The organism is Aeromonas oralensis, assembly GCF_049665575.1.
Classification (GTDB): Bacteria; Pseudomonadota; Gammaproteobacteria; order Enterobacterales; family Aeromonadaceae; genus Aeromonas; species Aeromonas hydrophila.
The window spans coordinates 2,176,845-2,234,515 of the sequence record NZ_CP187186.1; the positions used below are offsets into that span (position 1 = coordinate 2,176,845).

The following is a 57,671-nucleotide window of genomic DNA, read 5'->3' on the forward strand; positions in this document are numbered from 1 at the left end:
AACGCTGTTCGGTGGTGGTATAGGTATCACCGGCCTGCATGTTGCCCTGCACCTGGTTGCCGGCATAGCCACCCGCCACGGCGCCTGCGGCGGTCGCCACCTTCTTGCCGTTGCCGCCACCAAACTGGTTGCCAAGTACGCCGCCCAGCGCCGCACCGACCACGGTACCCAGGATTTTGTGCTCGTCCTGCACCGGCTTACGGTGGGTCACGCTGACGTTGCGACACTCCTGACGGGGGGTCTTGATGGTCTCGGTCACCGCTTTGCTTGCCAGCACTTCGGCGAACTGAGGCTGTGATGAAAATAGGGATCCGCTGGCGGCGGCTGACAAGGCCAGCGCAGAGGCCACACCGATCCCGACTCCTGCCAACATGGATTTGTTCATTTTCTCTTCTCCTCAAATGCATCACGGGATGCGTCTCTTGCTTGCGGTCATCTTGGCACAAGGGCAACGAGGCACAAGGCAAAGCCGGTGCGGGCACGACAGCCCCTGACTGCACCAGAAAATGCCTCGTCAAAAAGGTGTCGGGCTTTGGCGACAAGGGGCGGGGGGAAGGCTACAAAAGCGATCTGCGAATGGCATTTTGCGATTCAGCTGGACCTGTTTTCCCATTTTGCGCCAAGCTCCTGCCACCGCTGGCTGGCGCAGTGGCAAACCAGAGGAACTTGTCATCCACCAGCGTCAGTCAGGGCGCGCCAACCGCTTGATAAATCACTGTTGCCAGGATGGCTGGCGGCCGATAACAGATCACGGCAAGCATTATGCTTGCTCTGTTGGCAGAGAGGATCAATCGCGCGTCTCTGGCGGCCCGCAGCAATGTGAGCCGGCAGGCGCCACCCGCAGTCAGGCCCGTTCGGCTGCGGTCATCCGGTCAGCAAGGGGGTTCATATGTCGATGCTGCCAAGATGGATACAACCGGCCGTGCAGGCCGGCATCATCACCCGGGAACAAGCCCAGCGGCTGCTGGACTCCCTCTATCAACCCCTCTGTGAGACGGCGCAGGAGCTGCCCGCCGACCTTGCCGACATCAGCCTCAAGCTCTTCTGTTTTCGCCAGCAGCACAGGGTGCGCCACTAGACTCTCCAGATCTGCACCCTGGATAAGGCATGACCCCCGCCTAGGCGGGGGTCATGTGCCCTAGATCAGCATCACCTGCGCCACCAGCATCAGGGCGCCAAATCCCAGCACGAAGCCCACCATGGGCAGCACGAACCTGACCCACTGGTTGAACTGGATGCCAAGCATCTGCAGGGTGACCAGCACCAGTCCGGTGGGGGCCAGGAACAGCATGGCGTATTGCCCCCAGTTGTAGGCCGACACCACGATATAGCGCGGGATCATCACGGTATCGGCGAGCGGCGCCATGATGGGCATGGAGAGCACCGCCAGCCCAGAAGAGGAGGGCACCACCAGCCCCAGCAGGGTGAACACCAGCATCTGGGCCACCGCAAACACGGCGCCGTGCATGCCGGCCACCAGACTGGAGGCATAGGCCAGGATGGTGTCCGAGATCATCCCCTGATCCAGCACCAGGTTGACCCCCCGCGCCAGCCCGATGATGAGCGAGACGGCCACCAGCTCGGACGCCCCCAGGGTGAAGGCCTCGACCGCCTCTTTCTCTCTGAGGCCGGAGATAAAGATGATGACGATGGCGACGGCTAGGAAGGAGGCCGCCATCTGCGGGAACCACCAGCCAGCCATGGAGACGCCCCACACCATCAGGGGGAAGGCGAGGATGAACAGGGTCAGGATGATCTTGCGGCGCAGGGTGAAGGGGACCCCTTCATCGAGGGAGCCCTCTTTCAGGAAGCGGGCCCGAAAGCTCTCTCTGTCCTCATAGGTGTAGGAGAAGGCCGGGTTGGCCTTGATCTTCTTGCAGTACCAGTAGAGATAACCGATCACCACCAGGGTGCCCACCAGACAGCCGACGGCGCGAACACTCAGCCCCTCGGTAAAGGGGATGCCGGCGGCGTTGGAGGCGATCACTACCGAGAAGGGGTTGATGGTGGAGAAGGTGGTGCCCATGGAGGCGGCAAGGAAGATGGCCCCCACGCAGACGATGGCGTCATAGCCGAGCGCCAGAAAGATGGGCACCAGGATGGGATAGAAGGCGACGGCCTCCTCCTCCAGCCCGCAGGTGGTACCCCCCAGCGCCATCACAAAGCAGACCAGCGCCACAAACAGGAACTCGTTGCCGCGGGTCTTGCGCGACAGCGCCACCAGCCCGGCACTGAAGGCGCCGGTCTTGTTGATGACGCCGATCAGTCCCCCCAGCACCAGGATGAAGACGATGATGTCGGCCCCCTCTATGGTGCCCTTGACCATGCTCACCGCCACGTCGGAGAGTCCCTTCGGCGCCTGGGCCAGCCGCTCATAGGTACCGGGGATGGCGATGGGCTTGCGGATGGTGCCGTTGACGAACTGCTCCACCCCGATATTGATGTCGAGCCTGGTCAGTTCATCCTGAGTGGCGGGCACTCGCCGGGTTTCCCCTTGCGGTGTATTGATGGTCAGCATATGGCTGGCGGCATTATAAGAGAGCTTGGCATAGGCGCCCGCCGGAATTATCCAGGTGAGGGCGATGGCCAACAGCATGATCAAAAACAAAATGGTAAACGCGGTGGGAAATTGTCTGCGGGTCTGGGTATTCGGCTCGGCACACATAAAATGCTCCTCGATAAAGCAGGTTCGGGCTCGGCGGAATATCGGGTCGATAGGGTTCCTTCGTCATGCAGCGGGAGTGCGCAAACTCACTGGTTATGGCGCATCGTATGGCGAGAAATCTGGCCTGATATTGAACATCCGGTAGATTGTTTCACCAAGAAACCATAACCCGCCGAGGGGAAGCATGAACAGCGCTGCGGGCCTGCTTTATGGAAGCCGTCACAAAATATATTTAATGAGGGACCTGTAATTAATTTATTGGCAATAAACCGATGCGCTTTCTTATGCCATAAATATCCAATCGGCGGTGTTTGTAAATATATTTATATCGGCAACCCTGCAATCTGATATGGCCAGCTTGCATGCCAGCATCAGCATATTCATTATTTGCCGGGTTTTATGCCGAGGATATTGGCCGTCGATATTTGTCGCTGAAAAAACAGGCACCAGAATGCAGCTCGGTCAGATTAGCGGCGCCAGCACGGTGCCTCTAAGACGTTTTGCTAATACCTGCGACCATCACCTCGCGCTAGGCTGTGATCCCCGATACGAGCACCCTCTGGCAGGACGCCAGAGGGTGGTTGCCGGCGCTCCCGGGAGCGCACCGTTTTTGCTACCTGCTAGGAAGGAACCCGATGACAGAGCAGAACATCTATCAGCGCGATCTGGAAAAAAATCCCGCCAATTATGAGGCGCTGACCCCCATCAGCTTTCTGGGGCGGGCCGCCCGGGTCTACCCCGACTATCTGGCGCTGATCCACGGCCCCCTGCGCCAGAGCTGGGCCCAGACCGAGCGGCGTTGCCGCCAGCTGGCCTCGGCCCTTCGCCGCCGCGGCATCGGCGAGGGGGATACCGTCTCCATCGTCGCGCCCAATATCCCGGCCATGTTCGAGGCCCATTTCGGGGTGCCCATGAGCGGCGCCGTGCTCAACACCATCAACACCCGGCTCGATGCCGAGTCGATGGCCTTTATCTTCCAGCATGCCCAGAGCAAGGTGGTGCTGGTAGACAGGGAGTTCGGCGCCGTGGTGCGCAAGGCGCTGGCATTGATTGAACTCGCGCCGCTCCTCATCGCCATCGACGATCCCCTCTACCGGGAGGGGGAGCTGGTCAGCGACCTCAGCTATGAGGCGTTTCTTGCAGAGGGGGGTGGGGATGAACCAGGCTGGCTGCCGCAAGATGAGTGGCAGGCGATCTCGCTTAACTACACCTCCGGCACCACCGGCAACCCCAAGGGGGTGGTCTATCACCATCGCGGCGCCCACCTCAATGCGGTCAACAACGTGCTCTCCTGGGAGCTGCCCAAGCACAGCGCCTATCTCTGGACCCTGCCGATGTTTCACTGCAACGGTTGGTGCTTCCCCTGGACCCTGGCGGCGACGGCTGGGGTGAGCATCTGCCTGCGCCATGTGCAGGCGGCGGCCATCTATGATGCGCTGCACGAGCACAAGGTGACCCATTTTTGCGCTGCCCCCATCGTACTCAACATGCTCAACAACGCAGATCCTGCCCTCAAACGCGGGCTCGACCATCCCATCAAGGCGATGACGGCAGGGGCGGCGCCCCCCGCCACCGTGATCGCCGGCATGGAGGCGATGGGGATCGCCGTGACCCACGTCTACGGCCTCACCGAAACTTATGGCCCTTGCGTGCTGTGCGAGCCGCAGCAGAGCTGGCAAGGGCAGGATGCCACCACGCTGTCGCGTCTGAAAGCACGCCAGGGGGTGGCCTCACCCCTGCAGGGGGAGATGCGGGTCATCAACCCGGTCAGCGGCGAGCCGGTCCCTCGGGACGGCAAGACCATGGGCGAAATCGTGCTGCGTGGCAATGTGGTGATGAAGGGCTATCTCAAGAATCCTTCTGCCAGCGCCGAGGCGATGGCGGAGGGGTGGTTTCGCAGCGGCGATCTGGCGGTATGGCACCCGGACGGTTACGTGGAGATCAAGGACAGATCCAAGGACATCATCATCTCGGGCGGGGAGAACATCTCCAGTCTGGAGGTGGAGGACGTGCTCTATCGCCATCCCGATGTGGACGAGGTGGCGGTGATCGCCATGCCGGACGAGAAGTGGGGGGAGGTGCCCTGCGCCTTCGTCAAGCTCAAGGAGGGGCGCGAACTCACCCAGGCAGAACTCATTGCGTTTTGCCGCGAGCAGATGGCCCACTTCAAAGCCCCCAAGCGCATCATCTTTACCCCGCTGCCGAAAACCTCCACCGGCAAGGTGCAGAAATTTATGCTGCGCCAGCAGCTGGTGTGACTCTGGCGAGGGCGCAACGATATCAACGGGCCTGCGGGCCCGTTTTGTTTTTCGTGGTCTCAGGGGTGAAGATGCTGCTTCAAAGATGGCCTGGGCCTCTGATAACGGAGTTCGACCAACAACGCGTGCCTTTCGGGCCAATCCCGGCTTACCATGCCTGCCATCTCCCGCCAGCCTGAGGATGCCTGTGAGAAAATCGGATCGACTGTTTCAATTGACCAACCTGCTGCGGGTTCATCAGCCCCTGACCGCCCGCGAGCTGGCGATGCGTCTGTGTGTCTCGGAGCGCACTATCTACCGCTATATGGACGACCTCTCTCTGGCTGGCATTCCCGTTTATGGTGAAGTCGGGCTGGGCTATCGGCTGAGCGAGGGGTTCGAGATGGCCCCCTTGCAGTTGAGCGCAGCCGAGCTGGAGGCCCTTATCACCGGGGTGAACCTGGTGGCGGTGCTGACCGGCAAGGGGATGGCCGATCCGGCCCGAGCCTTGCTCGCCAAGATAGAGGCCGCTCTGTCGGAACAGGGCATTAAGGTGGACTGCGATCCCGTGGTGCGGGTACCGGACTATCGCACGGCGCATCCGGTATACGCCCGTTGGGATCAGTTGCATGAGGCCATCATCGCCGGCCGCTGGCTGGAAATAGGTTATCAGGATGCCAAAGCCTGCAAGACGGGCCGCTACATCTATCCCCTCGGGCTCTTTTACTGGGGCGGATGCTGGACGCTCGGCGCCTGGTGTGCACTGCGTCAGGCCTACCGGGATTTCAGGGTGGATCGCATCGATACCCTGGCACAGTGCCGTCAGGGGGAAGGGACGCCCCCTGGCGTGACTCTGGCCGATTATCTCGCCCTGCGGCAGTCAGACGAGTTCCCCCATGCGCGCAGTGGTGCCGAAACGGCAATTCAGGACTGACACAAGGCTGTCAGTAGCCCTTCGTTATGCTGTTTTCTCCAGACCATCCACAACGGAGAGAACAAGATGATCATCAAGGGCGACATACAAGGGGCAGGGGGCGTCGAGTTTGCCACTTTCAGGCTCAAGGAGGGGGTGACGGAGGCGGATTTGCTCGCCCTGGCACACAGGGTCGAGTCCGAGTTTCTTGTCCAGCAGTCCGAGCTTATTGTGCATTGCCTGCTGCGCAGCGCCAACGGCCTCTATGCTGACCTGGTGATGGCCCCCAGCCAGTCACTGGTCGAAGCCTATTGCCAGCAGTGGTTACACAATGCCGTGGCAGGGGAGTACCTGACTCTGCTGGATCCTGACTCGGTGAATATGAGCTTCTGGACCCGCATCGGCTGAAAGAGAGTGCGGCCTGCCGGCTCTCGTGCTGGTGGTGGCCATAAAATGAAACGGGCCTGATGGCCCGTTTTGTCGATATGAGTTCAACGATTATTTGGTGTGGCGCTCATAAAGCCGCTGTACCACATCCTTCAACGCCAGCCCTTCGTTTTGCAGCAGCACGGTGAGGTGGTAGAGCAGGTCGGCGGATTCGTTGATAAGCTCCTCCCGATCCTTGGCCATGGCGGCCAGCGCCACTTCAACACCCTCTTCACCCACCTTCTGGGCGATACGTTTGGTGCCCTTGGCATAGAGGCTGGCGGTGTAGCTGGTGGCCGGATCCGCACCTTTGCGTGCTGCCAGGATCTGCTCGAGCTCGGCCAGGAAGCCAAGGGGCGGCACGGGGTGGCCGTCGAAGCAGGAGGGGTTGCCCAGATGGCAGGTGGGGCCGACGGGGTTGGCGGCGATCAGCAGGGAGTCCTGATCGCAGTCGGTGGTGATGGCGACCAGCTGGAGCACATGGCCCGAGCTCTCGCCCTTGGTCCAGAGGCGCTGCTTGCTGCGGCTGAAGAAGGTGACCTGGCCGGTCGCCAGGGTTTTATCCAGGGCTTCCCGGGTCATGAAACCCTGCATCAGCACTTCGCCGCTGGCGGCATGCTGGACGATGGCGGGGATCATGCCGTCACATTTTGCCCAGTCCAGGCGCTCGGCGAGCGACTGCTCGTTGTTTACTGCTTGATTATTCACGGATGGCGACTCCTTCGTTTTTCAGCCAGCGTTTCAGTTCGGGAATGGGGATAAGGCCTTTGTGGAACACGGAGGCGGCCAGCGCCCCGTCCACGTCGGCGAGGGTGAAGGCATCGCGAAAGTGCTCCATGGCACCGGCGCCGCCGGAGGCGATGAGCGGCACCTTGCAGACGGCCCGCACCAGCTTGAGCTGCTCGAGATCATAGCCCTGGCGCATGCCATCCTGGTTCATCACGTTCAGCACGATTTCACCGGCGCCACGCTTTTGCGCCTCCTCGACCCAGTCGAGGGTATGCCATGCGGTGGTGCGGGTGCGGCTCTCGTCACCGGTAAACTGTTTGACCTGATAGTGACCACTCTGCGCATCAAAATAGGAGTCGATGCCCACCACCACGCACTGCACGCCGAAGCGCTCGGCCAGTCGGGTGATGAGGGTGGGATCGGCCAGCGCCGGCGAGTTGATGGAGACCTTGTCGGCCCCGAACTCCAGGATCTGGCGGGCATCCTCCACGCTCTTGATGCCGCCGGCGACGCAGAAGGGGATGTCGATGACCTCGGCCACCCGGCTTACCCAGCTCTTGTCCACCACCCGCTCATCGCTCGAGGCGGTGATGTCGTAGAACACCAGCTCGTCGGCACCTTCGCTGGCGTAGCGACGAGCCAGCTCGACGATGCCGCCCATCACCTCGTGATTACGAAACTGCACTCCCTTGACCACCACGCCATCTTTGACGTCGAGGCAGGGGATAATACGCTTTGACAACATGCTCGTTGCTCCATGTAAAGCACTGTTAAAACTAACGTTGTTGCCAACGGGCCCAGGGGCCCGGCGGCGAGTGAAAAAGGTGGCTTGCATGCTTTAACAGCGGGTTCCTGAGCGGGAAAAAGAGACCCGAAACGGGCGGCGTCTTCACTCGGGGGAGTACCACTATATGCACGACTTTATTCAGTGATTCAACCCTTTATCCAGCTTGCTCGGCCCCTGATGCCGGCTGGTGCCAGCAGGCGCCTGGCCGCTCAAGCCTGGCTGAGAGCCATCTGCTGCCAGCAGATCACGAAGAGTGAGCAGGGCACCGTCAAAATCAAACACTTTCAGCTGGCGAGCTAGGATCTCGCCCTGCGTTCCCAGGGTGAGCAGCAGGGGGGCCGCGTACTGCTCAAACAGCGGGATCACAGCGGTGTCGCTCTGCACCAGCAACTCCTCAATCTGGCGCAAAAGCTGTTGTTGCCCGTGGTCGCCAAGCGGCTCAGCATCTGCGGCTGGGTGGGGTTCTTCCTCCCCCAGAAGACCTGGCAGTTCGCTGAGGAGGCGGGCAATGGGTGCCATCCGCTCGGCCAGGGTCTGACTGTTGTTGGCCAGCTCCTGCTCCAGTTGTTGGCTCTGGGTGACCAGTTCCACCAGCCCAAGGGTGCTGGCCACCCCGCGCAGGGTGTGGAGCAGCCGGCTGGCAGCGAGCCTGTCGCCAGCGTGCAGATGACTCTCCAGCAGTTGCATGTCCTGACTGTGCTCACTGGCGAAGTGGCGCAGCAGGGCGACGTATTTGCTCTGGTTGCCCTGCAGCGCCGCCAGCCCCTGTTGTAGATCCAGCCCGGGCTGGTTTTGCAGGCGGGTGAGGGGACCAGTTAGCAGGTCGGTTGTCCGCCGCTGGTATTTGGGGGCGGCGGCCGTGCTGTTGGGCAGCCACTGCTGCAGCGCCTCGAACAGCTTGGCGGGGGTTACCGGTTTGGCGATGAAGTCGTTCATGCCAGCGGATTCGCAAGCCTTTTTGTCCTCTTCAAAGGCGCTGGCGGTCAGTGCCAGGATGGGGACCTGCTCCCAGCCCGGCAGGGCCCGGATGGCCCGGGTCGCGCTGTAGCCATCCATCAGTGGCATCTGTATGTCCATCAGGATGAGATCGAACGGGTGCTGGCTGACGCGCTCCAGCGCCTCCTGGCCATTGACCGCCGTCTCGATGACGAGACCGCTGTTGTTGAGCAGCTCCAGCACCACTTCGCGGTTGATGGCGTTGTCCTCCACCAGCAGTACCCTGGCGTGGTTGGCAAAGAAGAGGACCTGCTGCACCGTCTGTTCGAGTGGCGCCGGTTGCTGCGGTTCGCCCTGACCCACCGTGAGACGGGCGGTAAACCAGAAACAGCTGCCCTTGCCAAGGGTGCTGGTGACCCCGACTTCCCCGCCCATCAGAGTGGCAAGCCGGCTGGTAATGGCCAGCCCAAGGCCGGTACCGCCATATTTGCGGGTGGTGGAGACATCCGCCTGCTCGAAAGCCTGGAATAGCTTCTCGCTCTGCTCCGGGCTGATGCCGATGCCGGTATCCTCCACCTCGAAGCGCAGTAGATAGCCGCCGGCAAGCGGGTGATCCACCCGGACCCGCAGGGTGACCGAGCCCTGCTCGGTGAATTTGATGGCATTGGCCGCATAGTTGAGCAGCGCCTGACGCAGGCGGGTGATGTCGCCGTGCACCCAGGCCGGGGTATCGCCGATGTCGACTATGATGGTGAGCCCTTTGGCGCGCGCCTGCTCGCTCATCAGGGCGCTGACGTTGTCCAGCATGGCGGTAAGGGAGAAGTCGCTCTGCTCCAGCGCCATCTTGCCTGCGTCGATCTTGGAGAGATCCAGGATGTCATTGATGATGGTGAGCAGGTGCTGGGCGGCGTTGTCGATCTTCTCCAGTCGATCCTGCTGGGTGTGATCCGGCGTGTCGCGCTTGAGCAGATAGGTGAGCCCCAAAATGGCGTTCATCGGGGTGCGGATCTCGTGGCTCATGTTGGCCAGGAAGGCGCTCTTGGCGCGGTTGGCGCTCTCTGCCCGTTGATGGGCCTGAGCCAGCTGCAGGGTGCGCTCGTTGACCATCTCCTCCAGGTGGTAGCGGTACTGATCCAGCTCCTCGCCGAGCTGCTTCTTCTCGGTGATGTCGGCCTGCACCGTCACGTAGTGAGTGACGGCCCCGTTCTCCTGGCGAATGGGAGAGACGGTGGCGAGCACCTGATAGTGGGAGCCGTCCTTGCGCCGGTTGATGAACTCGCCGTGCCAGCGCTGGCCGCGCTTGATGGCATCCCACAGGGCGATGTAGGTAGCCTTGGGGGTGAGGCCGGAGCGCAGCAGGGAAGGGGTCTGCCCTATCACCTCGCTCTGCTGGTAGCCGCTGGCGGCCAGGAAGGCGACGTTGACATATTCGATGCGGGCCTGGGTATCGGTGATGAAGACGCCATCCGGGCTCTGCTCCAGCGCGAGCGAAAGCTGGCGCAACTGCTGCTCGGCCTGCTTGCGCTCGGTGATGTCCAGGTGAATGCCGAGCAGGCGCAGCGGGCGCTGCTGGGCATCCCGGTAGATGCTGCCCTTGCTGCTAAGCCAGCGTACATCGCCATTTGGCAAGAGGATGCGAAATTCGATCTCGATGGGTTTGCCGCTTGCCGGCAGCTCCGCCAGCAACTTGTCGAGGCGGGGCTTGTCGTCCGGGTGCAGGCAGCTGTGCCACTGTTTGAATTCGCTGAGCTGTTCGGCGCTGCGACCATAGAGGCGGGCACATTCGGGCGAGAAGAAGAGCCGGCCTCCCTGCATGTTCCACTCCCAGATCCCGACGTGAGCGCCTTCCTGGGCCATCAGCAGCCGCTGCTCACTCTCGCGCAGGGCACTGCTGGTGGTTTCGGCGCGGATGCGGGCGCTGATGGCATCGTCCATCAGGTTGAGCGCAGCCAGCCTGGCGCGGCGCTGGGTATCGAGCGCCACCTGCTGGTTGTGCAACAGTTGTTGCTCGGCCTGTTTGCGTTCGGTGATGTCCTGCACGGTGCCATACAGCTCGACGATGGTGCCGTCGTTGGCGCGCAGGGCAGCGCCGCGGGCGATGATCCAGATTGGTTCGCCCTGCTCGTGGATCACCTCGGCATCGCACTCGTAGGGCAGGCCGTCTTGCAGACAGCGCTCGACCGACTGGGCGATGGTACGCCAGCCATCCTGGGTGAAGTACTTTCTCACCTCGGGGTAGATGGCCGGGGGCAGGGAGGGATCGCGACCATAGATACGGTAGATTTCCGGCGACCAGAAGTGGCTGTCATCGGCGATGTTCCAGCGCCAGTTGCCAATCTTGGCCAGGTGCTGGGATTCGCGCAGGATCCCCTCGTTGCGGCGCAGCGCCTCTTCGGTCTCCTTGCGTTGCTGGTGATCCTCGATGACCGAGATGAAGTAATCCGGTTTTCCCTTGAGGTCCTTGACCAGTGCCACCGTCAGGGTGATCCAGAGGACCTCGCCGCTCTTGCGCAGATAACGCTTTTCCAGGGTGTAGTGCTGACGCTCACCCGCCAGCATCTGGGTCACATAGGTCTGGTCGATGAAGAGGTCATCCGGGTGGGTGAGCTGCTGGAAGGTCATATTCATCAGCTCGTCGGCCTGGTAGCCCAGCATGTCGCACAACCGCCGGTTGACCCGCAGCCACTTGCCCTCTGGGGAGACCAGGGCGATACCAACTGCGGCCTGCTCGAAGGTGGCCTGGAAGCGGGTTTCGCTTTGTTGCAGGCGGGACTGGATGCTGCTGAGCTCCTGCCAGCGCTGGGTTTCCCGGGCGCGGGAGCGGTGTATGGCTGCGCTGAGCAGGCTGATAAGGATGCCATTGGCGATCAGAATGCCCCACTGCACCAGATCCTGCCCGGATCCAATGCGCAGTTCGTGAAGCGGAGCGAGCAGGAAGTAGGTGGTGAGCAGACTGCTCACCAGGGTACAGAGCAGGCCTGGCAGCAGGCCGCCGAGCAGGGCGCAGACGGTGATGGGCAGCATGAACAGCACCAGCAGCGGCCGCTCGCCAAAGGCGATGGGCAGCTGGACCCGGATCTGCAGCATCAGCACGGGCAGCAGCACCGCCAGCAGGCAGACCCCCCAGCGCTGTCTGGGGGGGCGAGGGAGCCACAGTGAAGACCAGCGCGTCATAGGGACTCCTCCGGCGGGGTGGGGGCCTGCGGATAGGGAGGCTGTTGTCCGAGCTGAAGAGACAGCTCATTGATCTTGTGCTTGAGAGCCAGCATGGCCAGCTCCCGGTCCACCATCACCTTGTTGAACCGCTCCAGCTCATTGTTTTGCTGACGGAGCTCGCTCGCCTGACGGGTCAGGGCCTGCTCTACCTGTTCCCGCTCGGTGACATCGAGCAGCAGGCCAAGCACGGCCGGCTGGCCGCGATAGTCGACACGGCGCCCATAGAGCTCCATCTCGATGTTCTGATGGTCGTGATGCAGGGCGGTGAAGCGGGTGTGGATCTCGCTGTCTTCCTGTTCGCAGCGCTGCAGCTGCTCAGCCACCCTGGCGCTGTCTTTCGGGCTGGCGAGGGCGTGCAGGGTGCCGATTTTGAGCAGAGCTGCAGTCGAGGCATAGCCGAACAGGCGGGCAAAGCCTGGATTGATGTAACAGAGCTGGCCTTGCTGGATGATGTAGATGCCGGCCAGTGACTGTTCTACCAGGGCGCGGAACAGTCCTTCTCGCTCACGCAGGCCCGCTTCAGCTCGCTTGAAATCCGTGATGTCGCGAGAGATACCGAATATGCCTATCACCTGACCATCGCTGTCTTGCAGCGGTCCCTTGGTGGCGAGAAACACCCGCTCGCCGCCTGGCAGGGTCAGGTACTCCTCCTGGGTCTGAACCCGGTTGTTGGCGATCACCTGTTCACCCAGCGCCATCAGCATGCGGGCCTGATCGGGGGGGAAGATGGCCATGTCGTCCTGACCCAGCATCTCGTTGGCTGATATGCCGACGAACTGGCTGGCGGCGCGGTTGAACAGGATGTATTTGCCCTCTCTGTCCTTGGCGAAGATGGCATCTTCCGAGCTGTCGGCGATGGCGGAGAGCAGTTGCAGCGCCTGCAGCCGGCCGGCCTGGGACTGACGAACCTGCTCGGCCATCTGCAGTTGGGTGTGCTGGCGCAGCAGCACGATGCCGGTGTTGGCGATAAGCAGCACCAGCAGGCCGATCAGCCCGATCCAGATGCTCTCTTTGAGCTCAGCCTCGTTGAGTTCGGCCTTGTCTATCTTGGCCAGCAGATACCAGTCGGTGTCCATGACCGGCCGTACGGTGCCAAATACCGGCGTGTTGCGGTAATCCTTGCCAAAGAAGAGTGCCTTGCCCTCTTCATTGCGATTCTGCTGCAGGAACTGGGCTGCCAGCAACTCCTTGCTGCTGACAGGCAAATGCAGAGTGAGTGCCGAGCCGGGGCGATAGCGCACATCGTTGAGAAACTGGACTTGATCGCCGCTGCGGCGAAACAACAGGGCTTCACCGCTGCTGTCCGGCACCGGCCAGGATTTGAGTATGTTGTTCAGCCAGTCGCTGCGGCTTATCTGCAGCACGATGAAAGGCGATTTGTCGCCTGCCATGGGGAGCGGGGCGATAAAGTCGAGGCGGGCTTGACCCTGCTCATCCATATAAGGGCCGACCCGGGTGATGCTGCCGCTTTTTGCGTCCTTCAACGCCGCGCGCAACTGGGCGCTCAGGCCGCTGGCATCCGGTGTGTGCCACAGCTGGTTGCCCTCTGGCGAGAGCACGCTGGCGGCACTGAAGCGGCGAATGGAGATAAACTCGTCCAATTTGGCCATCAGGTTGGCGTGACCGGCTCGGGTGGCCTGGGCTTCGCGATAGAGGGCCGCGTACAGCGGGTTTTCAAACAGAATGTGGGCGTCAAACTCCCGGGCGCTGAGCCATTCGGTGATGCGTTTGCTCTTGAGATCGGCGATGGTCTCGAGCCGGGCGGCCTCCTTGTCCTGGGTCAGGTTGATGTTCTGGGCGATGGCCATGGCGGTCAGGGCCAGGATCAAGCCGTTGAGCAGCACGAACGGCAGCAGCTGGCGCCGGGAAGGGGTGGACGTCACCGTCGGCTGGTCGATGCGCCGGCGCAACATGGTATAGAGCATGGTGGCGGTGATGAGGATGAACAGCCACCCCTTGATGGTGCTGGCCAGCGCGAACTGGGCCGGGGTGCTGAACAGCCACTCCACCGCCTTGTCGGAGAGCAGGATCCACAGGCTCGCCACCGCGGCATAGGTGAGCACGACGTTGAGCACATGGGCCCGGGTCAACGAAGGCTGCTCAGCCATGTCTGGCCTCATTGTCATCCTGGTAGCGCTCGGCGATGGCGACGAACTGCTCGAAATGGTTGTCAAATGCAGTCACCACATCCGGGTCGAAATGCTGGCCGCTGCCGGAGAGGATCAGGGCGCGCGCCTCCTCATAGGGCATGGCCGCCTTGTAGACCCGCACATTGATCAGCGCGTCGAACACGTCCGCCAGTGCCATCAGGCGGGCCGAGAGCGGGATGGCGTCCCCTTGCAGGCCGTCGGGATAGCCGCTGCCATCCCACTTTTCGTGATGCCAGTGGGCTATCTCCTTGGCCAGGGTGAGAAACACCAGCGGCTGCTCGATGTCCCGTTCGGCCTCTTCGATGGCGTCGCTGCCGAGCTTGGCGTGGGTGCGCATGATCTGCCACTCCGCCGGGGTCAGCTTGTCCGGCTTGAGCAGGATCTGATCCGGAATGCCCACCTTGCCGATGTCGTGCAGCGGCGCCGAGCGGCTCAGCAGATCGATGTAGCGGGGGGTCAGGGTGTCGGTAAAACGGGGGTGACTGGCCAGCGCACAGGCCAGTTGCCTGACATAGCCCTGAGTGCGCAAGATGTGATTGCCGGTCTCGGGGTCGCGGATCTCCGCCAGATGGGCGAGCGCCCGGATGGAGACTTGCTGGATGAGGTCGTTCTCTGTCATCCGGCGTGCCACCTCGGCCTCCAGCGCCGCGTTCTGATGCTGCAGGCCGTCGCGGGCCTGTTTGGCCTCCAGCTGGGTACGCACCCGCGCCTGGACGATGGCCGGTTTGATGGGCTTGGTAATGTAGTCGGCGGCCCCCAGCGACAGGCCATACTCCTCGCTCTGGGGGTCGGCAAGGGCAGTGAGCAGCACCACCGGAATACGACTGGTGGCAGGGGTAATACGCAGCTGTTTGAGCACCTCATAGCCATCCAGGCCAGGCATCATCACATCCAGCAGGATGAGATCCGGGATTGTCTTGCCAGTGGCGATCCGCAGACATTTTTCCCCGCTTTGGGCGGCGAGCACCCGATAGGTGGGAGAGAGCAGGTCGGTCAGCACCATCAGATTTTCGGGTGAGTCATCGACAATCAGGATGGTGGCGGAGTGAGATGTAAACATAGGTCCTCCGTGACGTTGTCTCAGTGAATTCGAGTATAGAGTCAATTGTTACCAAGTAATAAGGACTTACCTCGATTTACCCCTTGATGAAGAGGCTTCCGGCCGGACGGCCCGGCAGGGAGCCTCTCTCTCAATCGACGTCCTGATGGCGACGCTGCGGCTTGCTTACAGGCTGCCATTTCCCCAGCAGGCGATGGCATCCCCTACCGAGAACTTGCCCTCCAGCAGGGCGCGGCCGAGGATGATCCCCTTGACCCCTGAACCCTTGAGCGCCTCGATGTCTTCGATGCCGCCAATGCCGCCGGAGGCCTGAAAGCCGACGCTCGGATAGCGGGCGCAGAGATCCCGGTAGAGCTCGACGTTGGTGCCTGAGAGGGTGCCGTCACGGCTGATGTCGGTGCAGAGCACGTGCTTGAGACCGGCGGGCAGAAAGCGTTCGATCAGCGCTTCGATGGTCACCCCGCTGTTCTCCTGCCAGCCGGCCACCGCGATATGGCGATTGCCCTGGGCGTCGATATTGACGTCCAGCGCCAGCACGATGCGCTCGGGGCCATATTTTTCCATCCAGCTGGCTACCAGATCCGGCGATTTGACGGCGGTGGAGCCGATCACAACCCGGTTGGCGCCAGCGGCCAAGAGGTCTGCCACATCCTGCTCGCTGCGCACGCCGCCCCCCACCTGCACCGGTGCTTCGGTGGCCGACAATAGCTGAGCGATGAGGGGGAGCTGGCGCGCCTTGGCATCCTTGGCACCATCAAGGTCCACCAGATGAAGCTGCACCGCCCCCTGGGAGACATATTCGTCGAAGCGGGCCTGCGGGCTACTGCTGTATTCGGTCTTCTGCTCGTAGTCCCCCTGATAGAGGCGAACTACCTGACCGTTGATAAGGTCAATTGCGGGAATGATCATGCTAGTCACAGCTCCAGAAAATTTTGCAGCAAACGGGCACCGGCTGCGCCTGAGCGCTCCGGGTGGAATTGGGCGCCGAAGAAGTTGCTGTGCTCTGCAACCCCACCGACGATGGCGGTAAACGGCTGGCCGTAGTCGCAGGTCGCCAGCGTTGCCCCGGTCACCTCCAGCGCATAGGAGTGGACGAAATAGAAGTAGCTGCCGCTCGGGATCCCCTTGAGCATAGGATGGGTCTCGTCATGCTCAATCTGGTTCCAGCCCATGTGGGGCAAACGCAGGTTGCCCACCTCCATCAGCTTGATCCTGCCCGGTACTATGCCAAGACAATCGATCAAGGCATGGGCCTTGCCATCGGTAGCCATGCTCTCTTCGGACGCTTCCGCCAGCATCTGCATGCCGAGGCAAAAACCCAGCAGCGGCTGCTTGGCGGCGCGAATGAGCGGCACCAACCCCCGTTCGTTGAGATTCTTCATGGCGGCCACTGCGGTGCCGACGCCGGGCAGGATCAGCTTGTCCGCCGCTTCGATGTCGGCTGCCTCGCGGGAGACCCGCGGCTGCACGCCGAGGCGCTCGAATGCCATGCGCACCGAGGCGAGGTTAGCGCAGCCGGTGTCGATAATGACCAGTTTTTGATTGTTCATCGTGCCTTACCCATGTCGATTGGCGAGATCCGCACCATCAATGCGGTGTCGATGATGGTCGGTGTCTGCTTGCTCACATCCATCACAGCACTCCCTTGCTGGAGGGAAGCTCGCTTCCTTCCACTCGAATGGCCTGGCGCAGGGCGCGGCCAAAGCCCTTGAACAGCGCCTCCACCTGGTGGTGGGTGTTGCCGCTGCCCACCTTCATCTGCAAGGTGATGGCCATGGCGTCCGAGAGGGAGCGGAAGAAGTGGGGCACCATCTCGGTGGCCATCTCGCCCACGCGGTCACGGCCAAAACCGCTCGGGCAGTCGAACACGAAGTAGGGGCGGCCGCTCAAGTCGAGCGCGGTGGCCACGTCCAGCTCGGTCAGCGAGGGGGCCTGGGTGCTGTCGTCGGCGCCGTCAACCAGGCGGGGGCGACCGTCGATCACTGCCTGCACTTCGTCCATCGCCAGCACGAAGCCGAAGCGGCCGATGCCGCGCTTGTTGCCGAGGGCCTGGCGCAGCGCCTGACCCAGCGCTAGCCCGACATCTTCCACCGTGTGGTGATCGTCGATATGCAGATCGCCGCTCACTTTGAGCTTGAGCTGGAAACCGGCGTGAGTCGCAATCTGATCCAGCATGTGATCAAAGAAGCCGATGCCGGTGGCGATCTGGTTGCCGCCGCTCTTGTCCAAGTCAACTGCTACCTGAATGCGGGTCTCCTTGGTGTAACGCTCAACCTCGGCCACTCGTCCCTTGGATAGCAGCTGATCACGGATGGCGAGCCAGTCGTGATCCTGCGGGTGATAGCGAATACCTCCAATGCCCATATTCTCGGCAAGCTGCAGATCGGTCTGTCTGTCACCAACCACGAAGGAGTTGGCAAAGTCGATGCGACCGGAGGCGAGATACTCCTTCACCAGCCCGAGGTGGGGTTTACGGCAGCTGCAGCCGTCGGTGGGGAAGTGCGGGCAGATCAGCACCTGTTCCCAGTTCACCCCTTGCGATTCAAACAGGTGCATCATCAGGTCGTGGGGTGGCTGGAAGTTCTCCAGCGGCAGGCTGGCAGTGCCCAGCCCATCCTGGTTGGTCACCATCACCAGCACGTAACCGGCGGCCTGCAGCTCGCGCAGCACCGGGATCACCATGGGCTCGAAGCGCAGCTTGGCGAGGCTATCCACCTGCTTGTCGGTCACCGGCTCTTCAATCAGGGTGCCGTCGCGGTCGATAAACAAAAACGGGGTCTTCATCGCTACATCCTTGTCTTACAAAGTGGGAGAGGGCAGGTCACGCAATACCGCCAGCACGGCGTCCATCTCGCCCTGATAGCCGATGGTGACGCGAATGCTGTTATCAAGGCCGGGTTTGGTCGAGAAATCCCGCAGTATGATGCCGGCGGCCTTCATGGCGGCAAAGACGGCGGCGCCATCCACAAAGCGCACCAGCACGAAGTTGCCCTTGTCCTCGAACACTTCATTCATGCAGGCAAGCTTTGCCAGCTCTGCCTTGAAGGCGGCTTTTTGCTTGTTGAGCTCTACCACTCGCTCCTGCATCAGCTCCAGCCCCATGGGGGAGAGGGCCTGCGCCGCGATCTGGGCGATGGGCTCGGGGATGGGATAGGGGGCGATCACCTTGGCCAGCATGGCGATCACCTCTGGGCTTGCCAGAGTAAAGCCACAGCGGATCCCCGCCAGGGCAAAGGCTTTGGAGAGGGTGCGTGTCACCACCAGATTGGTGAAGCGGGCCAGCAGGTCCACCACGGACGCTTCTGGGCAGAACTCGATATAGGCCTCGTCTACCACCACGATGGCGCGATCCCGCGCTTTCTCCAGCAGGGCGATGAGACCGTCGCGGCCCACCAGATCTCCGGTGGGATTGTTGGGGGAGCAGAGGAACACCAGCTTCACGTCGGAAAGGCGATCGGCAATGGCGGGCCAGTCAGGCTGGCGGCTGGCGGTCAGCGGCTGCTCGACGATGCCGACGCCACAGGTTTCGGCGCTGATGGCGTACATGCCGTAAGTGGGCGGGCAGATGAGGATCTGATCTTCACCCGCTTCGCAGAAGGTGCGAATCAGCAGCTCGATGGCCTCGTCGGCACCGCGGCTAACCAGCACCTGATCGGGGTTGACCCCGGCGTAGGCGGCATAGCCATTCACCACCTCGGCCGGCTGGCACTCGGGGTAGCGGTTGAGACGGCTGCCCTCGATGGTGAAGGGATAGGCCAGCGGAGCCTCGTTGGCGTTGAGCCAGACATGGCCCTTGCCGCCGATGCGGCGAGCGGATTGATAGGGGGTGAGGGCCCGCACCACGCGGCGCGCCAGGTTGGCAATGCTCATGACAAATCCTTCTGCTGTGCTGTTTGTTGGGACGTGGCGGCCAGGGCGTTCAACCTGAGGGTGACGGCATTCTTGTGGCCATCGAGCCCCTCGGCCTCTGCGATGCGCTCGACGATGGGACCAAGGCCCTGAATGCCGCGCTCGCTCAGCTCCTGCACCGTGTAGCGGCGCTGATAATCGGCGAGGCCCAGGCTGGAGCAGGTGCGGGCATAACCGTAGGTGGGCAGGGTGTGGTTGGTGCCGCTGGCGTAATCACCAACCGATTCCGGTGTCCATGCCCCGAGGAAGATGGAGCCGGCATTTTCAAGCAGGTCCAGCAGATCACGGGGAGCGCGGGTCTGCACGATCAGGTGCTCCGGGGCGTAGGCATTGGAGATGGTGCAGGCTTCTGCCAGATCGTCGCAGAGGATCACCAGACTGCTGCCGAGTGCCTGCGCGGCGATATCGCGCCGAGTCAGCTTGGCCAGCTGGCGCTTGATCTCGCCGTTGATGGCGTCGGCCAGCAGCGGCGAGGTAGTCACCAGCACCACCTGGCTGTCGGGGCCATGCTCGGCCTGGGAGAGCAGATCCGCCGCCACGAAGGCGGGGTTGGCGCTCTCGTCGGCGATCACCAGCACCTCGGAGGGGCCGGCGGGCATATCGATGGCGGCGCCGCGCCAGTCGCGCGACACCTGGCCCTTGGCTTCGGTCACATAGGCGTTGCCCGGGCCGAAGATCTTGTCCACCTTGGGAATGCTTTCGGTGCCGTAAGCCATAGCCGCGATGGCCTGGGCGCCGCCGATGGCGAACACCTTCTCGACCCCACAGGCGCGGGCGGCGAACAGGATCTCGTCGCTGGGGGGGACGGGGTACAGAGCACCACTTCACGGCAACCGGCGATAGCAGCCGGAATGGCCAGCATCATCACGGTGGAGGGGAGCGGCGCGCTGCCTCCCGGCACATAGAGACCGACCCGGCTGATAGGCTGGGTGCGCAGCTCGCACACCACCCCGGGCTGGGTTTCTACCCGTACCACGGGCTGCAGTTGTGCGGCGTGGAAGGTGCGAATATTGGCAATGGCCGCTTCGATGGCGCTTTTGATGCCGTCATCCAGCCGCGCGCAGGCGGCTTCAATCTCATCTTCACTAACGCGCAGCTGTTCACGGGGGGCGCGCTCGAAGCGCTGGCTCAGCTCGCGCAGGGCCTCATCGCCCCGGCTTCGCACCGCTGCGATGATCTCTTTGACCACGGCGCCGATATCGGCCTCGTCATTGAGGGCGGGCCGGGTCAGTACGTCGGCCTGCTGGGCGGGGGAGAGGGTCTTCCAGATCAGGGTCTGCATGATGTCCCTTCCTTATTCCATCATCTTTTCGATGGGCAGCACCAGAATGGAGCTGGCACCCAGCGCCTTGAGCTGCTCCATGGTCTCCCAGAACAGGGTCTCGCTGGAGACGACGTGCAGGGCCACCTGATTGGTGTCACCGGCCAGTTGCATGATGGTGGGGCGCTCGGCACCCGGCAGCAGATCGGTAATGGCATCGAGCTTGTCTTTGGGGGCGTGCAGCATGATGTACTTGCTCTCGCGGGCCTGCTGCATCCCCTGAATGCGGGGCAGCAATTTGTCGATGAGCTTCTGTTTGGCATCGGACAAGGGGTTGGGGGCCTGTACCAGCACCGCCTTGGAGCGGTAGATCACCTCTACTTCTTTCAGGCCATTGGCTTCCAGGGTTGCACCGGTGGAGACCAGATCGCAGATGGCATCGGCGAGACCCGCGCGGGGTGCCACTTCCACCGAGCCGCCCAGCATCACGCTCTTGAAGCCAAGACCCTTTTCGTCAAAGAAGCGCTTGAGCAGCCCGGGGTAGGAGGTCGCGATGCGTTTGCCGGCAAGGCTCGCTGGCCCTGTGTAGGTCACATCTTCCGGCACTGCCAGCGAGAGGCGGCAGCCGCCGAAGTCGAGCTGCTTGAGGGTCTTGACCGCAAAGGGCTGACCCTGGGAGGCGCGAATGAGCTGCACCTCTTCCAGCACGTTCTCGCCGATGATACCAAGGTCGACCACCCCTTCCATTACCAGCCCCGGGATGTCGTCATCACGCACCCGCAAGATATCGATGGGCATGTTCTCGACATGGGCGATAAGGCGCTGCTCGCGCAGGTTGATCTTGAGGCCACAGCTCTTGAACAGGGCCTGGGAGTCCTGGCTCAGACGACCGGATTTTTGCATGGCGATACGCAGACGTTGTGTTTCCATTGCTCGATTTCCTTCTAGTCAAAAACGAAAAAACCCTCGGAAGTGGGTGCTTCCGAGGGCTTATGAATCTTGCGGTCCTTTTGGAAGTCACCAGTTAAGTGTCTTCCAGCAGTCAACCTCCTGAAAGACTATTCGGGATGATGGTGGTGGTGATGAGTCTTCAGGCTGGTGAACTGCATGTAATCAATCCTTTACAAATAAGATGTCGTAGTTGACGCCCGATTTAAACTACCTGCCTTGACGGAAAAAGCAACCTGAAAATGTGATTTGGTCGATTAAAGTTGAGAAAACGGTTTTCTGGTCGATAACTAGACAAGGTGAGCCAGAGGAGGCGACATCATGCCCAGTCAGGACCTGTTATTCCCCATTCTGCCCCGGGCGCCGGCCGCCCCGAGCAGTGACGACATCAAGCGGGAAGTGACCCAGATCAGCCAGAAGCATCAGCTGCGCAAGACCAGCACCGACAATGGTGACTCCCAGCAGCGCCAGCAGCCTTATCCATCGGCCAAGCGTGATCAGTCGGCACCTGAAGAGGACGATCACAAGCCGGATCCCGATCACCAGATCGATCTCTTCGTCTAGGCGCAGAATCAGTCCCGCTTTTACCACTCTTTTGGCATAATGCCCCCTTTTGCTGCGGGACACCCTTTTGACCATCCAGACCCTGTTCAAGCCAGACGGCCCTCTGGCCAGCCATATCGACGGCTTCAAAGCCCGTGCCCCGCAACTGGAGATGGCCGAGGCGGTGGCACGTGCCATCAAGGAGCATGGTCGCTTGCTGGTGGAGGCGGGCACCGGTACCGGCAAAACCTACGCCTACCTGGTGCCGGCGCTGGAATCCGGCAAACGGGTGGTGATCAGCACCGGCTCCAAGAACCTGCAGGAGCAACTTTTCTACCGGGATCTCCCCACCATCACGGGGGCGCTCTCCTATACCCCGCCGGTGGCCCTGCTCAAGGGGCGCAGCAACTATCTGTGCATCGAGCGGATGAACCGGCTGCTCAGCGAATCCCACCTGCAAAAGCCGGAAGTGCTCAATGATCTGGTCAAGGTGAAGTCCTGGTCCACCGCCACCGACAACGGCGACGTGGGGGATATTCCGGGGCTGCAGGAGAACGCCGAGATCCTCGCGCACGTCACCAGCACCAATGAAAATTGCCTCGGTCGCGACTGCCCCTATTACGACGACTGCCATCTGGTGGTGGCTCGCCGCCGGGCCATGGATGCCCAGGTGGTGGTGATCAACCACCACCTCTTCTTCGCCGACATGGCGGTCAAAGACACCGGATTTGGCGAGCTGGTGCCCGAAGCGCAGGTCTACGTGTTTGACGAAGCGCATCAGCTGCCCGAGATCGCCACCAACTACTTCGGCAAATCGGTGGGCAGCCGCACCATTCTGGATCTGGCGCAAGATATCCAGCTCGCCTATCGGGCCGAAGCCCATGACATGGCCCAGCTCGGCAAGGCGGCCGACCGGCTCGCCATCGCCAGTCAGGATCTGCGGCTCGCCTTCGGGCTGGACGGTGGGCGCGGCAATACCCGTGACATGCTGCGCCAGCCACTCTGGGGCCAGGCGCTGGCCCGCCTCAACGATGCCCTCGGACTCTGTTATGAAGTGCTGAAACTGGCGCTGGGGCGCGGCGAGCAGCTTGACCACTGTTTCGAGCGGATCAGCGAGCTGCGCACCCGCTTGGGGGAGGTATTGGCCATCAACCAGACCGGCTTCTCCTACTGGTATGACTGCTCGCGGCTGCACTTTACCCTCAACCTGACCCCGCTGTCGGTGGCCGAGCGCTTTGGCGCCGAGGTGCTGCGCCCCGAAGTGGCGTGGGTGTTTACCTCGGCCACCCTGACGGTGGACATGCGCTTTGATCACTTCAAAGCCGAGCTGGGGCTGGCCGGTAGCGCCGAGCTTATTCTCGACAGCCCGTTCGACTACGGCGAGCAGGCGCGGCTCTGCGTGCCACGCTTTCTGCCTGAGCCCAATGCCTTTGGCCGCGGCGAGCAGCTGGCCAATCTGATGATCCCGCTCATCAACAAGACGCCGGGGGGCTGTTTCTTTCTCTGTACCAGCCATCAGGTGATGCGCCAGGTGGCCGAGGTGCTGCGCCGGGAGATCGGCCGTACCGTCCTGCTGCAGGGGGAGGACAACAAGCAGCGGCTGCTCAAGGAGTTTGTCGAGAATGGCCGCGCCGTGCTGGTGGCGACCAGCAGCTTCTGGGAGGGGATCGACGTGCGAGGGGCGGCGCTCTCCTGTGTTATCATCGACAAGCTGCCGTTCGCCAGTCCCGATGATCCGCAGCTTAAAGCGCGAGTGGATGACTGCAAGCTCAGGGGCGGCGATCCCTTTGCCGATATCCAGCTGCCCAAGGCGGTGATCGCCTTGAAACAGGGGGTAGGGCGGCTCATCCGTGATCGCGGTGATCACGGAGTACTGGTTATCTGTGATCCCCGCATGGTCAACAAGCCCTATGGCGCTACCTTCATCAAGAGTCTGCCTGCGATTCCACGGACCCGGGAGCTGGCGATGCTGGGGAATTTCTTCGAGCAGCAGGCGCTCGCCGGGCGGTGATCGCGTTTGCGCTGGCGCGGCCGCCAAGCCTTGCGACATTTTGAAAAACTGCTGGCACTGTCTGCTTGCAGATTATGTAATTGACTGATTTTATAGAGATTAGAAAGCATGAACGAGTTGAAGATCCTGGCCGTTGATACCGCCACCGAAGCCTGCTCCGCCGCCTTGCTGGTGGGGGAGCAGGTGTCCTCCCGCTGGGAGGAGGCGCCGCGGGATCACACCCGCAAGATCCTGCCCATGGTTCAGGCTGTGTTGGACGAAGCCGGGATAACCTTGGATGAGCTCGATGCCATCGCCTTTGGCCGTGGTCCCGGCTCCTTTACCGGGGTGCGCATCGGCATCGGTGTGGCGCAGGGCCTGGCATTCGGGGCCGGCGTGCCGCTGATCGGCATCTCCACCCTGGCCGCCATGGCGCAAGGTGCCCATCGTCTGGATGGCGCCGAACAGGTGCTGACCGCCATCGATGCGCGGATGAACGAGGTCTATTTCGGCCGCTATGAGCTGATCGATGGCCGCATGCAGCTGGTGGGCGACGAGGTGGTGAGCGATCCCGCGGCACTGGTTGACGCCCGTGGCAAACTAGCGGGTCGGGTGACCTGCGTCGGTACCGGTTTTGAAACCTATGGCGAAATTTTGAGTGGCCTTGCCGATGAGCTGGCGATGAGTCAGGTGCGTTTCCCGGCGGCGCTGGACATGCTGCCGCTGGCGCGTAGCGCCTGGCTGGCGGGCGAGGCGGTGGCGGTGGAGCAGGCGACCCCGGTCTATTTGCGTGACAAGGTGACCTGGAAGAAGCTGCCGGGTCGCGAATAAGGGCGGGAGTGGCAGCCATGTCGCTCACGCCGATGGGAACATGCCCCATTGCGGGTGGTTGACAGCCGGTTTCATCCGGCCAGAGGAGCGTGACATGTTGAAGCGTGCAATGGTGATCGGGGCCGCAGGCCTCTTGCTCGGTGCCTGCAGCTCGGTTCCGAAAGAGCTGGCCTATGAGCCTGCCAACCAACTGGTGGCCTACCAGCCGGCCCTTGCGGGCCTGGAGGGCAAACCGGCCCGCTGGAGCGGGGTCATCTCGGCGGTACACAACAAGGCGGATCAGAGCGTCATCGAGGTGGTCTATTTGCCGCTCAAGTCCAACGGGGTGCCGGAGCAGACGGAACAGAGCCCGGGCCGTTTTCTGGCCATCATGCAGGGCTTTGTCGACCCGACCCTCTATGCCAAGGGGCGCAGCCTGACGGTGCTGGGCACCATCGACAAGCCGCTCGACAGCCAGATAGGCGAGCACAAATACCGCTTCTCGGTACTCAAGGTGACGGGCAGCAAGCTGTGGCCGCCGGTCAAGGAGGTGGAGGTGCGCTATGTGGATCCCTACTTCTACGACCCCTTCTATGATCCCTACTGGCCGAGACGGCCGCTGCGCCGCTAGGACCGGGAGTGAAGACCGTGCTGCAGGAGCGCTTCCTGACCTTGGCCGATGGCCGCAGGGTGGCCTTGCTTGAGAGTCAGCCAGTGCCGGGTGAGCAGGCCAGTAAACCCTTGCTGGTTGCGCTGCATGGCTGGCTCGACAACAGTGCGAGCTTTGTGCCCCTAGCCCCTTATCTGACTCACTTTAAGCTGGTCTGCATCGATCTGCCGGGGCACGGTCACTCGGATCACAAGGGCACGCCCTATGTCTTCGTCGACTGGCTGGACGATCTCTACCAGATCGCCCAAGCGGCGGGCTGGACGGCATTCACGCTGCTTGGCCACTCTCTCGGTGCCTTGATCGCCTCCGCCTATGCCGGGGTCTTCCCTGAGCAGGTGGAGCGACTCATCCTGCTGGAGGGGCTCGGTCCTCTCAGCCAACCCGACGAGGCAGTGCCGGAGCAGCTGCGCCGCGCCATCCTGAATCGCAGTCGCACCCGTGAGCGAGCCTCCCAGGGCTTTGCATCCATCGATGAAGCGGTGGCGGCGCGCTGCAAGGTGGCCGATATTGGCCCGAGTTCGGCACGCCTCATCTGCGAGCGGCAGTTGGAAGCGCGTGAAGGGCGCTGGCATTGGCGCAGCGATCCTCGTCTTAGAGATCTCTCCCCCATGCGCATGAGCGAAGGGCAGGCCCAGGCGCTGATCCGGGCCATCCGTTGCCCGGTGCTGTTTATCGCCGGCGCAGAGGGTTTTGCCAGCCTGCAGGCACAGTGGCAACAGCGTCATGCAGCATTTGCCCAGATAGAGCGGGTCGTTTTGGCGGGAAACCACCATTTTCATATGGAAAATTCGGCAGAGACCGCGGTTTGTATCGAAAAATTTTGTCAAATTCGGTAGAATCGATGGCTTTCAATAATTCCAGGTTTGTCTTCTCCCTCACATTTTTCCGTTGTTAATTTGCTGTTAATTGATGTTGCCCTATGTAAATATGGGCGGCATTAGAGTATGAGCTTAAAACAACTGCTTGAAATGGATGTGAACAGGGACGGAGGCAACACAGTGAGCGCACAGGTGCTAGTTATGCAGGAGAAGTTCGTGGAAAAAGTCTGGCTGAAGCGTTATCCAGAAGGGGTGCCCGCCGAGATCAATCCAGACCAATACAGCTCCCTGGTCGAGATGTTTGAAGAGTCGGTGACCGAATTTGCCGACCAGCCTGCCTTCGTCAACATGGGGCAGACCATTACCTACCGTCGCCTTGAAGAGCAGTCCCGCGCCTTTGCCGCCTACCTGCAAAACGAGCTCAAGCTCAGTCAGGGTGACAGGGTCGCTGTGATGATGCCCAACCTGCTGCAGTACCCCATCGCGGTATTCGGCATCCTTCGCGCCGGCATGATAGTGGTCAACGTCAACCCGCTCTACACCCCGCGCGAGCTGGAACATCAGCTCAAGGACTCCGGTGCCAAGGCCATCGTCATCGTCTCCAACTTTGCCCATACCCTGGAAAAAGTGGTCTACGACACCCCGGTCAAGCACGTGATCCTGACCCGCATGGGCGACAACCTGGGCCTGGCCAAGGGCACCCTGGTCAACTTCGTGGTGAAATACGTCAAGAAGCTGGTACCCAAATACAATCTGCCCCACGCCAGCACCATGCGCCAGGCGCTGGCCAAAGGCCGCTATCTGCAGTACATCAAGCCCGAGATCAACAACGACGATCTGGCTTTCCTGCAGTACACCGGCGGTACCACCGGCCTCTCCAAGGGGGCCATGCTGACCCACCGCAACATGATTGCCAACGTGGAGCAGTGCCTCGGCGTCTATGGCCCCATGCTGGAACGGGGCAAGGAGTTCGTGGTCACCGCACTGCCGCTCTACCACGTCTTCGCGCTGACCGTGAACTGCCTGCTGTTCATGCGCCTGGGTGGCTACAACCTGCTGATCAGCAACCCGCGCGACATCCCGGGCTTTGTCAAAGAGATCAGAAAGTACCCCTTTACCTGCATCACCGGGGTCAACACCCTGTTCAATGCGCTGGTCAACAACGGCGAGTTCCAGTCGATGGACTTCTCCCGTCTGAAGCTGACCATTGGTGGCGGCATGGCGGTGCAGCGGGCGGTGGCAGAACAGTGGAAAGGGCTGACCGATACGCCGCTGCTGGAAGGCTACGGCCTGACCGAGTGTTCGCCGCTGGTGAGTGTCTGCCCCTATGATCTGACTGATTACAACGGCTCCATCGGCCTGCCGGTCTGCTCCACCGACATTCGTCTGGTGGATGATGCAGGCCAGGTGATCCACGAGCTTGGCAAGCCCGGCGAGATGCAGGTGCGCGGCCCGCAGGTGATGAGCGGTTACTGGCAGCGGCCGGAAGCCACCGCCGAGGTGATGCAGGATGGCTGGCTCTGTACCGGTGACATCGCGGTGTGCGATGAGCAGGGCTTCTTCAAGATCGTCGATCGCAAGAAGGACATGATCTTGGTCTCCGGCTTCAACGTCTATCCGAACGAAATTGAAGACGTGGTGGCGCTGCACCCGAAAGTGCTGGAAGTGGCCGCCGTCGGCGTGCCGCACAAGGTCTCCGGCGAGCTGGTGAAGATCTTCGTGGTCAAGAAAGATGCAAAGCTGCAGGAAGACGAGATTATTGCTCACTGCCGCAAACATCTGACTGCCTATAAGGTACCGAAACTGGTAGAATTTCGTGACGAACTTCCCAAGACCAATGTGGGCAAGATCCTGCGCCGCGTGCTGCGCGACGAGGAGATTGCCAAGCAGTAACCGGCGTGGCGCTGCCAAGCAGCATGCCGTCGTTATGCAAAACCGTGGGTCAGCCCACGGTTTTTTCTTTTGGCCCTGATCAACGCGCAGGCACAGATGCACTATCAACTCATTTCACAGCAAGCCGAACTGGATCAGTATCTCGCCTCCCTGGCCGACGTTCCCCTGGCCATCGATACTGAATTCGTTCGCACCCGCACCTACTATCCCCAGCTGGGCCTGTTCCAGATCTATGACGGTGAGCATCTGGCACTGCTGGATCCGCTGACGCTGGATCTCTCCTCCCTCTGGCAACGACTCGGCCGGGCAGGGCAGATCGCCATCTTGCACGCCTCCGGTGAAGATCTGGAGCTTATCCAGCATCAGGCGGGCCATCTGCCCAACCAGATGCACGACACCCAGCTGGCAGCCGCCTTCCTGGGTTACGGGGTGTCGGTCGGTTTTGGCGCCTTGGTCAACGAGTTTCTCGCGGTGGAGCTGGAAAAGGATCAGGCCCGCACCGACTGGTTGGCGCGCCCGCTCACACCTCGTCAGCTCGAGTACGCGGCAGCCGACGTGTTTTATCTGCTGCCGCTCTACGAGAAGGTGATGGCCAAGTTGCATGAGAGCGGCAAGTTCGCCTGGTTCGAGCAGGAGTGCCAGAACCACTCCGCCCGCAAGACCCAGACCAGCGATCCCCGCCAGGCCTATCTCGACATCGTCAATGCCTGGCAACTCGGGCGCCGCGAGCTGGCCATTCTGCGTGAGCTGGCCGCCTGGCGTCAGCAAGAGGCGGTGCGCCGGGATCTGGCCCTCAACTTCGTGGTCAAAGAGCTGCACCTGTTCAAGGTGGCGGAGCGCAGACCCACCTCCCTGCGCGATCTGAACGAGCTGGGGCTGGCCCCCATCGAGATCAAGATCCACGGCAAACGGATGCTCGACATCGTGGCCGCAGCCCAGCAGAGCGCTCCCGACAGCTGGCCCGAGCCCATTCGTCGGCTGGTGGACTACCCCCAGTACAAGGCTGAACTCAAGCGTATCAAGGGGATGGTGGAAGAGAAGGCCAAGGCCAACAACATTCCGCCCGAGCTGGTGGCCAGCAAGAAGATCATTCACCAGTACTTCACCTGGAGCTGGCGCATGAGCGACGAAGAGCGCGCACGGGCCGACAAGCCGATGCTGCTACAGGGCTGGCGCCATGAACTGGTTGGCCACTTGCTGGCACAGTGATCACAAGATAAAAAAAGGGGCCCTCGGGCCTTTTTTTGTCGGCGTTACTGCAGCGGATAGCGGTAGCGAGCCAGGATCTGCCCGTACTCCGGACTCTGCAGCAGGGCCCGGATCGCCTCATCAAGCCGTTGCAACTGCTGCGGCGTGGTGGTGCGACGACTCAGCATCAGGTGGACCGGGGTCTGCTGGATGTCGAGCAGGGTGGTCAGCTGATCGAGGGGGATCCCGGCCAGATTGAGCTGCTGCAATCCCATGGGGTCCATGACAACTCCCTGGATCCGGCCGGCCAGCAGCAGTTTGATCAGCGGCTCCATTTTCAGCCTGACCAGCAGTCGCTGCTGCATCTGGGGTGACTGCATGAAGGTGCGAAAATCGGTGCCGTAATCAAAATCACGCAGCAGGCCGATGGTGAAGTCCGGCCGGGAGAGCAAGTCGGGGAGCTGGGTTATCTCCTGCCAGCGCCCCTTGTCTTGACGGCGGATAAGCAGCACGGTCTCTTCATTGCGATAGGGCAGGGTAAAGCGGGCATACAGGTTGCGCTCGGCGGTCTGGTTGGCGGACATGGTCAGTTGAATGGTGCCGAACTCCAGCTCGCGCAGCACGCGGGCCCAGGGCATCTCGCTATAGTTGGCGTGAAACCCAGCCCGGTTGAAGATGGCTTCCAGCAGGTCGATATCCAGCCCCTGTAGTTGCTGCTGTTCGTCGCGAAAGCTGAACGGGTGCCAGCTTGACCAGCCCACCAGTAACGATTCTTGCGCCCAGGCGGAGCAGCACAAACACCATAACAACAAGACTCTGTACACGGAGATATCCCTGTTCAGCGTGGTTGTTGTTGATTATTGAATAGAAATGTCGGGCTGACCAGCCCGCAGGAGAGGATGCACGGACGTGCATCCCTCAGAGTTCGTGGGCGTGGAATCCCTTGCGATAGCGGGCTTCGCAGCGCGGGCAGCGTTGCAGGGTCGGGTCCTGTTCCAGCTGTTCGATGGCCAGCGGCTCCTCGCAGTCGGAACAGAGGCCATAGAGGCCCAGATCCATCTGACAGAGGGCGGCATCGATACGCTTGAGGCGAGCCACGCTCTGCTCTACCTTGGGCAAATCGAGGCGGCTGGTCAGATCAACCAGTTGATCCCGCTCGCAGTGATCCACCTTCTCTGCCCACTCGTCACGCCGACAGGCTTTGAGCTGACCGATCAGCTCTTCTCTTACTTGCGCCCAGTCAGTCAGCAGGCGATCACGCCACACGGCCAACTGAGCTTGCGTCATTTCACACACACTAGCCCCCAACAGACGAATTACGAATCTGGGGCAGTATAGGGAAGCGACAGGATTATCAAGATGATATGCGTCAAGTAAAGGACGGTTAGATCACAGTTTTCGACGCCTGCAGCAAGGCATCCCGGATGGGATGGATCTCCTTGAGTACCCGGATTTCCCCAAACAGCCGATCCGCCTCGGGATACTCCCGCTTGAGATAGCTGAACCACTGCTTGATCCGGCTCGGGTAGTAGTCCGCCTTCTCGCTTGCCAAATCCTGCTCGGTGTAGCTCACCATCAGCTGCAGCACCTCGGCCCAGCTCATGTGGGCACAGCCGGTCTTCATCACGTTGGCCAGATTGGGCAGGGAGATGGCGCCGCGCCCCACCATCAGGGTATCGCAGCCGGAGACTTGGGCGCAGGCGAGGGCATCCGCATGATCCCAGATCTCGCCGTTGGCGGTGACGGGAATGGGCAGGGCTCGGCGAATGGCGTCCACATACTCCCAGTGAGCCGGCGCCTTGTAGCCTTCGCGCTTGGTGCGGGCGTGCACGGCCAGCTCGTTGGCGCCGCCTTGATGCACTGCCTGGGCGTTCTCCAGATAGAGCTCTTTGTCATCGTAGCCGAGGCGGATCTTGGCACTCACCGGCAGATGGGCAGGCACCGCCTCGCGCACCGCTTTGACGATGCGATAGATGGTGTCGGGCTCTTTGAGCAGCACGGCGCCCCCTTGCTCTTGTTGACCGTGGGGGCAGGGCAGCCGAAGTTGAGATCGACGCCAGGGGAGCCGAGTTCGATGGCTCGCAGCGCGTTTTCGGCCAGCCATTCTGAGTGTTGGCCCAGCAGTTGTACCCGCACCGGGGTGCCGGCCCGGGTCTTGCCGTCCTGTTTGAGCTCGGGGCAGAGGCGATAGAACACCTTGGCCGGCAGCAGCTGATCGACCACCCGGATGAATTCGCTGACGCAGAGGTCGTAATCGTTGACGGAGGTGAGCACCTCCCGCATCAAGTGATCCAGCACCCCCTGCATGGGGGCCAAAATAACGCGCATAACCGGTTCCGAAGGGCAAACAGAGAAAAAAGAGCGCAGATTGTAGTGGTAACGGGGCAGGTTGTCAGCCGTCACGCCATAGGAATGGGCAGGTTAAGGCCATGATTGGTGCGCAAGCCCCGTGATCCGGGGTATCAGTTGTCATGATAATGGGAATCGTTGTCAACATGGGGGCGGATCCTGTTAGGATGACGCAAGGGCATGCAAGAGGGGCTGCGATGAAACGTTGGTGTTTGATGGGGTTGGGCTGGCTGGCATTCGTTACCGGCATCATCGGCATCGTGTTGCCCCTGTTGCCGACCACGCCCTTCATGCTGCTGGCGGCGGCCCTGTTTGCCCGCTCGTCCCCTCGTTTTCACCGCTGGTTGCTGGCCCATCCCTGGTTCGGACCGCCCATTGCAGACTGGCAGCAGTATCGCGGCATTCGCCGCCATGCGCGGCGGCGTGCCATCCTCTTCATTCTGCTCTCCTTCTCGGTGTCGCTGGCGGTGGTTCCCCTGCTGTGGGTCAGGCTGCTGCTCATTGCCATAATGGTGATCCTGCTCACCTGGTTAATGCGTCTGCCGGTGCTGGAGCCAGTTGCAATGGAGAAGTGAAGTCCCTAAGCTATTGCGGCAATAATGCTATGGAGTCGGCCTGTCATTTTTGCGTGACGGGCCTTTTTATTTCCCGCTGGCGGGAAGCTGAGAGAAACGACCATCTGCGTCGAAAAACAAACGGTCAAACCATGAATCCGGAAACCCTGAAATTTATCGAAGCGAGCATCAAGACCATTCCCGACTATCCGAAGCCGGGCATCCTGTTTCGCGACATCACCAGCCTGATCGAGAATGCCGACGCCTTCAAGGCCACCATCGATCTGCTGGCCAATCACTATCGTGATCAAGGGATCACCAAGATTGTCGGTACCGAAGCGCGTGGCTTCATCTTCGGCGCGCCGGTTGCCTACGCCATGGGTCTGGGCTTCGTGCCGGTTCGCAAGCCGGGCAAGCTGCCCCGCGCCGTCATCGAAGAGTCCTATGCCCTCGAATACGGCACCGACACCCTGCAACTGCACACCGACGCCATCGTGCCCGGTGACAAGGTGCTGGTCGTGGACGATCTGCTGGCCACCGGCGGCACCGTCGATGCGACCGTCAAACTCATTCGCCGCGCTGGCGGTGAAGTGGTTGATGCCGCCTTCATCATCTCCCTGCCATCCCTCGGTGGTGATGCCCGCCTGACTGCCGCCGGCGTCAAGGTGGTTTCTCTGGTCGAACTGCCGGGCGAATAAGCCCCCAATCTGACCAAGCTGGCAGGTCTCGTCAGCCTTGCCTGCGTCCAGACCGGTGCCCGTACGGGCATCGGTTTGAAATTCAAGCGATCCCTCCCGCCCTGGCCGATAGCCGATACAGCCCGCCCCGCATTTGTGTTAGCATCCAGCCTCAATGCCTTGTCATCCCTGCATCGAGATCTATGAGCTATCAGGTTCTGGCGCGTAAATGGCGCCCCCATACGTTTGAACAAGTGGTAGGCCAGCACCATGTGCTGACCGCCTTGACCAACGCCCTGGATCAGGGACGGCTGCATCATGCCTATCTGCTGAGCGGCACCCGCGGGGTCGGCAAGACCACCATCGCCCGCATCCTGGCCAAGAGCCTCAACTGCGAGCAGGGGATCAGCAGCCACCCGTGCGGGGTGTGCGACACCTGCCGCGAGATCGATCAGGGCAACTTCGTCGACCTGCTGGAGATCGATGCGGCGTCGCGCACCAAGGTGGAAGATACCCGCGAGCTGCTCGACAACGTGCAGTACCGGCCGGCCCGTGGCCGCTTCAAGGTCTACCTCATCGATGAAGTGCACATGTTGTCGCGCCACAGCTTCAACGCGCTGCTGAAAACCCTGGAAGAGCCGCCCCCCTATGTGAAGTTCCTGCTGGCCACCACGGATCCGCAGAAGCTGCCGATCACCATCCTCTCGCGCTGCCTGCAGTTTCATCTGAAGAGTCTGGATCAGACCCAGATCGCCAAGCAGCTCGAATGGGTGCTGGATCAGGAGGGCCAACCCTTTGAGCCGCGCGCCCTGTTGGCGCTTGCCAAGGCGGCCGACGGCAGCATGCGCGATGCCCTGAGCCTGACCGATCAGGCACTGGCCCACGGCAATGGCAGCGTGCGCCTCGACAGCGTACTGGCCATGCTGGGTACGCTCGATCACCGCCATCTGCACCAGCTGCTGGAGGCGGTGCTGCGCCAGGATGCGCCGGCCACCATGGCCAAGATCACCGAAATCGCCACCCTGGGTCCCGATTTTGATCAGCTCCACGCCGAGCTGGAAGGGTTACTCCATCGCATTGCCATGGCGCAGCTATTGCCCGCCACCGTTCAGGAGCAGGGGGCGGACGCCGATGCTCTGCTGCAGCTGGCCCAGGCCATGAGCCCGGAAGAGGTGCAGCTCTGCTATCAAATAGTGCTGGGTGGCCGTAAAGACTTGCCCTGGGCGCCCGATGGCCGCACCGCGCTGGAGATGACCTGCCTGCGGATGCTGGCCTTCTCGCCCCGGCGTGAAGTTCTGCACCCCGCCAGCCTGACGGCGCTGCCCCCCGCCATGGGAGGGTTGGCGACAGAGGCGAGAAGTGGCGCAGCGGCGCCGGGAAAGCCCCTGGGGGCTGAGCCGGCCCCGGCTGCCAGCGCAGCGCCACTGGCTCCGTCAGCGGTTACCGCCGCCGCGCCTGCCGCGACCATGGCCCCTGTGGTGATGGCCGAGCAAGCAGCTGTCGAGCCAGCTTTGGAGAGACAGGATAACGGGGCCGAGCTGGATCCGCTGTTTGCCGAGCAGGATGAGTTGCTGCGCGAGGCCGAGCAGATGGGTTACGAGGCGGTGACGTTGCCGGCCGCGTCCGGCAACCTGCCGGCAGAGCCGTCTGTGGCTCCCCCTTCTGTGCCTGTCATGGCCGAGCCCGAGCCAATTGCGCAGGCCGAGGCTGTGGCAGACACAGATACCGTCCCCTCGACGGTCTCCAGCATGCAAAGCCTGCTTGGCAAGCGCAATCTGCTGCGCAGTCGCCTGCGTAGCGAACCGTCTGCGGCGACCAGCGCTGCGCGCACAGCGCCCGCCAAACCGGTGGCTGCCGCCAGACCGGCAACTGCGATACAGCCAGCCGCCACGCCAGCCCCGGCTTTCGAGCCGCAACCGGTGCGGGTTGATGGGCAAGGGCAGGCGTCTGCCCGGCCAGCCCCGCAGACGGGGTATGACGACTTGCCGCCGCTCGATGCCTATGAAGAGAGCGGCAGCGACTACGAAGAGTATTTGAGCCAAGGTTTCAGCGATGCGTTCGCCAGCGCCCCTCTGCCGGAGCGGGCTGCCCAGGCGACATCGCCGGCGTCTATCCCCGCGGCCGTGACACGTCCTCAGTCAGACGATCTGCCGCCCTGGGATCTGGACGGCAGTGCACCTCGGCAGGCTAGCGCTGCGCCTGTTGCGGCCCCCGTGACGGCCTCTCGCGAGGTCGTTGTCAGCGAGCCGGTGCCTGCCGTCTCGGTGATGGAAACCATCGACTGGGACGAGCTGGAGGGTGACAGCCAGCCGCAAGCGGGAGAAGTGGCGGCCAGATTGATCCCGTCCTCCCTGCTGAACAGCTGTGGCGATCCCTGGGCCGAGCTGATTGCTCGCACCGGTGTCGGTGGTCGGCTGCGTCAGCTGGCCATCAACTCGGTCATGAGCCAGCAGGGGGACAAGGTACTGTTGACCCTCAAACCGGAGCAGCGCCATCTGATCAGCGACAGGGCGCGGGCCGATCTGGCCGAGATCATCGGCCCCGAGCTGGGGCAACCGGTGCAGGTGGAGGTCACCCTGGGCAGTGTGCCCGAGCAGGAGACGCCGCTGGAGATAGAACATCGCCTCTATCTCGGGGTGCGTGAGCAGGTCACCCGGGATCTGGAGCAGGATCCCAACGTGCAATTTTTGCAGCAGCGATTTGGCGCCGTGCTTCACCACGACAGCATAGAGCCGCTGAGTCGCTGACAAACATCATGCCGGGCCTAGTGCCCGGTTGAAAAATGGTTTGGCTGTCCCCATTTAGGACGGGTAAACCCACGGCCCGGCGCTGGATGCCGGATTTCAAGACGAGAGACGACATATGTTTGGTAAAGGTGGAATGGGGAACCTGATGAAACAGGCCCAACAGATGCAAGAGCGTATGCAGAAGATGCAAGAGCAGCTTGCCCAGATGGAAGTGGTCGGTGAAGCCGGCGCTGGCATGGTCAAGGTCACCATGGCCGGCAGCCACAGTGTACGTCGCATCGAGATCGACCCGAGCCTGATGGAAGATGACAAAGAGATGCTGGAAGATCTGGTGGCCGCTGCCGTCAACGATGCCGTGCGTCGCGTGGAAGAGCAGAACAAGAGCAAGATGGGCGAACTGACCGGTGGCATGCAACTGCCCCCCGGCTTCAAGTTGCCGTTCTAAGCTCGGCCTGGCAGGGCGCGCCGTACCGCGTTTTTTGCGCACGATGGCGTGACCAGATGACACCGCGGATACAGAGATGTATCCGCGGTGTTTTTTATCCGGTTTGCAAGGCGATAGCCGGTCTTGTTTGGTTGCCTGAAGGCGTACAACTGCGCAGTGCTAACCAAGCCATGTGGGAGCAACTATCAAGGGTGGCAGCGTCCCTTCACCCAATAGATGGCTCGGGCATCCTTGTCTACCCTGGGGTGGCCTGTCGCCAGTAGCCGGTAAGGCAGCCCTGCCAGCAACTCGGCCAGTTGAAACTGCGGATCATCCTGGTTGATGAGCAGGCTGGTATAGAGGGGGTCCTGGCAGGTCAAAATAGCATTGAGTCGGGTCTTGTCGACATTGGTTATTTGCCAGTTGCCATATACCGAGAATAATCCGCGTTCGGTTTCACCAAATTGCCAGCCGGCAATATTGGCGCGTTGTGCTATCGGTATTTTAAACAAGAAGTATTGGGTGTCATCTTTCTTATTCTTGGCGGCATCAATGGCGGGGTAGGCCAGAATAAATGTCAGCATGAACATAATACCGGCAGCGCTGGCCAGCAAGGTCGCGCCATGTATTTCACGCCAGCGCCACAACTGTTCTACTGCGAATATAAGCAATATGGCCGCAAATACATGCCGCCAACCCAGCGTACTGATGACCCTGAGCACCTTGTCGGGTATTTCCAGCGGCAACAGCGGCAGATAAAAGGGGGCCGTCAGCAGCGCCAGTGCAAACAGGAACATGAACAAGGTCCAGCCACGGCCATAACCATTGAGCCAGCGAGGCCAGCAGACGCTCAGTTGCCCGATCATCAGGGCAAAGACCGGCATCAGTGGAAAGAGGTAGAGAGTCCGCTTGGTGGAGGCAATGCTGAGCAGCAGCAGGGTGCCCAGCGCCCAGCTCAGCAGAAACAGGCGGGAGGTGCTCCACTGCTTTTGCCTCAGGGTCTGCCAGCACCAGAGCAGCACCAGGGGCAGCCAGGGCAGGGTGTATTCGGCCAGCCCGCCAAGGTAAAAGAGGTATTCACCGGGCTTGATGTGACCGAGTTCGGTCGAGCTGCCCGTCAACCTGCCCACCTGATTTTGCCAGAACCACTGCTGCCAGAGCGACTCCCCTTCAGGATGCTGCCACAGGGCCAGCAGCCAGCCGGCGATAGGGGTGATAAACAGAAGGGTCATGCCGAGGTGCTGTATCACGAAGCGGCCTCCCTCCTGGCGTGCAAGATGGCGTTTGAGTGCCGGCAGAAACAGCGCCAGCCAGCCGAAGAAGAGGGTGATGGGGCCGATGGGGCCCTTGACCAGAAAGCAGAGGGAGAGCCCAAGCCCTGCACACCAGAGCATGTGCTGGCGATCCGCCAGATACCATTCGGCAAATGCCCACATGGTGAAGGCGACGAAAAAGGCGAGGCTGGTATCGACCCGGATCCAGTGGCTGTTCATGATGAAGCCTTCCATGGTGCCCAGAGCGATCACCGACCAGAGGGCGGCAGTGCTGGAGCCCAGTACCCGTCTGGCCAACAGGCCGGTGAACAGCAGGGTTGCCATGGCCCACAGCACCCCCACCAGACGCAGCGCCACAGTGACGCCGAGGTTGTCGTGCAGCAGGGCAAGAAAGGGAATGGTGAGGATGTAATAGAGGGGCGGTTTTTCGATGAAGCTGCTGCCGCCCAGCGTCGGGATGGCCAGTTCACGGCTGGTGAACATCTCCCAGGCGATGGCCGCCTCGCGAGGCTCGTCGGGGGTCCACAACTGGTGCCCAAACTGGCCCATCAGGGTGATGGCCAGCACCATCAGCAATAAGCCGTACAGATGCGTATTCGGGGCTGTGCTAGTGGGCTGCATGAGGGCCTCTCGGCAGGCAAGGCTGCGTTTTGACAACGAACGGTCTGACACCCGTGGTTTGAGAATGGGTCATGGTATATCCATATTGATAAAGGCTCACCACACTAAAATGTCGATGTTCAATCTAGTATCACATATTCTTATGGATGCTAATGAACAAGTTGTTACCAAATATTACTTAAGACGTTTGCCTTTATTGTGGCGAGACATTTTGTCTTGCTCTGTCATTTGTCAAAGAAATGCCTTTGTGGGTTTATTTACACTTTTGGCTTGGTCATCGCTGAGATGCTTGGCGAGCCATGGATGAACATACCGGCCATATATTGATAGTGCTGGCTGCTTCTATTTTTTTATTTTTCATACCTATTTTCTGGAGCTTAATATGCGGGGCTCCTGATGGAAGATGAACCAGGTATCGAGGTCATCGCGAAGGTTAGGTAGAGCAGATGGCATTGTGTTGGGATCTTCGTCTTGATCAGAGAGCCATCAACATGAGGGGCGATACCCCCTTTGGGGTGCTCATTTTGCAGTCAGATCACCACCCACTGATCCACGTTGACCAGGACGATGCTGGCGACGAAGGTCAAGATAACGCGCTTCGAGTTGCCGAGAGGATCTTGCTGGTTGCCCGCAGCTATCCGGATAGGTTGCAGCCAATGCATTCGAATGGCGGAGTGCGTCGTGCCGGCGGCAGGCCCAGAATAACTAAGCCTGCGACCCGGCTGGCGGGATGATTTTGTTGCGGCAGTGCAACTTGTCGCAGCAAATGGCGCGAGATGAATGCTTTTACGCGCAATCAACCGTCAGGTGGGCCTGTTACCTGGCTGCAGGCAAACCGAACATCAGCGACAAAAATCATATAAAACATTAACTTGGATTTAAGATTTTCGCTTTCGAAGACGCTTATGTCGTTTCATCATTACTATTTATGGATCAGTTATAAAACCTTTGTTCATTTGACTACTTTTCGCGTTTCTCATTGCAGAGTAAGATGCCACTTCAATAAAAATAAGAATTAGGAGTTCGGGTGTGAAGGCATTAGTAAAAGAAAGGGTATCGCCCTATATAAGCCAGTTATATGAGTGCGGTATTAACGATTCTGACATTAAGTTGGTAGTGGATCAGTTCCGCTCCGACGTGTCGGGCAGTTCGTCGCTGTTCCTATTGCGTGATGATGACAAGAGCGACGGCATCAAGCTCTTCGCGAGCGGGTTGACCGAGGCCCAGCAGCAGTTCTACGTCCAGCACCATCGCCAGGATGTGTGGTTCAATCACTATCTGGACAAGGGCTGCCAGGGGATCGTCAGCGCCAACACGCTGTCCAACTCGGCGGGTCTGCTGGCCAGCTTCGGCGCCCAGTTCGCGGCCGGTGGTGTCTGCCGGGTGAAGGGGCGGGGACTGAGCAGCCTGTGTACCTATCGGGCGGCTACCCAGGATGATTTCAGTGCCCAGGAAATTTCTTCCCTTGGCGAAGTTTATTCTGGCCTCGCGGCCTGGAGCCACCATTATTGGAACCTGCTGGCCCTGGAAACCCAGAATTATCAGCTGCAACAGCTGGTGAAAAACCACAATAAGCCCAGCGCCATCGTGGATGACAAAGGGCATATTCATTATTCCAATGTGGCCTTCAATCGTATTGCCGACGAGAACGTGGAGTTGCGGGCAGGCAATGGTATTTTCTCGCTGCAAAATAAGGAGCAGCAACGCCAGTTCAAAGAGATATTGAATGGTTTTGCCTATCTGCTGCCCGGTGCCAGCGCTTATATGTCCATTCCCCGTCAGCCCAATCTGCGGCCGTTGCTGATCCAGTGCACTTTGATGAGCGGTCTCAACCGCTTCGAGCGGTATGTGGAAGTGGTGCTGCGAGATCCAGAGCACTCCTTCAACCCCGACATCGAAGCGCTGGCGAGTCTCTATCCGCTCACTATCGGCGAGAAAGAGTTGCTGGTGCTGATGAGCAAGGGTTACAGCAGCAACGACATCGCGGAGCTGCGCGGTGTCAAGGTGGAAACCGTGCGCTCGACCCTGAAAGGGGTCTTCAAGAAGACCGACTGCCACAGCCAGAACGAGCTCTTGCTGTTGCTGCAATCCATCTCCTGATCCATGCAAGCTATGCTTGGAGTGAGCCGGACATAGTGCCCGGCTCGCGCCTCCCGGCCGGGAGGCAGGTTGGGGGAATGCACGATGGAATCACTCAAGGCAAAGGATTACATGCAGACTCGCCCCATCACCTTCATCGCGGAGATGATGGTGCAGACGGCGGTGGAAAAATTTCTCAACAGCCGCCAGCTTGGCGGCCCCGTAGTTGATGAGCGGGGTCACTTGGTTGGCTGGGTCTCCGAGCAGGACTGCATTGCCGTCATGTTGAAAGAGGCCTATCACTGTGAACAGGTGGCCCAGGTACGGGATGTGATGCGCAAGGAGGTGCTGGCCGTCGGCCCTGATACCAGCATTCTTGAGCTGGCGGAGATGATGATGGGGCAAAAACCCAAGATCTACCCGGTGGTTGAGGAGGGGCATCTACTCGGAGTCATCAGCCGCCACGACGTGATGCAGGCCATCCACGCCCAGCTGGGAACCTGCTTCGTCCACAAGGCGCGCGCCTGAGCCCGGTTGATGGACGTACTGATGTCATCCCAAGAGCAGGCATCTGGCCTGCTCTTTCTTATTGTGATGGTGAATGCCGACATGAAGACTTTGCTGCCCGGATAACGTCTCTTTCATCCTCCTCACGGCCGCTTTAAGGCTTGCACCCTCCGGCCTCGCTCTTTAGGATCGCTCGAAGCTATCGATATGGCCCTATTGCCGGGCACTCTTTTAAGGAATTAGTACCTTGTCTCTCTCTATCGAGGCGCTGCGCCGCCGTCTCCCTGCCTGCATGAATCTCGACGCCCGCCGTCTCTCCAGCCGTCTGCACGGGGTCAAGAAGCTGCCTGAGGGCAAACAAGCCGCCGTGCTTGAGACCATCGCCGCTGACCTGGATGCGGCACAGGCACGTTACCAGTCCCGTCTGGCCGGAGTGCCCAAAGTCACCTATCCGGACAATCTGCCAGTCAGCCAGAAGCAGGCGGAGATCGCCAAAGCCATTGAAGAGCATCAAGTGGTGATCATCGCCGGGGAAACCGGTTCGGGCAAAACCACCCAGATCCCCAAGATTTGTCTGGCGCTCGGGCGTGGGGTGAAGGGCTTTATCGGCCACACCCAGCCACGCCGTCTGGCGGCCCGCACTGTGGCGGCCCGTATTGCCGAGGAGATGGAGTCCGAACTCGGTCACTACGTGGGCTACAAGGTGCGCTTTACCGATCAGGTGAGCGAGCAGACCCACATCAAGCTGATGACCGACGGTATCCTGCTGGCGGAGATCCAGAACGACCGGATGCTCACCCAGTACGATACCATCATCATCGATGAGGCCCACGAGCGCAGCCTCAACATCGACTTCATTCTGGGCTATCTCAAACAGCTGCTACCAAAACGCCCGGATCTCAAGGTGATCATCACCTCGGCCACCATAGACCCGCAGCGCTTCTCCCGCCATTTCAACAAGGCGCCGGTGATCGAGGTCTCCGGTCGCACCTATCCGGTGGAGGTGCGCTACCGTCCACTCACCAGTGACAAGAGCGAAGGGCTTGAAGAGCGTGACGAGCTGCAGGGGATTTTCGATGCGGTGGAAGAGCTGGCCCGCGAAGGGCTGGGGGATATCCTCATCTTCATGAACGGCGAGCGGGAGATCCGCGATACCGCCGATGCCCTGCGCAAGCTCAATCTGCGCGATACCGAGGTGCTGCCGCTCTACGCCCGCCTTTCCAACGCCGAGCAGAACAAGGTGTTCCAGCAACATGCCGGACGGCGCATCGTACTGGCCACCAACGTGGCGGAGACCTCGCTGACGGTGCCGGGCATTCGCTATGTCATCGATCCGGGCACGGCCCGCATCAGCCGCTACTCCTGGCGTACCAAGGTGCAGCGCCTGCCCATCGAGCCGGTCTCCCAGGCCAGTGCCAACCAGCGTAAAGGGCGCTGCGGTCGGGTGGCGGATGGTATCTGTATCCGCCTCTACTCGGAGGAGGATTTCAATAGCCGTCCCGCCTTTACCGACCCCGAGATCCTGCGCACCAACCTGGCATCGGTCATCCTGCAGATGCTGGCGCTCGGCCTTGGCAATATGGAGGCGTTCCCCTTCGTCGAGCCGCCCGAGTCGCGCCATATCAAGGATGGCTTGACCCTGCTCAAAGAACTGGAGGCGGTGAGGGAATTGCCCGCCACCGGCGATCGCGAAGCGAAACTGCAGCTGACCGATATCGGTCGCCAGCTCTCGCGCATCCCCCTTGATCCGCGTCTGGCGAAGATGGTGATCAGCGCGGCGCAGACCGGCTGTCTGAGCGAGGTGATGGTGATCACCGCTGCCCTCAGCATTCAGGATCCCCGCGAGCGGCCCATGGAGAAGAAGCAGGCCGCCGACGAGCAACACAGGCGCTTTGAGGACAAGGATTCCGACTTCCTCGCCTTCGTCAATCTGTGGAACTACCTGAAAGAGCAGCAGGATGCCCTGGGCAGCAACCCGTTTCGCCGCATGTGCCAGAAGGAGTTTCTCTCCTACCTGCGGGTGCGCGAGTGGCAGGACATCCATTTCCAGCTGCGTCAGACGGTGAAAGAGCTTGGTTTTAAAGCCAACCATGAACCGGCGGATTTCAAGACGGTGCACTGCGCGCTGCTGACCGGCCTCTTGAGCCATATCGGCAACAAGGATCTGGAAAAGCCCGAGTTCCTTGGCGCCCGCAACGGCCGTTTCCACCTGTTCCCGGCTTCGGGTCTGTTCAAGAAGCCGCCCAAGTGGGTGATGGCCGCCGAGCTGGTAGAGACCTCGCGCCTCTATGCTCGCATCAACGCCAAGATTGAACCCGAGTGGGTGGAGCCATTGGCAGGGCACCTCATCAAGCTGCACCACTGCGACCCCCACTGGTCGAAGAAAAATGGCGCCGTGATGGCCAAGGAGAAGGTGACGCTTTATGGCCTGACTCTGGTCAACGAGCGCACCATCAACTTCAGCCGTATCGATCCGGCGCTGTGCCGCGAGCTGTTTATCCGCCGCGCCCTGGTGGAGGGGGATTTCGAGACCCGCCACCGTTTCTTCAGCGATAACCGCAAGCTCCTGGCCGAGGTGGAGGCGCTGGAGCACAAATCCCGTCGGCGCGACATACTGGTGGATGACGAGGACCTGTTCCGCTTCTACGATGCCCGTTTGCCGGAGGAGGTGATCTCCGCTCGCCATTTCGACAAGTGGTGGAAAGAGGCGCAAAAGCGGGACGCCGAGCAGCTCAACTTCGAAAAAGAGATGTTGATGAAGGGGGATGCGGCCCACATCAGCGATCTCGACTACCCCAACTTCTGGCAGCAGGGGCGCCTCAAGCTCAAGTTGACCTATCAGTTCGAGCCGGGGGAGGCGGCGGATGGCGTGACCTTGCATATTCCGCTGCCGCTCTTGAATCAGGTGGAGGTGAAGGGGTTCGAGTGGCTGATCCCGGGTCTGCGTCATGAGCTGTTGGTGGCCCTCATCAAGTCGATGCCAAAGCCGATGCGCAAGAACTTCGTGCCAGCGCCGAACTATGCCGATGCGCTGCTCGCCAGCATCAACCCCGAGCAGGGGCCGCTCTTGGACGAGATGGAGCGTCAGCTGCGCCGCATGACCGGCGTGACCGTGCCCCGCGAATCCTGGGACTGGTCTGCGGTGCCCGATCACCTCAAACTCACCTTCCGGGTGGTGGACGACAAACACAAGATGGTGGCGGAAGGTAAAGATTTGGAGGCCTTGAAAGAGTCGCTGCGCGGCAAGGTGCAGGAGACCCTGTCACAAGTGGCGGACGATGATATCGAGCAGTCCGGTCTCACCCTGTGGAGCTTTGGTGAGCTGCCGCAAGAGTACAGCCAGAAGCGGGGCGGGTTCGAGGTGAAGGCCTATCCGGCCCTGGTGGATCAGAAGGATTCGGTCGCCATCCAGCTGGTGGAGAGCCCGGTGGTACAGCAGCAGCTGATGTGGGCTGGCCAGCGCCGGTTGGTACTGCTCAACGTACCATCGCCCATTAAATATCTGCAGGAGAAGCTGCCCAACAAGGCCAAGCTGGGGCTCTATTTCAACCCGTTTGGCAAGGTGGCCGAGCTTATCGATGACTGCATCGCCTGCGGCTGTGACAAGCTCATCGAGCAGCACGGCGGCATGGCGTGGGACGAAGCCGGTTTTGAGGCGCTCAAGGAGTATGTTCGCGCCGAGCTCAACGATGCGGTGGTGGAGGTGGCCAAGCAGGTGGAAGCCGTGCTGACGCTATCCCACGAGATCAAGAAGCGGCTCAAGGGCAAGATGCAGCTCGACACCGCCTTTGCCATGTCCGACATCCAGCAGCAGCTCGGCAACCTCATCCACAAGGGCTTTGTCACCGAGACCGGCTGGCAGCGGCTGCCTGACTTGCTGCGCTACCTGCGGGCCATCGAGCGTCGTCTCGAGAAGCTCGCCATCGATCCTAACCGGGATCGGGTCTACATGCTCAAGGTGCACAGCGTGGAGTCGGAGTACAAGGCGCTGCTGGCCAAGATCCCCAAATCCCAGCTTATTCCCACCGAGGTGGCCAATATTCGCTGGATGATCGAGGAGCTGCGGGTATCGTTTTTTGCCCAGAATCTGGGAACCCCCTATCCGGTCTCCGATAAACGGGTGCTGAACGCTATCGCTCAGTGCTAATCTGCTGTAAAGGAGAGGGGCCGGTGCCGTGTTGCCGGCCGGTTGGACGCTGACGGAGGAGCAAGGATGCTTGGAATCTGGTTAGGGATGGCGATGGTCAACATCAGTGGCTATCAACCCATTGCCGAGCAAACCTGGGTGCAACTGAACCCGGAATACTACCCGCTGCAACGCACCCCGCCCGCCATGTTTGTGGCCTGGCGGGGCAATCAATTTCCCACTCTGGAACTCAAGAAGAAGAAGGGGCGCTGGCAGGTGCTGTTTCCGGCCAGGTTGGTGCCCCCATTCGATCTGTTCGAAGGGGAGGCCGAGCTCTCCAAGGCCTATCTGGCCAGGTTAAGGCGCATTGACGAGGCGGCCTACGGGCTGGCCCCTGTTGCTACTCCCACATACCAGCACCATGTACAGCAAGAGGTGGCCACCCTCGGCGTGCCCTTCATGGTCGAGTTTGCCGCGCCGCAGCAACCGGGTCAGCCCCGTAGCAATAGTACAGAGGATGCCGAGCCCCTGCTGGCCGTTCTGAATCTGCGAGCCGCGGACTGGCAAGCGCCTGCGACGCTGCTTGCTCAAGCTGGTGAGGAGCAGGATCCCGTGGCGAGCGAGCCGACCGGTAGTACCCTCACGCTGGCGGCACCAGCGGCGGGCGGCAAACGGGTTTGTCATCAGGTTGCGGCGGGGGAGACGCTCTGGCGCATCGCCGCCATGCTGGCCCAGAGCGGAACCGTGACGGGGGCGGCGGGAGATACCTACAGCTATCTGCTGGCCATCGTCGATGACAATCGCGCACTGATGGGCAACGGCATTCGGGTCAAGGCCGGAGACACCCTGTATTGTCCGGCGCCGCAGACCCTGGCCCGCTTCGATGCCCTGAGCCCGGCCCAGCGGCAGCAGCGCTTTGCCCGGTTGGAGCAGGGGCGTTAAGGTCTCTTGTCACTGTTCGGGGCCCGTGATAGTATGCGCCCTCGTTTTGCGAGGTGCTGACCGGTCGCAGTCAACACCATACATTCATCTATATGAGATAAACATTATGTCTTTCGTATTCCAAGCTGAAGTCCGTTCTGACCTGGGGAAAGGTGCGAGCCGCCGCCTGCGTCATGCTGACCAAGTTCCTGCCATCGTTTACGGTGCAGGCAAAGAAGCCCAGTCCATCACTGTTGACCACAAGAAATTCATCCTGGCCCAAGAAAAGCCAGAATTCTACGAGTCTGTACTGACTCTGGTTATCAACGGCGAAGAAGTTAACGTGAAAGTGAAGGCTATCCAGCGTCACCCGGTACGTTACAAGCTGGTTCACCTGGACTTCGTTCGCGTCTAATCGACAACGAACGTTCCAGTAAAGAGGCCACCCAAACGGGTGGCCTCTTTGTTTTTACAGCATTTTTCCCGATAAAAATAAAATACTCAAATAGTACTGTTAGTCTTTACTTGTGGGCATGATTGACAGCAGTACATCAACTGTGATGCTCTGGCATCTATAACGTATTCGAACAAGTCCAAATACGGGGTAATGTTGACCGTGATGAAGGGAATCATACGGGGATATTTCCTGCTGTTCACACCCATTCTGGTACTGGTTTTAGTGGGTGGGTATCTGCTGGGTGACGCACTGATCGAGCGCGAGCTCTTCCGTGTACGCAGCGATGAGAACACCTTCCTGTCGCTCGCCAGCGGTCGTCTCGATGACGAGTTGGCGGTCCCGCTGCGCCATGTGCGTAGCATGTCTGAAGAGCCCATCCTGCTCGAGGCGGCGGGTCGCAACGAGCGTGGCAACATTGCCGCCCAGTTTACCGTGCTGATGAACCGCAATCCTGACTATGCCCAGGTGCGTTGGCTGGCGCCGGATGGCATGGAGTTGGTGCGCTTCAATCGTCAGGGCCAGCATCTGCAGCGTGTGCCTGATGACCAGTTGCAAAACAAAAAGGATCGTTACTATTTCCGCGATGCCATGGCGCTGCCCTGGGAGCGGATCTACGTCTCGCCGCTCGATCTCAACGTCGAGCAGGGGGTGATCGATCGCCCTTTCAATCCCATGATCCGTATTGCCAAGCGCCTGCGCCTGGGAGAGCGCGATCTGGGATTGCTGCTTATCAACGTGCATGCCGGCCGTATGCTCAAGGTCTTCGCCAACAGCAGTGGCAGAGCCGCCGATCACACCATGCTGCTCAATCAGGATGGTTATTGGCTGCGCAGCCCGGATCCGGCACAAGAGTGGGGCTTCATGCTCGAGCGTCCGGATCTCACCCTGAAGCAGTTTTCTCCCCAGGCCTGGCAGGCATTCTTGGGGGCTTCGAGCGGCCAGGTTGAGCTCGCCGACGGTCTGTGGAGCTGGACCACGCTGTACCCGGCACTGAATCACGATCAGCTGGCCTGGAAGGCTGCCTCCATGGTGCCACGCAGCGAGCTGCTGGCCATTCGCACTCACATCTGGGGGATCATCTCGGCCACTTGCGCCATCTTGCTGTTGCTGTTCGGCGCCGCAGTGGCCTCGTTGGTGCTCAGCCGGCATCGGGAGCAGCTGGCGCAGCAGGAGGCAGCCAGACTGGCGCGGGTCAAAGGGGATTTCATCGCCAACATGAGCCACGAGATCCGTACCCCCATGAACGCCATCATGGGGCTGGCCTACCTGCTCGAGCAGGGGGGCTCGACGATGGCCAGCGCGCCCTGGTGCGCAAGATCCATCAGGCTGGGCAGGCTCTGCTCGGGATCATCAACGACATCCTCGATTTCTCCAAGATTGAATCGGGCCGGCTCGAGCTCGAGCAGGTGCCATTCAGCCTGGAAGAGGTGCTCGATCATGTGGCGGCCATCATGTCCACCTGCGTTGGCAACAAGCATCTCGAGCTGGTGGTGAGCAGCGCCCCCGAACAGGCTGCCCACCTGGTTGGGGATGCCCTGCGCCTCGAGCAGATATTGCTCAACTTGACCGGCAACGCCATCAAGTTCACCGAGCGCGGGGAGGTGGAAGTCAAGGTCGAGCTGGAAGCGGAGCAAGACGGCATGGTCACCTTGCTATTTCGGGTGCGCGACACCGGGATCGGCATTCCGCCCGAGCAGCAGGCCAACATCTTCAATGCCTTCTCCCAGGCCGACTCCTCTACCAGTCGCCGTTTTGGGGGAACCGGGCTTGGCCTGACCATCAGTCGCCGTCTGGTAAACCTGATGGGGGGCGACATAGGCGTCACCAGCGAACTGGGCAAGGGGAGCGAGTTCTGGTTCCGTGTCCGGCTGGAGCAGGTAGAGCGGCCAGAGGCTTTCCACGAGCGGCTGCAACACGTCTCGCTGCTTATCGCCGACGACAACCAGGTGACCCGCGACACCTTGTCGATGACGGTGGGCTCCCTCGGCTGGCAGTCACGGGTGGTGGAGTCGGGCGAACAGGCCTTGCACCATCTGCTGCGGCAGGGGGAGCGTTTCGACGTGATCCTGCTCGACTGGATCATGCCGGGCATGGACGGTCTCGAGACCTGCGTGGCCATTCGCCAAGCCTTCGAGCAGCAGGATCGCTCGCCCATCATCATCATGGCAACGGCCTATTCCCAGGAAGAGTTGATGCGCCGCCCCGGCTCGGAGCAGGTGGATCTGGTGCTGCACAAGCCGGTCACCGGCTCCAGCCTCTACAACGCGGTGGCGCGCCTCATTCATGAGAAGCGCGAGCATGTGGATCTGCTGGAGAGCGGCCAGCGCCGTCTGCGCCTGCCTGGCGTTCACATACTGCTGGTCGATGACAGCGACATCAACCTGGAGGTGGCAACCCGCCTGTTGCAGCGGGAGGGGGCCGAGGTGATCACCGCCATCGACGGGGAGCGGGCCCTGGCCTGTCTTGCCGACCCGACGCAGCGTATCGATCTGGTGCTCATGGATGTGCAGATGCCGGTGATGGATGGCTACGAGGCGACCCGTCGCCTGCGCCAGCTGCCGGGACACAAGGAGACGCCCGTGCTGGCACTCACGGCCGGGGTGTTCAAGGATCAACGCGAGGCGGCGCTGGCCTGTGGCATGAACGATTTCATCGCCAAGCCGCTCGACGTGGAGCAGCTCATTGCGACGCTGCTGCGTTACCTGCCCGACAGCGTGGTGCCGCTCACGATCAACGACGCGCCACCTACCGTGGAGCCGGTGGCCGGCATCGATATCGATACCGGGCTTCGCAACTGGGGCGAGGCCTCCGTCTATCTCAAATACCTGCGCCGATTCCGTGATGACTACATGACGGTCGGTACCGTGCTGCCGGACTACATCGCCCAGCACGAGACTGATGCTGCCGCGAGCCTGACTCACAAGCTCAAGGGGGTGGCGGGCAGCCTGTCGCTCACTGATGTGGCGCGCATCAGTGCAGAACTGAATGAGGCCATCGAACAGGGTGGGGACACCAGTCAGCTGATGGCTCCCTTCCTTGAGGCGCTGGAGCGGGCGCAGCAGGCCATCGACCTCTATGCCGAACGCGAGCCGGGGGCCGTCAGCTCCCCGCTGGCGCAGGGGGAGGCGCAGGAGGTGTGCCTGCATGCCCTGCGTGAGGCCCTTGCAAGCGAGGATCTGGAACTGATTGAGCCGGCGTTGGGCCAGGCCAAGAGTTACTTGCCGGCTGAGCTGGTGAGCGAGATCAGTGCGGCCCTGGAGCTGTTCGACATCCAACTCGCGACCTGCAAGCTGGAGGGGTATCTGGACAATCGGGAGGCACCTGGATCATGAATCGACCGCGCGTGTTGATCATCGACGACGAGCCGAGCAACCTCGGGCTGTTGCGGCAAATCCTCAAGGAGGAGTACAGCCTCTTTTTTGCCAAGGGTGGTGAGGAGGGGCTGGCCGCCGTGGCGCGCCACGAACCGGCCCTGATCCTGCTTGATGTGCGCATGCCTGACATGGACGGCTACGAGGTGTGCCGCCGGCTCAAGGCCGATCCGGCCCATGCCGGGATCCCGGTGCTGTTCATCACGGCGAGCGACAACCCGGACAGCGAGAGCCAGGGGTTCGAAGCGGGCGGGGTGGATTACATTTACAAGCCGGTCTGTCCAAGCACGGTACGCGCCCGGGTGCGCACTCACCTCTCGCTGGTACGCCTCGATCAGCTCGAGCGCAGCTACCGGACCGCCATCGTGATGCTGAGCGAGGCGGGTCACTACAACGACACCGACACCGGGGTACATATCTGGCGCATGGCCGCCTACGCCAGAGCCCTTGCTGACGCTGCGGGCTGGAGTGCGGAGCAGTCCGAGTTGCTGGAGCTGGCGGCCCCCATGCACGACATGGGCAAGATTGGGATCCCCGATCACATCCTCAAGAAACCCGGCCCCCTCACCGAAGAGGAGTGGGCCATCATGCGCACCCATCCGCGCATCGGGTACGAAATCTTGAAGCGCTCAGACGGGCTCATCTTTCGCATGGCGGCAGAGATTGCCCTGCATCACCACGAGAAGTGGGACGGCTCGGGTTACCCCGCAGGAGAAACCGGCGAAGGGATCCCCGAGGCGTCGCGGATCGTGGCCATCGCCGATGTGTTTGACGCCCTGAGCGTGCGTCGCCCTTACAAGGAGCCCTGGCCCCTGGAGCAGGTGCTGGCGACGATGCGTGACGGTGCTGGCCAGCACTTTGATCCCCGGCTGCTCGCCTGTTTTCTCGAGATCATGCCGGAGATCTTGCGCCTCAAGGCCCAGTGGGACACCCGCGAGGAGCGGGGGATCACCAGATAGGTTGCGTCAGGTAGGGATTGCTTGCCTGCTCGCGGCCGAACGTCGAGCTGGGACCGTGGCCGGGGATGAAGACGATGTCATCGCCAAGGGGCAGCAGGGTCTCGGTGATCGATTTAATCAGCGTCCCGTGATCGCCACGGGGAAAGTCGGTCCGACCTATGCTGCCGGCAAACAGCACGTCACCCACCCAGGCAAGCCGCTCGGTTTGAGAGAGCAGCACCACATGGCCCGGGGTGTGGCCTGGACAGAAGTACACCTCCAGCTCGCATTGACCCACCTTTACCTTGTCACCTTGCTCAAGCCAGTGATCCGGCGTGAATGCGGGGGTATGGGCGAAGCCGAACATCTGGCTTTGCTGGGGCAGCATGTCGAGCCAGAACCCATCCTCTTTGTGGGGGCCGGTGATAGCCACCCCGGTTTTCTCCCGCAACTCGGCAGCGGCACCCACGTGATCCAGATGACCGTGAGTCAGCAGGATATGGGTTAGGGTCAGCCCGCGTTTGGCGATGGCGGCCAGCAGCTTGTCCGCTTCGCCGCCTGGATCGATGAGGGCAGCCTGATGGGTCTCATCACACCAGATGAGGGAGCAGTTCTGGGCAAACTGGGTGACCGGGATCACCTCGAATTTCAACATATGGGGTCCTCTTAATGGGCCGCTGATTCAGGCGCGCTGCTTAGCAAAGAAGTCGAGACAAGCCTGCTTGTCACCCTGAAAGAGGATGCGCTCGCGCTTGTTGCCAAGCTGGTAAAGATACATGGGATCGTAATAGCGGGTCAGCAACAGGGTGATCCAGGCCAGGTGCAGCGAGGTATCACCGCTGCTGGCTTGCTTGGCGAGCGCGCTCTGCATCAGGGCGTCCAGCTCGCGATGGGCTTGATCGCCGAGCCGGCGCTTGAGTCTGGCCAGTGCATCGGTCAGGTAGGCGGCAAACAGTGGCCAGCCCTCTTCGGTGCCAAACATCGCCTGATAGCGCAGCCAGAGATCGTGCACATAGTCCTGGCGGATCTGTTCGGCGCGCTCTTCTTGCGGCACCTCGACCACCACCAGCGGCGCCTGGCTCATGGCATCGAACAGTGGATTGGGGAGGCAGCAGCGGCCGATGAGGCGGCTCTCGTCTTCCACTACGAACGTCTGCTCGCCCTGATGGCGGCGCTTGAGCAGCTCGATGGCCAGGTTGTTTTCAAAGTTGATATTGCTGGGCTGGCCGCCAGGCAGCTGGCCAAACGACGACCCCCTGTGATGGGCATGGCCTTCCAGATCCAGTGCCTGAGCCACCTCGGCCAGCATGTGGGTCTTGCCGGAGCCGGTCATGCCGGTCAGCACGGTCCACTGGCACTGCGCCGCCGCACCATCGAGCGTGTCGATGAGGAAGCGGCGCAGATCCTTGTAGCCGCCAGCTATCCGCGGGCGGGTGACCCCCGCCTCATGCAGCCACTGCTGCACCGTTTGCGAGCGCAGGCCGCCGCGAAAGCAGTAGAGCACGGCATCCGGCTGCTGGCGCAGCTGGGCCAGCCAGCCCTCGAGGCGTTCGGCCCGCACGGCGCCACCGACCAGTTGATGGCCCAGTGCGATGGCGGCCGCCTGCCCCTGCTGCTTGAAGCAGGTACCGACCTGGGCACGCTCATCATCCGTCATCAATGGCAGATTGGTCGAGCAGGGGAAGGCCCCCTCCTTGAACTCGATGGGGGCGCGCAGGTCGATGAGCGGAACGTCATCGAGAAAAATCCGGGCGTAATCCGTGGCCAGTGGCAGTGCACTCATTGGACAACCTCGATGAACTGGTTGCCGGTGCGGGCCTGCAGCTGGCCGATGGAGGAGAGGGTCAGCCCTGCCTGTGCGGCAATGGCGAGGAGCTCGGCTTCACTTTCTTTACCTACGGCTACCAGCAGGCCGCCGCTGGTCTGCGGGTCGCACAGGATGTTGCGGGTGCGATCATCCATGGCGTCCAGCTTGTCGCCATAGGAGTCGAAGTTGCGCAGGGTACCGCCCGGTACGCAGCCCTCACTCAGGTAGTAATCCACCTCGTCCAGCAGCGGCAGCGCCTTGAAGTCCAGGCGGGCACTGACGCCGGACCCTTCGCACATCTCCAGCAGATGGCCGGCCAGACCAAAGCCGGTCACGTCGGTCATGGCATGCACGCCGGGCAGTTCGGCAAAGCGCTGGCCAATCTTGTTGAGGGTGCACATGGCGTTGGGTGCCAGTTGCTCGTGCTCGGGTTTGAGCTTGCCCTTCTTCTGGGCGGTAGTGAGGATACCGATGCCAAGCGGCTTGGTCAGATAGAGGGTGTCACCCACCTTGGCGGTGTCGTTCTGCTTGATGGCATTGAGCGGCACGATACCGGTCACCGCGAGGCCGAAGATGGGCTCGGGGGCATCGATGCTGTGGCCACCGGCCAGAGAAATACCTGCTTCGTGGCACACCTGACGGCCGCCGTCGATCACCTGCTGGGCTACTTCCGGCGCCAGGGTGTTGATGGGCCAGCCGAGGATGGCGATGGCAACGATGGGTTTGCCGCCCATGGCGTAGATGTCGCTGATGGCGTTGGTGGCGGCGATGCGACCGAAGGTGAAGGGATCATCGACGATGGGCATGAAGAAGTCGGTGGTGGAGACGATACCCTGACCGTTGCCAATATCGACCACGGCTGCGTCATCCTTGCTGCTGTTGCCGACCACCAGCGCCGGGTCGTCAAAGCCCGGGATCTGGCTCTTGAGAATGGTGTCGAGCACCTTGGGAGAGATTTTGCAGCCGCAGCCAGCGCCGTGGCTGTATTGGGTCAGACGAATGGAAGACATACTTTCCCCTTGTGTGTGCAAACTTGCGTGTACAAATAAGTGCAGCGGCTCTGTGGAGCCGTCAAATGTGCGCGTATGCGCGCGAAATTCGGGTGGCCTTGGCTGGCGTTGAGCGCAGCGATGTCAGGCAGCCGTGCAAGGCAGTCTGGCAGGACGGGGGAGGAGAGGCGACAGATGCGCCGGCGCAGCCCCGCCAAGGGCCACAGGACGGGCCATTATGCCACAAATGGCCGCTCTGGTTCGAACTGGAATTCACACAAAGCGCAGGGAATTGGCGGGTTTAGAGGAAAGGGTCAGCCTTCGCCATGACGCAGGCAAAGCTCTCCCCAAGGTAGCCCCGAAGGCGAGCCATGCTGCCATCGGGGCCATCTTTGGTGGGGAGCTTAGCCGGCTTGCTCCATCACCGGCTGGCGAGTCTTGCCGAGCCTGCGCAGGCGCCGTTGCAGCGGCCGCTCCAGCAGGGTGTAGCTCAGCGCCGAGAGCCCGATCAGCACCGCCAGCATCAACAACGTGGCCAACACACCTAGCAAGGGGTTGGTCTGGGCATACCACCACTCGGTGAGCCCTGGCGCCAGATAGTGGATGAGCTCGCAGCCGGTGAGCAGCACCAGCGCGTGCAGCAGGTAGATGGAGTAGGAGAGATCCCCCAGCCAGTTGGTGAAGCGGTTATCCAGGAGGCGCAGCAGCGGGCTCTGGCGATCGCCCTGGCAGGCGGCAATCCAGATCAGCAACACGTAGGCGCTGATCAGCAGCAGGGTCAGCTGCGGCGTCATGGTGAACTGCATCAGCGCGAAGAGGAGCAAAAAGGCGAGCAGCAGCGGCAGATCCCGCTGCATCATGGGCCACTGGCGGGCAGCCTTCACCTTCGGCAGCAGCCAGAGGCCGAGCACGAATTCACTCACCCCGCGCCCGATGGCCAGCGCCCCGCTGGTGACATCCAGGGTACCGCGACTGTGCACGATAAAGGCTAGCACCGTCAGGGCCAGCAAGGGGGCGAGGTTGCTCCAGCGGCTGCGGGTGACGGCGAGGGGAATGAGCAGCGGAAACAGCAGATAGCTAATCCATTCCACGCTGAGCGACCAGGCGGCGAAGTTCCAGGTCAATCCGTGATCGGTCACCACCTGCAGCAGCAACAGGCTGCTTGGCAGCGCCTCGGCCGGGGTAAAGGGTGAGCCGAACGGAGGCATTCCTTCCCACTCCCACATCTTGAACAGGGGGCCGGCGTAGAAGCCAATCCCATGGTGGGCCTTGTAGAGCTCCCAGCCCACCAGCAGCAGCAGGGTCACCAGGTAGAGGGGATAAACCCGGGTCAGCCGCAGCCAGAGGAAGCGGCCATAACCAATGGTGCGGGGCGTGCGGGCGAAGGCCTCCCCGTAGACATGGGCCAGCACCAGCCCGCTCAAAATAAAGAAGAGATCGACCCAGAGGTAGCCGTTCTCGATGAGTTGGGTGTGGCCGGCGATCGACTCCATCCACTGGGGAAAGAGCAGCAAGCGGGCGTGGAACAGCACCACCATCAGGGCAGCGATGCCCCGTAGCGGCGTCAACAGCGGCAATGATTGATTCATGACGGGATCCTTGATGATGTTCAGCTTGGCCTGACATCGATTTTTGTTGTGGTGCCGCTCATCAACCCTGATGAGTCGGCTGCCCCGGCTTGGTGGCCACAGGCGGGATCACCCTACCTAAAAGAGAGCCATACGGGTGTGATTTTCGTCATGAATGCGCATTTATCATCCAAAAACCAGCAAGGAATAAGCGCTGCAGTGAAAGTGAAGAGCGGATCTAGACTAGGGACGTCATTCATCAGCGTGCAAGGCGCGTCCCGATGAAACTCTCTGCCCATCCTTTCTCATCCTACAGCCAGAAGGTGTTGATCGCCCTCTACGAGAATGCAGGCCCGTTCGACTGCCTGAATCTCGAAGAGCCGGCGGCCAACGCCGAGCTTGCCGCCCTCTGGCCGCTCAAGCGCTTCCCGGTGCTGCTTGATGATGGCCGCTGCATCCTCGAGAGCAGCACCATAGTGTCCCATCTGCAGGCGCACCACCCGGGCTCCGTCTGCCTGATCCCGCCTGGCGATGCGGGTCTGGAGGTGCATATGCTGGATCGCGTCTTCGACAACTATGTGATGACGCCGATGCAAAAAGTGGTGCTGGATGCGCTGCGCCCGGTCGCGGATCGCGACCGCTATGGCGTAGTGGAGGCCCGCGAGCTGCTCGATCAGATCTACCCCTGGCTCGATCAGCGGCTGGCAGGGCGCCACTGGATTGTCGGCGCTGGCTTCACGCTGGCCGATTGCGCCGCCGCACCCTCGCTCTTCTACGCCGACTGGGCCCACGAGATCCCCGTTGGCTATGGCCGCCTGCGTGCCTATCGCGCCCGGCTGCTTAGCCATCCCTCCATCGTGCGGGTGGTGGAGGAGGCAAGGCCATTTCGACACTATTTCCCGCTGGGCGCGCCGGCGCGTGACTGAGTGGGATGGTTTGTGGTGGGCGGGGCATTGCCGCTCCGGGCAATGTGCGAGGCGGACAGGGGCAAACCGCAGGGGAAAAACAGAAATATTCATTCAGATGATTGAGTATGCGTTTATGACCGATATTTCCCCGAGTAATTTTTAATGTTGATGCGTAATATTTCATGTTTTTGCATAAAGCAAATGCCTGGAATGTCCCTGCTGGTGGGCTGTGTATGCCATGCCAGGGGGGAAAGAGAGGTGAGAATCGGGTTAACGATGTGGCAACCCTTGATTGAGGATGGCTGTAGTCAGTTGACGAGGAGGGATAGTGGTCCCCATCGTTGTTGATGGCAAAGTCGGGGGGAGGTTATCTCTTTGGCGGCCGCATAAAAAAAGCCCGCTTTGATCGCGGGCTTTTTGATGGCTTGCTGGACCCCGTCCTGGCCCGGATCTGGAACCGGGGACAAGGGGGGCAGCGCTGGTCTGCTCGGCTTAGCGGGCGCGCACTACCAACCCCTTGAGGTAGAAGCCTTCCGGATAGGCGGTACCGATGGGGTGATCGGATGCCTGGGACAGGAGCTCCAGGATCTGGGCATCGCGACCGGCATCGAGCGCTGCATCGGCAACGATCTTCTGGAACAGGCTCTGCTCCATCAGGCCGGAGCATGAGTAGGTCAAGAGCACGCCACCCGGCGCCAACAGCTGGAACGCCAGCATGTTGATGTCCTTGTAGCCGCGGCAGGCACCCAGCAGCTGGGCCTTGCTCTCGGCAAACTTGGGCGGATCCAGCACGATGACATCGAACTTCTCACCCTTCTCGCGGTATTCACGCAGCAGCTTGAACACGTCGTGACGAACGAACTGGGTGTTGCTGGTATCCAGACCGTTCAGCTCGGCGTTCTGGCGGGCGATATCTAGCGCATTCTGGGAGAGATCGACGTTGACCACCTCTTTGGCGCCGCCCTTGAGGGCATAGACGCCAAACCCACCGGTGTAGCAGAAGCAGTTGAGCACCCGCTTGCCTTCGGTGTACTTGGCGGCAGCCTGACGGTTGTCCCGCTGATCCAGATAGAAACCGGTCTTGTGGCCGTTGCGAATGTCCACCAGGATCTTGACGCCGCCATTCTCCTCGATCACCACCGGCTCGGTCGGGGTCTCGCCATAGATGACACCGGTGCGCTCTTTCAGCCCTTCCTTCTTGCGTACCGCCACGTCGGAGCGTTCATAGATGCTGCACTCGGGGTAGAGAGTGCGCAGTGCTTGCGTTATCAGATCGCGCTGGAACTCGGCGCCGGCGGAGAGAATTTGGCACACCAGAAAGTCGGCATAACGGTCGATGGTCAGACCCGGCAGGCCGTCGGATTCGGCGGCGCACAGGCGATAGCCGGTGAGGCCCTGACGCTTGATGAGCCCGTCGCGGGACTCCTGGGCGTATTTGAGGCGACGGATGAAGAAGTCGAGATCGACGGTTTCATCTTTGTCGAAGGTCCAGACCCGGGCGCGGATCTGGGAGCTACCGGACCAGGCACCGCGGGCGAGCCACTTGCCATCCTGGGTGTAGATCTCGACGGTATCGCCATCGATGGGGTTGCCCTGTACCCGCTCGATCCCCTTGGAGAAGATCCAGGGGTGGCGACGCAGCAGGGATTTTTCGCGGCCTTTGACGAGATAGATGGAAGCGCTCATGGGGGTTGCCAGATGGTCAAAAGAAAAGGGGCCACATTCTATGTGGCCCGCTGGCAAAACTCAAACAACCTTGGTAGATAGCGTCAGGCTCTGGGAGCTTGCTAATCAGATTTTTAGCCCTTTCAATGCCTGCGCAAGCTCGGTGGCGGTAGCCTTGAGGCCGGCGGTGCCGGCCACCGAGGCGCTGGCGGACTCTTCCACCTGGCCCGCTTCGTGGCGCACCTGATCCAGATTACGGGTGATCTCCTCGGCCACCGAGCTCTGCTGCTCGCTGGAGGTGGCGATCTGGGTGCTCATCTCCAGCACCGCATCGCTGTGGTTGCTGAGTTTGTCGATGTCGAGCCCCACTTCGCTGATCAAGGCCTGGCTGCTGGCGGCGCGACCTACGGTTTTCTCCATGATGTCGTTCAGCGCCCCGGTGCCGGCCTGCAGCTCTTCGATCATCTGCTGGATCTCCACCGTGGCCTGCTGGGTGCGGCTGGCGAGGGTGCGTACCTCGTCGGCCACCACCGCAAAGCC

General features: G+C 61.2%; 43 protein-coding genes, 3 pseudogenes and 1 other annotated feature (2 of these 47 cut by a window edge). Of the genes and pseudogenes, 23 read left to right on the top strand and 23 right to left on the bottom strand.

The genetic code is table 11. The features are described from left to right. Positions 1-385, bottom strand: partial view of a glycine zipper 2TM domain-containing protein gene (locus ACPDZI_RS10270; protein ID WP_041218099.1) — the 5' portion only. The gene continues 161 nt to the left of window position 1, outside the view; 385 of the gene's 546 nt are visible here — the first part of the coding sequence; the start codon lies at positions 383-385; the stop codon falls past the left edge of the window. A gap of 504 nt (positions 386-889) precedes the next feature. Between ACPDZI_RS10270 and ACPDZI_RS10275 the strand changes: the two genes are divergently transcribed. Beyond that, positions 890-1,078 (top strand): hypothetical protein, encoded by a 189-nt coding sequence (locus tag ACPDZI_RS10275; protein WP_017764436.1) that lies wholly within the window; start codon positions 890-892, stop codon positions 1,076-1,078. A gap of 60 nt (positions 1,079-1,138) precedes the next feature. Here ACPDZI_RS10275 and ACPDZI_RS10280 read toward each other — a convergent pair whose 3' ends face one another. Continuing rightward, the gene (locus ACPDZI_RS10280) at positions 1,139-2,665 is read right to left on the bottom strand and encodes a YfcC family protein (RefSeq protein ID WP_438834476.1); all 1,527 of its coding nucleotides are present in this window, start codon (positions 2,663-2,665) and stop codon (positions 1,139-1,141) included. A 635-nt stretch (positions 2,666-3,300) separates the two neighbouring features. Here ACPDZI_RS10280 and ACPDZI_RS10285 point away from each other — a divergent pair. The 3 genes from ACPDZI_RS10285 to ACPDZI_RS10295 all read left to right on the top strand — a co-directional run bounded on the left by ACPDZI_RS10285 (position 3,301) and on the right by ACPDZI_RS10295 (position 6,223). Then, a complete protein-coding gene (locus tag ACPDZI_RS10285; protein WP_438834477.1) occupies positions 3,301-4,923 on the top strand; it encodes an acyl-CoA synthetase in 1,623 nt (540 codons plus the stop codon). Positions 4,924-5,137: 214 nt separating this feature from the next. Further along, positions 5,138-5,836, top strand: a complete 699-nt coding sequence (locus ACPDZI_RS10290) for a helix-turn-helix transcriptional regulator (RefSeq protein ID WP_202010664.1) — start codon at positions 5,138-5,140, stop codon at positions 5,834-5,836. A gap of 66 nt (positions 5,837-5,902) precedes the next feature. Continuing rightward, complete coding sequence (locus tag ACPDZI_RS10295) at positions 5,903-6,223, top strand: hypothetical protein (RefSeq protein WP_194758844.1); 321 nt, start codon at positions 5,903-5,905, stop codon at positions 6,221-6,223. A 90-nt stretch (positions 6,224-6,313) separates the two neighbouring features. Here ACPDZI_RS10295 and hisIE read toward each other — a convergent pair whose 3' ends face one another. The 11 genes and pseudogenes from hisIE to hisG all read right to left on the bottom strand — a co-directional run bounded on the left by hisIE (position 6,314) and on the right by hisG (position 21,219). Beyond that, a complete protein-coding gene (gene hisIE, locus ACPDZI_RS10300; protein WP_187267249.1) occupies positions 6,314-6,949 on the bottom strand; it encodes a bifunctional phosphoribosyl-AMP cyclohydrolase/phosphoribosyl-ATP diphosphatase HisIE in 636 nt (211 codons plus the stop codon). Continuing rightward, a complete protein-coding gene (gene hisF, locus ACPDZI_RS10305; RefSeq protein ID WP_076360719.1) occupies positions 6,942-7,715 on the bottom strand; it encodes an imidazole glycerol phosphate synthase subunit HisF in 774 nt (257 codons plus the stop codon). The genes hisIE and hisF overlap by 8 nt, the downstream gene beginning before the upstream one ends. 180 nt (positions 7,716-7,895) lie before the next feature. Next, the gene (locus ACPDZI_RS10310) at positions 7,896-11,867 is read right to left on the bottom strand and encodes a PAS domain S-box protein (RefSeq protein ID WP_438834478.1); all 3,972 of its coding nucleotides are present in this window, start codon (positions 11,865-11,867) and stop codon (positions 7,896-7,898) included. Next, complete coding sequence (locus tag ACPDZI_RS10315; protein ID WP_438834479.1) at positions 11,864-14,017, bottom strand: PAS domain-containing protein; 2,154 nt, start codon at positions 14,015-14,017, stop codon at positions 11,864-11,866. The genes ACPDZI_RS10310 and ACPDZI_RS10315 overlap by 4 nt, the downstream gene beginning before the upstream one ends. Then, entirely contained in the window at positions 14,010-15,119 is a 1,110-nt protein-coding gene (locus tag ACPDZI_RS10320; protein WP_323944515.1) for a response regulator, read from the bottom strand. Before ACPDZI_RS10320 ends, ACPDZI_RS10315 begins: the two co-directional genes overlap by 8 nt. Before the next feature lie 165 nt (positions 15,120-15,284). Beyond that, positions 15,285-16,028 carry a 1-(5-phosphoribosyl)-5-[(5-phosphoribosylamino)methylideneamino]imidazole-4-carboxamide isomerase gene (gene hisA / locus ACPDZI_RS10325; RefSeq protein WP_408755153.1) on the bottom strand — a complete coding sequence of 248 codons (744 nt, stop codon included), beginning with the start codon at positions 16,026-16,028 and terminating at the stop codon, positions 15,285-15,287. Positions 16,029-16,033: 5 nt separating this feature from the next. Beyond that, on the bottom strand, positions 16,034-16,669 hold the full coding sequence (gene hisH / locus ACPDZI_RS10330; protein ID WP_438834480.1) for an imidazole glycerol phosphate synthase subunit HisH: 636 nt from the start codon (positions 16,667-16,669) through the stop codon (positions 16,034-16,036). Positions 16,670-16,751: 82 nt separating this feature from the next. Continuing rightward, positions 16,752-17,903, bottom strand: coding sequence for a bifunctional histidinol-phosphatase/imidazoleglycerol-phosphate dehydratase HisB (hisB, locus tag ACPDZI_RS10335; RefSeq protein WP_438834481.1), 1,152 nt, complete (start codon positions 17,901-17,903; stop codon positions 16,752-16,754). A 15-nt stretch (positions 17,904-17,918) separates the two neighbouring features. After that, entirely contained in the window at positions 17,919-18,989 is a 1,071-nt protein-coding gene (hisC, locus tag ACPDZI_RS10340) for a histidinol-phosphate transaminase (protein WP_323933099.1), read from the bottom strand. Then, a pseudogene (hisD, locus tag ACPDZI_RS10345) lies at positions 18,986-20,310 on the bottom strand (histidinol dehydrogenase). The gene hisC and the pseudogene hisD overlap by 4 nt, the downstream one beginning before the upstream one ends. Before the next feature lie 12 nt (positions 20,311-20,322). Beyond that, positions 20,323-21,219 carry an ATP phosphoribosyltransferase gene (gene hisG / locus ACPDZI_RS10350; RefSeq protein WP_350236263.1) on the bottom strand — a complete coding sequence of 299 codons (897 nt, stop codon included), beginning with the start codon at positions 21,217-21,219 and terminating at the stop codon, positions 20,323-20,325. A 24-nt stretch (positions 21,220-21,243) separates the two neighbouring features. Further along, positions 21,244-21,372 (bottom strand) — a sequence feature (His leader region). Between the two features lie 186 nt (positions 21,373-21,558). On the opposite strand from hisG, the gene ACPDZI_RS10355 reads away from it, so the two are divergent. The 7 genes from ACPDZI_RS10355 (at position 21,559) to rnd (ending at position 29,170) form a co-directional block, all read left to right on the top strand. Beyond that, complete coding sequence (locus ACPDZI_RS10355) at positions 21,559-21,801, top strand: hypothetical protein (RefSeq protein ID WP_139387842.1); 243 nt, start codon at positions 21,559-21,561, stop codon at positions 21,799-21,801. A gap of 67 nt (positions 21,802-21,868) precedes the next feature. Further along, positions 21,869-23,791, top strand: coding sequence for an ATP-dependent DNA helicase (locus ACPDZI_RS10360; protein WP_429043055.1), 1,923 nt, complete (start codon positions 21,869-21,871; stop codon positions 23,789-23,791). Between the two features lie 108 nt (positions 23,792-23,899). Continuing rightward, positions 23,900-24,601 (top strand): tRNA (adenosine(37)-N6)-threonylcarbamoyltransferase complex dimerization subunit type 1 TsaB, encoded by a 702-nt coding sequence (gene tsaB / locus ACPDZI_RS10365; RefSeq protein WP_438834482.1) that lies wholly within the window; start codon positions 23,900-23,902, stop codon positions 24,599-24,601. Between the two features lie 94 nt (positions 24,602-24,695). Beyond that, complete coding sequence (locus tag ACPDZI_RS10370; RefSeq protein ID WP_042067362.1) at positions 24,696-25,211, top strand: Slp family lipoprotein; 516 nt, start codon at positions 24,696-24,698, stop codon at positions 25,209-25,211. 8 nt (positions 25,212-25,219) lie between these two features. Further along, complete coding sequence (locus tag ACPDZI_RS10375) at positions 25,220-26,086, top strand: alpha/beta fold hydrolase (protein WP_411582951.1); 867 nt, start codon at positions 25,220-25,222, stop codon at positions 26,084-26,086. A gap of 198 nt (positions 26,087-26,284) precedes the next feature. After that, positions 26,285-27,961, top strand: a complete 1,677-nt coding sequence (gene fadD / locus ACPDZI_RS10380; protein WP_187267911.1) for a long-chain-fatty-acid--CoA ligase FadD — start codon at positions 26,285-26,287, stop codon at positions 27,959-27,961. Between the two features lie 96 nt (positions 27,962-28,057). Continuing rightward, complete coding sequence (gene rnd, locus ACPDZI_RS10385) at positions 28,058-29,170, top strand: ribonuclease D (RefSeq protein WP_438834483.1); 1,113 nt, start codon at positions 28,058-28,060, stop codon at positions 29,168-29,170. Between the two features lie 44 nt (positions 29,171-29,214). Here rnd and ACPDZI_RS10390 read toward each other — a convergent pair whose 3' ends face one another. From ACPDZI_RS10390 to dusC, 3 genes and pseudogenes are all read right to left on the bottom strand, one after another. Beyond that, positions 29,215-29,973, bottom strand: coding sequence for a substrate-binding periplasmic protein (locus ACPDZI_RS10390; RefSeq protein WP_336988153.1), 759 nt, complete (start codon positions 29,971-29,973; stop codon positions 29,215-29,217). Between the two features lie 94 nt (positions 29,974-30,067). Then, positions 30,068-30,436 (bottom strand): TraR/DksA family transcriptional regulator, encoded by a 369-nt coding sequence (locus tag ACPDZI_RS10395; protein ID WP_011706064.1) that lies wholly within the window; start codon positions 30,434-30,436, stop codon positions 30,068-30,070. Positions 30,437-30,533: 97 nt separating this feature from the next. Then, a pseudogene (gene dusC / locus ACPDZI_RS10400) lies at positions 30,534-31,477 on the bottom strand (tRNA dihydrouridine(16) synthase DusC). A gap of 218 nt (positions 31,478-31,695) precedes the next feature. On the opposite strand from dusC, the gene ACPDZI_RS10405 reads away from it, so the two are divergent. The 4 genes from ACPDZI_RS10405 to ACPDZI_RS10420 all read left to right on the top strand — a co-directional run bounded on the left by ACPDZI_RS10405 (position 31,696) and on the right by ACPDZI_RS10420 (position 35,921). Then, positions 31,696-32,073: a YbaN family protein gene (locus ACPDZI_RS10405; RefSeq protein ID WP_011706066.1), complete on the top strand. Its 378-nt coding sequence runs from the start codon at positions 31,696-31,698 to the stop codon at positions 32,071-32,073. 131 nt (positions 32,074-32,204) lie between these two features. Continuing rightward, positions 32,205-32,750, top strand: a complete 546-nt coding sequence (apt, locus tag ACPDZI_RS10410) for an adenine phosphoribosyltransferase (protein ID WP_016350746.1) — start codon at positions 32,205-32,207, stop codon at positions 32,748-32,750. Positions 32,751-32,932: 182 nt separating this feature from the next. Next, positions 32,933-35,476: a DNA polymerase III subunit gamma/tau gene (dnaX, locus tag ACPDZI_RS10415; protein ID WP_438834484.1), complete on the top strand. Its 2,544-nt coding sequence runs from the start codon at positions 32,933-32,935 to the stop codon at positions 35,474-35,476. A 115-nt stretch (positions 35,477-35,591) separates the two neighbouring features. Continuing rightward, the gene (locus tag ACPDZI_RS10420) at positions 35,592-35,921 is read left to right on the top strand and encodes a YbaB/EbfC family nucleoid-associated protein (RefSeq protein ID WP_017408384.1); all 330 of its coding nucleotides are present in this window, start codon (positions 35,592-35,594) and stop codon (positions 35,919-35,921) included. A 185-nt stretch (positions 35,922-36,106) separates the two neighbouring features. Here the strand turns inward: ACPDZI_RS10420 and ACPDZI_RS10425 are convergent, their stop codons facing one another. Beyond that, positions 36,107-37,795, bottom strand: coding sequence for an ArnT family glycosyltransferase (locus tag ACPDZI_RS10425; RefSeq protein WP_438834485.1), 1,689 nt, complete (start codon positions 37,793-37,795; stop codon positions 36,107-36,109). 1,029 nt (positions 37,796-38,824) lie between these two features. Between ACPDZI_RS10425 and ACPDZI_RS10430 the strand changes: the two genes are divergently transcribed. The 7 genes and pseudogenes from ACPDZI_RS10430 (at position 38,825) to ACPDZI_RS10460 (ending at position 50,215) form a co-directional block, all read left to right on the top strand. Then, positions 38,825-39,895 (top strand): helix-turn-helix transcriptional regulator, encoded by a 1,071-nt coding sequence (locus ACPDZI_RS10430; RefSeq protein ID WP_017408386.1) that lies wholly within the window; start codon positions 38,825-38,827, stop codon positions 39,893-39,895. An 84-nt stretch (positions 39,896-39,979) separates the two neighbouring features. Beyond that, positions 39,980-40,402 (top strand): CBS domain-containing protein, encoded by a 423-nt coding sequence (locus ACPDZI_RS10435; RefSeq protein ID WP_438834486.1) that lies wholly within the window; start codon positions 39,980-39,982, stop codon positions 40,400-40,402. 226 nt (positions 40,403-40,628) lie between these two features. Further along, positions 40,629-44,528: an ATP-dependent RNA helicase HrpA gene (gene hrpA, locus ACPDZI_RS10440; RefSeq protein ID WP_438834487.1), complete on the top strand. Its 3,900-nt coding sequence runs from the start codon at positions 40,629-40,631 to the stop codon at positions 44,526-44,528. Between the two features lie 66 nt (positions 44,529-44,594). Beyond that, positions 44,595-45,449 (top strand): hypothetical protein, encoded by an 855-nt coding sequence (locus ACPDZI_RS10445; protein ID WP_194758829.1) that lies wholly within the window; start codon positions 44,595-44,597, stop codon positions 45,447-45,449. 106 nt (positions 45,450-45,555) lie between these two features. After that, positions 45,556-45,843, top strand: coding sequence for a 50S ribosomal protein L25 (gene rplY, locus ACPDZI_RS10450; RefSeq protein WP_024945378.1), 288 nt, complete (start codon positions 45,556-45,558; stop codon positions 45,841-45,843). 204 nt (positions 45,844-46,047) lie between these two features. Continuing rightward, positions 46,048-49,217: pseudogene (locus tag ACPDZI_RS10455) on the top strand (response regulator). Beyond that, positions 49,214-50,215: a response regulator gene (locus tag ACPDZI_RS10460; RefSeq protein ID WP_076360736.1), complete on the top strand. Its 1,002-nt coding sequence runs from the start codon at positions 49,214-49,216 to the stop codon at positions 50,213-50,215. The pseudogene ACPDZI_RS10455 and the gene ACPDZI_RS10460 overlap by 4 nt, the downstream one beginning before the upstream one ends. Here ACPDZI_RS10460 and ACPDZI_RS10465 read toward each other — a convergent pair. From ACPDZI_RS10465 to ACPDZI_RS10480, 4 genes are all read right to left on the bottom strand, one after another. Then, the gene (locus tag ACPDZI_RS10465; protein WP_139750215.1) at positions 50,205-50,849 is read right to left on the bottom strand and encodes an MBL fold metallo-hydrolase; all 645 of its coding nucleotides are present in this window, start codon (positions 50,847-50,849) and stop codon (positions 50,205-50,207) included. The genes ACPDZI_RS10460 and ACPDZI_RS10465 overlap by 11 nt on opposite strands. 27 nt (positions 50,850-50,876) lie before the next feature. Continuing rightward, positions 50,877-51,977 carry a tRNA 2-selenouridine(34) synthase MnmH gene (mnmH, locus tag ACPDZI_RS10470; protein WP_438834488.1) on the bottom strand — a complete coding sequence of 367 codons (1,101 nt, stop codon included), beginning with the start codon at positions 51,975-51,977 and terminating at the stop codon, positions 50,877-50,879. Further along, complete coding sequence (selD, locus tag ACPDZI_RS10475; protein ID WP_276845705.1) at positions 51,974-53,011, bottom strand: selenide, water dikinase SelD; 1,038 nt, start codon at positions 53,009-53,011, stop codon at positions 51,974-51,976. The genes mnmH and selD overlap by 4 nt, the downstream gene beginning before the upstream one ends. Before the next feature lie 383 nt (positions 53,012-53,394). Further along, complete coding sequence (locus ACPDZI_RS10480) at positions 53,395-54,579, bottom strand: acyltransferase family protein (RefSeq protein WP_438834489.1); 1,185 nt, start codon at positions 54,577-54,579, stop codon at positions 53,395-53,397. A 260-nt stretch (positions 54,580-54,839) separates the two neighbouring features. On the opposite strand from ACPDZI_RS10480, the gene ACPDZI_RS10485 reads away from it, so the two are divergent. Continuing rightward, positions 54,840-55,484 carry a glutathione S-transferase family protein gene (locus ACPDZI_RS10485; RefSeq protein ID WP_438834490.1) on the top strand — a complete coding sequence of 215 codons (645 nt, stop codon included), beginning with the start codon at positions 54,840-54,842 and terminating at the stop codon, positions 55,482-55,484. A gap of 474 nt (positions 55,485-55,958) precedes the next feature. On the opposite strand, the gene ACPDZI_RS10490 is transcribed toward ACPDZI_RS10485, so the two are convergent. Both ACPDZI_RS10490 and ACPDZI_RS10495 read right to left on the bottom strand, forming a co-directional pair. After that, positions 55,959-57,152 carry a class I SAM-dependent methyltransferase gene (locus tag ACPDZI_RS10490; protein ID WP_024944750.1) on the bottom strand — a complete coding sequence of 398 codons (1,194 nt, stop codon included), beginning with the start codon at positions 57,150-57,152 and terminating at the stop codon, positions 55,959-55,961. A 105-nt stretch (positions 57,153-57,257) separates the two neighbouring features. Further along, positions 57,258-57,671, bottom strand: partial view of a methyl-accepting chemotaxis protein gene (locus ACPDZI_RS10495; RefSeq protein WP_438834491.1) — the 3' portion only. 1,017 nt of this gene lie beyond the right edge of the window; only the last 414 of its 1,431 coding nucleotides appear in the window; its start codon lies beyond the right edge, outside the window — the gene reads right to left on this strand; its stop codon occupies positions 57,258-57,260.

What these genes read in the sequence shown, in the direction of transcription:
- ACPDZI_RS10275 (WP_017764436.1), top strand. Translation starts at nt 890, where the DNA reads ATGTCGATGCTGCCAAGATGGATACAACCGGCCGTGCAGGCCGGCATC.
- hisB (WP_438834481.1), bottom strand. Translation starts at nt 17,903, where the DNA reads ATGAAGACCCCGTTTTTGTTTATCGACCGCGACGGCACCCTGATTGAA.
- selD (WP_276845705.1), bottom strand. Translation starts at nt 53,011, where the DNA reads ATGTCTTCCATTCGTCTGACCCAATACAGCCACGGCGCTGGCTGCGGC.
- hisF (WP_076360719.1), bottom strand. Translation starts at nt 7,715, where the DNA reads ATGTTGTCAAAGCGTATTATCCCCTGCCTCGACGTCAAAGATGGCGTG.
- hisA (WP_408755153.1), bottom strand. Translation starts at nt 16,028, where the DNA reads ATGATCATTCCCGCAATTGACCTTATCAACGGTCAGGTAGTTCGCCTC.
- tsaB (WP_438834482.1), top strand. Translation starts at nt 23,900, where the DNA reads ATGAACGAGTTGAAGATCCTGGCCGTTGATACCGCCACCGAAGCCTGC.
- ACPDZI_RS10460 (WP_076360736.1), top strand. Translation starts at nt 49,214, where the DNA reads ATGAATCGACCGCGCGTGTTGATCATCGACGACGAGCCGAGCAACCTC.
- hisC (WP_323933099.1), bottom strand. Translation starts at nt 18,989, where the DNA reads ATGAGCATTGCCAACCTGGCGCGCCGCGTGGTGCGGGCCCTCACCCCC.
- apt (WP_016350746.1), top strand. Translation starts at nt 32,205, where the DNA reads ATGAATCCGGAAACCCTGAAATTTATCGAAGCGAGCATCAAGACCATT.
- ACPDZI_RS10355 (WP_139387842.1), top strand. Translation starts at nt 21,559, where the DNA reads ATGCCCAGTCAGGACCTGTTATTCCCCATTCTGCCCCGGGCGCCGGCC.
- hisG (WP_350236263.1), bottom strand. Translation starts at nt 21,219, where the DNA reads ATGGAAACACAACGTCTGCGTATCGCCATGCAAAAATCCGGTCGTCTG.
- ACPDZI_RS10485 (WP_438834490.1), top strand. Translation starts at nt 54,840, where the DNA reads ATGAAACTCTCTGCCCATCCTTTCTCATCCTACAGCCAGAAGGTGTTG.
- ACPDZI_RS10310 (WP_438834478.1), bottom strand. Translation starts at nt 11,867, where the DNA reads ATGACGCGCTGGTCTTCACTGTGGCTCCCTCGCCCCCCCAGACAGCGC.
- rnd (WP_438834483.1), top strand. Translation starts at nt 28,058, where the DNA reads ATGCACTATCAACTCATTTCACAGCAAGCCGAACTGGATCAGTATCTC.
- ACPDZI_RS10280 (WP_438834476.1), bottom strand. Translation starts at nt 2,665, where the DNA reads ATGTGTGCCGAGCCGAATACCCAGACCCGCAGACAATTTCCCACCGCG.
- ACPDZI_RS10480 (WP_438834489.1), bottom strand. Translation starts at nt 54,579, where the DNA reads ATGAATCAATCATTGCCGCTGTTGACGCCGCTACGGGGCATCGCTGCC.
- mnmH (WP_438834488.1), bottom strand. Translation starts at nt 51,977, where the DNA reads ATGAGTGCACTGCCACTGGCCACGGATTACGCCCGGATTTTTCTCGAT.
- ACPDZI_RS10315 (WP_438834479.1), bottom strand. Translation starts at nt 14,017, where the DNA reads ATGGCTGAGCAGCCTTCGTTGACCCGGGCCCATGTGCTCAACGTCGTG.
- ACPDZI_RS10295 (WP_194758844.1), top strand. Translation starts at nt 5,903, where the DNA reads ATGATCATCAAGGGCGACATACAAGGGGCAGGGGGCGTCGAGTTTGCC.
- ACPDZI_RS10490 (WP_024944750.1), bottom strand. Translation starts at nt 57,152, where the DNA reads ATGAGCGCTTCCATCTATCTCGTCAAAGGCCGCGAAAAATCCCTGCTG.
- ACPDZI_RS10285 (WP_438834477.1), top strand. Translation starts at nt 3,301, where the DNA reads ATGACAGAGCAGAACATCTATCAGCGCGATCTGGAAAAAAATCCCGCC.
- ACPDZI_RS10405 (WP_011706066.1), top strand. Translation starts at nt 31,696, where the DNA reads ATGAAACGTTGGTGTTTGATGGGGTTGGGCTGGCTGGCATTCGTTACC.
- ACPDZI_RS10445 (WP_194758829.1), top strand. Translation starts at nt 44,595, where the DNA reads ATGCTTGGAATCTGGTTAGGGATGGCGATGGTCAACATCAGTGGCTAT.
- ACPDZI_RS10320 (WP_323944515.1), bottom strand. Translation starts at nt 15,119, where the DNA reads ATGTTTACATCTCACTCCGCCACCATCCTGATTGTCGATGACTCACCC.
- ACPDZI_RS10420 (WP_017408384.1), top strand. Translation starts at nt 35,592, where the DNA reads ATGTTTGGTAAAGGTGGAATGGGGAACCTGATGAAACAGGCCCAACAG.
- dnaX (WP_438834484.1), top strand. Translation starts at nt 32,933, where the DNA reads ATGAGCTATCAGGTTCTGGCGCGTAAATGGCGCCCCCATACGTTTGAA.
- ACPDZI_RS10370 (WP_042067362.1), top strand. Translation starts at nt 24,696, where the DNA reads ATGTTGAAGCGTGCAATGGTGATCGGGGCCGCAGGCCTCTTGCTCGGT.
- ACPDZI_RS10395 (WP_011706064.1), bottom strand. Translation starts at nt 30,436, where the DNA reads ATGACGCAAGCTCAGTTGGCCGTGTGGCGTGATCGCCTGCTGACTGAC.
- hisH (WP_438834480.1), bottom strand. Translation starts at nt 16,669, where the DNA reads ATGAACAATCAAAAACTGGTCATTATCGACACCGGCTGCGCTAACCTC.
- ACPDZI_RS10425 (WP_438834485.1), bottom strand. Translation starts at nt 37,795, where the DNA reads ATGCAGCCCACTAGCACAGCCCCGAATACGCATCTGTACGGCTTATTG.
- rplY (WP_024945378.1), top strand. Translation starts at nt 45,556, where the DNA reads ATGTCTTTCGTATTCCAAGCTGAAGTCCGTTCTGACCTGGGGAAAGGT.
- ACPDZI_RS10435 (WP_438834486.1), top strand. Translation starts at nt 39,980, where the DNA reads ATGGAATCACTCAAGGCAAAGGATTACATGCAGACTCGCCCCATCACC.
- ACPDZI_RS10465 (WP_139750215.1), bottom strand. Translation starts at nt 50,849, where the DNA reads ATGTTGAAATTCGAGGTGATCCCGGTCACCCAGTTTGCCCAGAACTGC.